Origin of the sequence: Marisediminitalea aggregata, from assembly GCF_900129565.1 — a bacterium.
GTDB classification, from domain to species: domain Bacteria; phylum Pseudomonadota; class Gammaproteobacteria; order Enterobacterales; family Alteromonadaceae; genus Alteromonas; species Alteromonas aggregata.
The window spans coordinates 576,717-625,703 of record NZ_FQWD01000004.1 but is presented as its reverse complement, the minus strand read 5'-3'; the positions used below and the strand labels follow the sequence as shown (position 1 = coordinate 625,703).

Sequence of the window (48,987 nt, the reverse complement as noted above, 5' to 3'; positions counted from 1 at the left end):
TATCTGGTGTGGGCGTTGGATGATTGAGGGGAGCTGCTCCTAGTACGAGAGGACCGGAGTGGACGAACCGCTGGTGTTCGGGTTGTTTTGCCAAAGGCATTGCCCGGTAGCCAAGTTCGGAATCGATAACCGCTGAAAGCATCTAAGCGGGAAGCGAGCCCCAAGATGAGTCATCCCTGACCTTTAAGGTCTGGAAGGGTTGTTATAGACTATGACGTTGATAGGCAGGGTGTGGAAGCGTTGTGAGGCGTTAAGCTAACCTGTACTAATTGCCCGAGAGGCTTAACCATACAACGCCTAAGTAGCTTTTACTTAGAAGTTGTTGGTAAGACTGACTAATTAATTAAAGTTAGAGTAGTGAAGTTACTCTGATTGAAGAACGTATCAAGCTTTTCATAATTGTTAAGTTGTTGACTTGGTCAGCAACAAACCAGACCCCTTAACAAGTAAGGGGCGGTTTACAACCGGTTTTTGCCTGGCGGCAATAGCGACGTGGTCCCACCTGAATCCATTCCGAACTCAGAAGTGAAACACGTTAGCGTCGATGGTAGTGTGGGGCTTCCCCATGTGAGAGTAGAACACCGCCAGGCTCCCAATTAAGAGAAAGGCCCACTCAATCGAGTGGGCCTTTTTCGTATGCGCGTGATAAAAACGTCAACTCTGGCATTCCCCGTACCGTCATCCCGGAAAGCGCGAAGCGCGCCACAGTCATCCCAGAAAATGCGAACAACACCACCGTCATCCCGGAAAGCGCGCAGCATTTATCCGGGACCTAAAAGCAAACCAGATTAAGCTAAACAGACAGTTCATAAGATCCCGGCACAAGGCCGGGACGACGGATGGGGCGCAAGGCCGGGACGACGGGTGGGGCACAAGGCCGTGACGACGGGTGGGGCACAAGGCAGTGACGACGGATGGGGCACGAGGCCAGGACGACGGATGGGGCACGAGGCAGGGACGAAGGATAGGGCGCAAGGCCTGGACGACGGATTGAGGGCGAAGACGTCTATCCCTCGTAAAATGATGCTGAGTACTTATACATAATTCTTACAACAAGAATCACACCGCTTATATCCCGTAAACACGACCACATCACTGTCGTCCTGAATTTATATTAAAGTATTAATTTCTTGTGGATGAAAATGAGTGCAGAAGATTGTTCTAAGATAATGCTCTATTTGTCCGGGTCTATTAGTAACTTGTCAAATTGGTCAAAATAAACCAATTTGCTGAGAGGCCATGGCGTCGAAGCTCTCGCCTATAGTTGGTAATATACTGTCCGCAATCGGCCTAATTTGCTTTTCTATATAGTGATCATAGTCCAGTGGGTGGGTTTGATATTCAGGTACTTGTGGCCCACCTGTAGTCATAACGTATCGCACGGCAGTGCGTTTTTGATACTGTAACTGTTTGCCCAATGACTGGTTTTGTTCATCGGCTTGTTTAGCCGCTTTTACGTGAGGCGGCACTGATTTAGTGTACTCTGCAAGGGGCTTCCTCAACTGTTTGGTGTATACCAGTTGTGCGTCAAGTTTACCCTCACGGATATTGTTTACCGTTTCACTAATGTAGTCAGCAACTGGTTGTTCAGTGAAGACCAATTGATACAAGGTTTCCTGAAACATTTTAGCTAACAATGTCCAGTCTGAGCGAACGCTCTCGAGCCCCTTAAAGACAAGTTTAGCCTCGTCACCCTTGCGGATAACGCCTGCGTAGCGTTTTTTACTGCCAGCTTCTGAGCCGCGAATAGTAGGCATAAAAAAGGTTTCAAAATGCGTTTCGAACTCAATTTCCAGTGCACACTCCAACTCATATTCTTGTTCTATTTTTTGGTGCCAACGGAAATTGATATCTTGTTGTAATTGTTTACCGATGGCGACAGCATCGCTATCACTGTTGCAGTTTGCCAGGTGCACGAATGTGGAGTCGGTATCGCCGTAAATAACATCATAGCCATACTCGCGTATCCATTGTGCTGTGGTTTGCATGATTGCGTGCCCCCTTAAGGTAATAGAGCTGGCAAGCCGTGGGTCATAAAAGGGACAACCGCCGCTACCCAATACCCCGTAGAATGAATTCATCAAGATTTTAATGGCTTGTGAGCGGGCTGCGTCTTTTTGTTGTTTAGCGTCATCACGCTGTTTCCACAAGCTGCTTATGATATCAGGCAGAAAGTGATTCTCGCGATGGAACACGGCGCCTTTAAACCCCGGAATGGCATCATCGGGTTGCTTGAGGCCTTCTACCAGTCCTAAGGGGTCTATTTTGAAGGTGCGGATAATTGAAGGGTAAAGGCTTTTAAAATCCAGCACCAATACATGTTTATAAAGGCCGGGCTTGGAACTCATGACATAACCGCCAGGGCTTGCCAGACCGCCGTTTTCCGGCCTGTTGGGCGAAACATATCCGGCGCGGTGCAGTTTGGGTAAGTACAGATGGATAAATGAGGCTACCGAGCCTCCTGGCCGCCCAATGCGCATGCCGGTTAGCTCGCTTCGAAGGATTAAAAAATCAATGAGATTGACCTTGTCAGCAATTTCGATTACCAGTTTGCAGTCCTCAAAATTGTATTGGGCAAGACGAGGTTTGTCTTCATGAAAAAGCCGCTTGATGGTGCCCAGCTTATCGGTGTCGGTTATGAGCTTTTGCTTACCTAGCAATTGAGTGGCGACATTATCCAGCGTGAAATTGTCGAATTGATAGGTCATGGTTTTCAAACCTTCAATACCGTCAATGATGACTCGTCCGGGGATATCGACATAGGCACGACCGTCTTCAAACGTGCGAATGTCTAACGCTGTTTGCTCACGACCTATAACTAAAGATGTTCCGTGGCGTTTTGCTGCAGCGTGGAGTACGGGAAAATCGAATTGCTTGACGTTCCAACCAATAAATATATCAGGGTCGTAATGCTGTACTGAGTGAATAAATGCATCGAGCAATGCCTTTTCGTTTTCGCACCACACATACTCAAACGGATTACTCTCCGTTGATTCAAACTGATTGCCTGCATCACCAATGATCAATACCAGATTGCACATGGTTGATGCGATGCCAATAGAAAAGAGTTCACCATGCTCATTACACTCAATATCTACAGAGAACATGGTTAAGTGGCAGCGGTATTGTGCAGGCTTGATTCTGGCTTGCGTAAGCGTACCGCTGTTTCGCTGAGGCACGCCTTGGTATTGCACTCCCAATGTAACAAAGCGTTCCATTAAGTAGCGATCCGGCGTTTTTATATCAGCTTCAAAGAGGCATACTCCATATTCTGTGGCAGCTTTGCGCAATTGAGTTAGCTGCCTGCTTTGAGGGAGTTTTACGCTTGCGACGGGCTCGTGACCAAAGGTATACAGGTCGACTGGCGTTATTGTTACCGGTAACCCCAACCGTGCCGCACAATTGGATAGCGCGTCACTGTCTGTCTGTTTTATGAAGCATACCGATGATTCAGTGGGACTGAGCAGCTTTACCGGGCCCTGTTCTGTCGCCAGCCATAATTCGATAAGCTCTTCATTACCGCGAAAAACGGTTCTCGCGGTCAGGATCATACCCTGGCCACCGACAAGCGCGCGCGTCATTGTACAGCCCTTGTGAGGAGTAATTGCCAGCAGAGATATACGAAAATGTTAGCGATAATCATTAGCCAAAAAAATAGTTGTTGCGCCTATCAGGGGGAGACTCAGTGCTATACTGCCTGCTCAATAGTGTAACACGGTAATGTCGATGATAAGGTTAACTTCGCAAACCACACCAGCGTCAGGCGTGTGTACCCCACTGTGTGACGGTGTGTGGTGGTTACGTATGCCACTGCCGTTTGAGCTTGATCATATTAATCTGTATGTGCTTCAGGACAGTGACGGGATCTTTATTATTGATACTGGGTTAAGCAGTCGAAAAAGCAAGGCGATTTGGCAGACCTGTTTTGAGCAGTTTAAGCAGCCACTGAAAGGTGTGATCGTAACCCATATGCACCCTGATCACAGTGGTTTAGCGGGCTGGCTGTGTCGAGAATTTAACGTCCCGTTGTATATGAGCGCGTTGGAATATTTCGCCGCACGCAGTATCTTTGGACCGAATCCCGGTGCTGATCTGTCTACCGATAAACGGTATTTTCAGCGAGCGGGAGTCGATCAGAGCATTATCGAGCAACACGTGCGACCGCGAGACACCTATACCGAAGGTGTGGAACCGCTACCGTTGGCTTTCCATCGCTTGACTCAAGGACAAACCTTAAATATCGCCGGGCGAAGCTGGCAGGTCATGACCTTTGCCGGGCATTCGCCAGAGCATGTGTGCTTATACAATGCTACTGACAAGCTGTTGATTGGCGGCGATCAGATCCTGCCACAGATCTCGCCGAATATCGGTGTGTATAGTCAGGAGCCGGAAGCGAATCCCCTGGCACACTATTTTGAAAGTTTAACAGCCCTGGGGGATTTGCCTTCAGATGTACTGGTGTTGCCATCACATAACGTGCCTTACACCGGGGTTTCATTCAGAGCACAGCAGCTACGCGAGCATCATGAAGCCCAGTTAGCTGCGTTGGTGTCGTTTTGTGAAGAGCCACAAACACTGGTTGCATGTTTGCCCGTCATGTACAAAAGGGAGCTCAGTGGCCGGCACATGTTCTTCGCGGTCGCTGAGTGTTTATCTCACCTCAACTACCTGATGTACGCAGGACGCTTAACACGCCAGATTACAGATGCCGGCGTGTATGTCTATCAGCAAACCGGCCTGAAATCGTAATCGGCTTTTCGAAGTCACATGTGTTTGGGCTTATAACCCTCGTAATTTCGAAATACCTAGGGGCTGTTGACCTTTGCTGTATGTTTTTGCAGCGAATTGTGCGTCATTTAGGCAAGGCAGAGTCCACGTAGTGTAGTTGTTCTACATAAGTGGGCGATAACGCAGCATAAATGACGCACAAACGCTGCCCTTCGGGTTCGTCATAGAAGCGTTTTACTCTTTGTCACAGGCCTTTGACGTAGAATGACTATGCCTGTAGGCCTGTTTCGCGATTAAAACGCTTCTATATAGAACAAAAATGATACAGTAAAGGTCAACAGCCCCTAGCTAATCTGCATGTTCACTTTGTATCGCCACCTGATTAGCGGCCTTTGCCTGATCGAGCAGCAACTGGTCGTTAAGCGACTTGGCGTTATCCCAGTTTATGGTTGCCCAGGTGAGTGCCTGAGCTGGCTCGTCGGCTAAATACAAATAATAGAGCGCAACTTCGGCGGCATGCGAGGTGTCCTGGTTCACTTCTCTAAGTTGTACCCGCTGAGCCATCTGTTTTATCCATTTATGCTCGCCGCCAACCTGCTGTTCTGCGAGCGCCAGGTAAAGCAACATGCTGTCATTGGGAACCGCAGTTTTGTCGATGAGTGGTGCCAGGTGTGTCAGAATTTCCTGGCCTTGATTCATTTGCAGTTTGGCTTTCGACCAGGCAACCCAGGTACTCACCGGCCAGTCACTGCGCTCTGTCCTCTCACAATAGGCAATTGCTTCTTCGGGGTTGTCAGTGTACAACGCCATATCGGCCAACACTTCGTTGATCCAGGTTTGCACCTGCACAGGGGCCCTTTCACTGAAGCGTGTGACTTTTTGCAGTTGCGCATAGTGTATTTCAGAGGGTTTTTGCTGCATGCGCGCTTCCATCAGGCATGTTGTAGCGACCAGTAAGTCAGTTTGTCCTATCAGGCGCTCGCAAAGCAAAATTGCCTCATCAGCCTGTCCCTGATTCAGTGCGACGTTAGCCAGTAGCAGTCGAGCCTGAGTATTGAGTGGGTTCATCTCCAGCAACATCTCAAGCTGTAATTGCGCTTCGTCGAATCGGTGTTCATGCTGAAGTAGTCTGGCGTAAAACATACGCTGCCTTGAAGTGAGGTCGGTCTCCATGGCAGTGTGTTCAAAGTAATTCAGGACTGGCGTTAACCAACGAGCATCAAAGTCCGGTCTGGTGCTGTTTGCCAGCAAGCGCTCAATTTGACGAGGACTGAAAGTAGTTTGAATCGTGCTGTGATCGTCATGCCCGTGCACGTGAGCAAACGCAGTGTTAATTTCGAGGATCAACATTGCGATTACCGTCATGCAAACTGCGGTAATTGAGCCCAGAATAGGAATGTGAAATAGTGATTTTCTTTTCATAGCTGCATCCTGAGGAAGCCGTCCCTGGCCGGTTGGTTAATTGTCTAACAGGTCGTCAAAGTTACCTGGTGAATTGGCATCTTCGATGTATTCCCGTCCGTTCACGCTAACAGGCTCGGCGTTAGCGTCGAGGGTAAACACCGTTCTTACGGTGTCGTTGAAAGACACCTCCAGTGCTTCAATCGTAATGTCTATAAACCCGGTTACCGCAAAGGCGGTGCCATCAGACACTGTGTAACTGAAGCTGTCTGCGCCGGTGTACTCACTATCAGGGGTATAGGTAAACGCACCGCCTGATGACAAGCTCAAGGTACCAAACATAGGACCCGTGGAAACCGCATAAGTCAGTGAGTCGCCGTCAGCGTCGGTCGCATTAAGCTGGTCAGTAATGGCTACTTCGGTTTGCGTTGTCAGTGCCCGTGAGTCAGCTTCAGGAGCCCGGTTAGTATTCTGTGCAGTGTTATCGTCATCAGACGAATCAAAGCAGCCAGTAAGACTCACCACTACAGCAAGAGACAATAAAGATAGTCTTTTCATTGTGCTCTCCTATTCTGAACCTGGCAGCGGCGTAGCGAGATAAGGGAAGGTGCTGTCCATCATTGACGCATCCAGTGGCGCACCGTCGGTAAATGGCACTGTACCTACGTTGGCGTCATCAGGCGTACAGAGTCCCAGATCTGTATCAGTACCGTTAACCGGGATCGGGTAGCACAAGCGGCCCATAACGACACGAAGCGCAATGTCAACAACGTCATCACCAGGGCGACGGCCATTCGGGAACCCTGCAAGGTCGTCACCGGCTACGCCTGCCCATGATTGTTGATCTGCCGGCGTCGCCGGAATACCGGTGTTTAATCGCAGCATTTCTGAAGGTGTTACGGTGGCTAACTGATTCACGCCCGGGAAGCCGGTCAGGAACGCGGTAACCAAATCCATACGAGGAATATTAGTTGGAGCCAGCGTGTCCAAATTGGCGCCCAGGGTAGTGTTAACCGCATCTTTAAACAGGATATTGAGTAGTTCCGGTAACGCTGGGTGTGTTACGTAATCCGCAAACTGACCATCGTCTTTGGGATGCGCAGTAGAGAAACGGTCTTTGTCACCAATACCGATTACCAGTTCGTTTACCAACGGATTCCCCAGTCTTGATACCTGCGTTAGCGGGCCTTGTTGCACATCTGGCTTGCTAAACGTGGCATTCGGGTTTAATACGCGGCCTTGCGGCAAACTGGCTGTCGTCCAGGTGCCAATAGTGCCGTTGCCGTCACCAGTGATGCAGCTAGCGTGGATTTCCAATGCAATGCTGGTAACGTTTTTGTCTGCAAGATCGTCATTGCTGTCATCTTGTGTAATGCCGCCCGGGAACCCACCAGCATCGTTAGCACCTGGTGCACTGTCACCTTCTACTGGTACGTAGTTAACCAAGTCGAAGGTTTTTCCAAGGTTGACCACAAACGGGTCTTTGCGCTGACCGACGAATACTCGCGCTGGCATCTCACAGTTAGGCACAGATACGTTATATACAAACTGGTCTGCATACCGTGCATATTCCGCGGCAGAGCTAAAGGTTTTATTCCCGATGTAGTCCAGCGGCTTGGCAAAGCCCATGCTGCCTTCAGTACTGAGCATAGTTTTAGTGCCATCGCGCATACCGCCTTCGATCATGGCAAAGGTATAAGACTCTGAAAAATTCGCCGCACTCATGTCATCAGCGCTGATTGGACCGATGTTTTTCAGCGGGACCTTCACTGCTCGTTGATTGTCTGCAGGGCCGATATTTAGCGCGATACCTTCATTGTTTGCCGCCAGGTTAGACGTAAACTGCCAGGTAAAGGTAAGGTCTTCCATTGCATCGCCGTCGTTGTCGATGTGAATGGCGTAAACCGCAGCCGGATCCATAGCGAAGTAGTTAGGGCCGCCATAGGCATCTTGCAGAGGAATATAATTCGCAATCAGGGTAACAAACCCATCGCGACCCTCTTCGTAGCTGTTAAAAGCGTAGAAGTCAGTACTATCCAGCGCCGGCGAGCGGGCAATATTAGGTGCCTCGCGGTGGCTGGAAGCACTTGCAAGTGTGGTAATTGCAAGGCTGCTTAGTAAGATTGGCAAACGTATTTTATTCATATCAAATCCCCATTTGGGTGTGTGTTGTCGTGAGTTCCAATAAGAAGTTGAAGGTGTTTTCAGCTTCTCTTATTTAGCCGTACGACTGAGGGATTCGATGTGGATGCAGAAAATGTTAAAAAAATAATAATTTTTTAAGAGGGCAAATAAAACAATAGTCGAGTGGAAACGATGAGCTCTCAATGCTGAGAGCTCACACGAAATTACACTTTGGTAAGTGGTGAAATGTACAACACTTCGGTGGGAGAGCCTGACGGTGAGCCGCCGAGTGGCTCAAGGCTTACTGCAAGGGCAGAAACGCCGGCCAGAGTGAGTTGTGACGGTCTGACCAACTGTACGTCACCCGTTTTAGGTAACAGGCCAAGTGAAACCGGGGCGCTGCCATCATCCGGCACCATCCATAACTCATAATCTTTATTTTGTTGTGCCACCAGATTACTGGTTGCACGCGTAAAGATATGATTGTCAGACAGCTCAATGAGCCACAAGGGTTGATGCGCCTGATCGGTTACTACGGCTACACTGGAAATGTTTGGCTCTACGGTTGGCTGGGTTAATGGCATTAAAAGCACAATCAGCAGTACCGCCGCCGTACTTAGCCCTGCCAGAACCTGCCAACGCTTGCTGTTGGACTTCTCAGGCTTGAGTGTAACGACATTGTCGGATTGAGCTACCCAGCCTAATTTTTGCTGAATGTTATTCCACACCGACGGGGGCGGCTGCACAGGCTTCAGACCTTCGCCCAAGCCGTTGAGGTGTTGCTCCCAAAGCCAGGTGGTTTCGCGGATGGTTTGATTTTCCATCATCAGGGTTTCGTAGCGTTGGCGGGCTTTGCCTTTCAAGGTACCCAGAACGTACTCCGCCGCCAACGCATTACACAGTGTCTCTTTGGCATAATTCATAATGACAAACACCTCTGTAAGCTCACCAAGCCACGGCGGATCCAGCTTTTAATGGTGCCAAGTGGTGATGACAAATGTTGAACAACTTCAAGGTGGGATAGACCATTAAAGTAAGCCAGGTGAATGGCTTGCCGCTGTTGAGCATCCAGTTCGTCGAGGCAGCTCTCAAGCTTTGGGTGAGAAAGTTTCGCCTCCAACTCGAAATTGTTCTCTTCGTCACTAGCCATACTATCGGGCTCGGTATCTTCAGTCTTTCTTACGCGCTGATAGCGAAGCATGTCGAGCGCGCGGTAGCGGGCAATACTAATAATCCAGGTAAGCACAGTGCCTCTTGCTCTCTGGTAATTTGCTGCGTTGTGCCACACTTTAATAAAGGCATCCTGTGTTGCTTCTTCTGCAAGCTCTTTGTGTTTAAGTAGCTTGAGCACAACAGCAAATACCTGTGGACTGGCAACTTTATATAGCTCAGCGAAATCCTCTCGGTTCCCCTGAGCTGTTCCGCGTAACAGCGGGAACAGGGTTTCTTGCTCCATAACAGCCTCAATGGGTTCTTGCGTTAATGTTCTGTTTTTATCGATGTGTAAAATGACCAAGGCAGCATGTAAGCGTGTCGCACTGGTAAATCACTTTGCACATAGTTATAACGATTCGGGTTGCTGAGTGGATGCAGCCAATGAAGAATTTTCGTCATCCTGTGGTTCTGCCTGTTTCTCGGACAAGGCTGGCAGCAATATTTCAATGACGGTACCTTTTCCGGGCTTGCTGTTGGCTACCATTTTGCCTTTGTGATTTTCAATGGCCGTGTAGGCTACAGACAAACCGAGCCCCTGACCCTGGCCTTCCGGGCGGGTTGTGAAGAAGGGTTCAAAAATGCGCCCAAGGTGTTTCTCATTGATACCGCAACCCGTGTCGAGGATTTTTATATGCAGCATGGCGCCGCGCTGCTGAATAGATAACATAACCAACCCTTTGTCGGTGATAGACTGGGCGGCATTCATGAGCACGTTGGTTAGGGCTTGTTTCAGACTGGCTGATTCACAATACCACTTCAGGTTTGGCGGTTCGCATTGCACTTTGTAAGTCGGCGCTTTGTATTGCACGCCAATGAGTTGCACCAGTTGGTTGGCGGTTTCGTCGAGATTCAGCAGCCCCCAGCCGGTTTGTGTATCTTCCGCAAAAGAGCGCAGTGTGGAAACAATCTCACGCACCCGTTTGAGGCCGTCTTTCGACTCTTCGATAAGCGGGGCGATGTCTTCGCTGACTAAATCGACGTGGTTGGATTGAATAATCTGATTAAATTGTTGCTGCAGTTCGGTATCACTGTGTATTTCCACCAGGTCCCGGCTGGCCTGGCAGGCGTCGAGCAGGTGTTTTGCATACTGTTCAAGGGTATTCAGATTGGCGGTAATAAACCCCATAGGGTTATTGATTTCGTGGGCTATACCGGCGGCTAACTGACCGGTCGATGCCATTTTTTCAGCCTGAATCAGTTGTGCCTGTGCGCGGTCCAGTTTGCGGATCAGTTTGCGTTGCGCCTCGTGCTCGGCCTTTAATTCCTCGGCCAACTGCGCCTGCGCCTTAAAGTAACTCGCCTGTGCAGTGACATCCTGGATCAGGATACAAGCACAGAGCTGGCCGGTGTCGGGGTCTTTGTGTGGCACAATTTCCATGTTTTGTACCATCTGTGTTTCTTCGCCGGTAATCGGTCGGCTACTTTTAAACGGGAAGATATGCGGTCGTTGTTCCCAGTAGCTAAAACTGGGGTGTTTCAACACAAATACCGACTTAATACGCCGTTTCAAAAACTTTATCTGCTCTGGAAACACGTCACCGATAGGTTTTCCAATGGCTTCGTCGCGCAGTTCTGATGCCATGCGATCAAGAAAGAACGCATTCAAATGCGTAATGATATAATCCTGGTTGACTAAACAAATCCCAATCGGGAGTTTGTTGAGTAGGGGGTTATCCATTTCCCGCTAGCCCAGTAACTCATCAATCGTCGAGGTGAGTTTATGCAGTGATGCGTCGTCCAGGCAAAATACAACCCGCATGGTAAACGAAGAGATCTGGATATCAAATTTGACCTCCATTACCAGACTGTGTTGCCAGCCCAGCTGATTAAAATCATGCTTCTCAGGCTGAAACAAGGTAGGCATTTGCAAATTGGTGGTCAGCTCGAGTTGTTCAGACAAACCCGACAAACAGGCGCCGGCCAGAATATTACACAGTTCCAGAATGGTCTCTTTTATATCTGCGTCGGACAGTGGTTGCTCGTACTCCATGAGTTCTGCCACCTCAGCCAAACCAGATTGCGACAAAATGGACATGACCTCGCCATGAATATCGCCCATAAACGACTGGCGGGTGTAATGAGCCTCTTGATTATGCCTCACCATCTCGAACAATTGTTCTGGCGTAACGGCGGTAATGTTAGGTATAGATATACCTATCTTTGTTTCGATTAAATGCGCAAGACTATTGGCAGCCTGACCCATTGAAATGTTCATGAGCTCTTGCAGGGCGTCTCGCTGGTCTTCAGTGAAAGCAATAGCATCGTTCATAGGTAACCCAACTCGAAAAGCGTCATCGCCAACTCTTCTTTGTCGAGTGGCTTACGAAGGAACTTCTTTGCCCCGAGGGACATCACAATTCGTTGTTTTTCCGGTTGAAAGTCAGCGCTAATCACAATTACGCTGGGCGAGCTGGACTGATTAGATAAATATTCGAGCACACCCACGCCATCGACTTCGGGCATGGTTAAATCAAGCAGCAATAGTTGAAATGGCTGCACCGACAGCTTGTCGATGGCTTCTTTGCCATTAGTGGCTTCTTCAATGGTGACTTCCAATTCTGGCGGCAACGCGCGTATTACACTACGCCGAGATAGCTTGGAATCATCCGCTACCAGTACCGATAAACTCATGCAGCACTCCGGGGCTTTTTCGTTAACCTAAGTATTTGTCATTTTCGTAATCCTGCAAGTTATCTTCGCGTAATTGTTAAAAATTACTGCTTTAGTGTAACTCGTCGGATGTTCTTCATTGCTTTATGTGACAAATGTGACTATTGGTAATCTTATGGTATTTAAGCGTGTGTTATGTATAAATCTGAATACACAAGTATGCAAAGTGATAATCGTGCGGAGGAAGGAAGTCTCGGGGAGCCCCGGGTTATCCGGTCCAGGGCTCTGGTTGAAGCGCAGTTAACGACGTTGTTGAATGAACCGCGCGATTTTATTGCCGTCAATAATTTTGAAGTTTTGTGGCGCTGCCGGCATGACATTGCGCCCGTCCTGCACCACTAACAATCCGTTCGGGTATTGCGGCCCCAAATTATGAGACGTAGCTGCGAGTCCGTCGGTTTCCGAGACGCCGTCGATACCTGCAAGCGGGTTCATAGCGACACCAAATGTGCCGAGCAGGCGGTGATTATCGTCCAGCGCATAAACAGCGAAACGGCTGTTTCCCTGGCTGGATACTATCAGGTAGCGCTGCTGCTCGTAGCGGTAAATATCCATGCCTTCAATATCTGCGTGTACCTGCTCATTTACCGCCGCAATCAACGTGGGGGCAGAGGCATCCGTTACCAGCGAACGCTTCCAAACGCCGGTCGACTCTTCACCGTAATAAAGTGTGCCGGTGTTATCGTCAATGACACAGCCTTCAGGCTGGCTGGGCAGGGTGAATTCGTTCAGACGCTGCGCACTTACCGTCGTGTCTTTAAAGGTTAGCGCGTAATGCTGAAAACGCCCATCGGTGTCATTCACCACCACGTGTAATTGAGCGTTGATTAAACCGGTACACAGCCCATACACATCCGACAGACCAGTGGGCACGTTGTCCAGCAATGCAACGGTACCTTGATTGTCGATACTGAATACCGACAGAGATTGTGATGAGCGGTTGCTTGCTACGGCTATATCAATACTGCCTTGTGCAGTTTGAATAGCCTGGCGCACATCCACATTGTTCACTCGTCCTACTGGCAGGGTTTGACGCAGACTGCCATCCAACGTATAGACATTGAGGCCAAATTTTTTGTCAGTTCCAAGAATGAGGCTGTCTGAGGGGGATTGTGGGTTTATCCAGAAAGCCGGATCGTCGGCGGCATCACCATACCGGTTTACCGGGGCGGTTTGAGCGTCGGCGGTGAGCATGATGCTTTGTTTTTCAGGTGTCTTTTTAACTCCTGCTCCCGGTAATTTCACGGCAAACAAGGTGTGACTGGCTTCGTCATAAATACCGGCTTGCAGGCCCTGTGAAGTCCCGGTAACACTGATGCTTTTCAGTTCGAGAGTGTCATCGACCTGCCAGCTTGTATTCTCTGAACCACGCATATGAATGAGGGCTTCATTGGTCGCTACGGTAAAATACACCTCTTCACTCAGAGCTGATACGGATTCGATCTCCGGTGCATTGGCAAAATAGTCTAAGTTTCGGGTATTTTCACCCTCTGGCTCGGCGGCGTATTGCCATATGCCGATTTCCTCTTCTGCTAGATAGAGCGTGCCTGATGCATCGGCAACACTGCAGGAAGAAATATTAGGGCCCACCATCAGGGTGCGTATATCCGTTATTTGCCAATCCTCTTGTCCGGGCAGTAACAGCGAATGTGTCAGTAAACCGCGGGCATCGGTGCTAAACACAAACAAATCAGCCTGTGATTTTTGCAGGCAAACGGTTTCGCGATCTGCTAGGTCAGCATGCGCAAGCAATCGCGAGTTAAACTCGCCTGATGTTGTATCCAGTGTGAACACCTGCATAGCGCTGGTATTGTTATCCAGCGTGGTGATCACCAATGTCTGGGCGTCCAGCCAACGCCAATCGGCCTGACTAAAGTGACCCTGCCAGTGCCCGAGTGTTTGGTAATCTGGCGACAGCCAGTGTAATCCAGTGTGCTCACTAACAACCAACCAGCCCGATAACGTATAGTTTGCAACCGGTAGTAAGTGTTCACCTTTTATCTGGATTTCGTTAAGTTCAATAGGCGTCGTAGGTCCTGTGTGTGCTTGCGTGGATGCTGTTCCCGAGCAGCCGGTTAACAGCAACCCCAGACTCAGACTTAGGGTTAAAGCGGCAAATTTCATTGGGCGGCTTCCTTGTGTGGCTGAAGTGAATGACTGTAAATCACGTCGCCTTGATCATTAATAAATTGAATCAGTGTTTCCCGGGCATTTACGCTTACCGCAGCAAAGCCTGCTGTGGAAGCGGCAAATCGCGTGAATTCACGTTGGCCGGTCGGACGAATTTCGGAACCCGCGCCAGATACAAAGTGCGCCATGTGCTTTCCGGCAGGCTGGTTGTGCTGAAGATCATGCTCGTGTCCGGCAAAATACGCATCTACCTGATACTGCTCTAACAGCGGTTCCAGTATGTTGCGAATTGCTTTATTTTTCCCGTAACGTTTGCCGCTGGAATACAGCGGATGGTGACCTATTACAAATGTCCAGGTTGCGTCCTGGTGTTCGGCCAGTTGCTGCGTCAGCCACTTAAGCTGCGCTTTCGCATCCTGTTTTTGTGTCTCTGCGTATTTAGCTTCCTGCTGGTAGTCCGGGTTCAGTGGGCTGGTGTCCAGAAAGAGTAAATGGACGGTGGCGCCATCGTCCAGAGTTTTCAAGACGCTGTAATATTGAGCGGGCATGTTCCAACGTCGACTTTTGGCGCTGTAATCGATTTGTGCCTGCCAGTTGCCCCGGTAATCGTGGTTACCCAGCACAACGTACCAGTTACTGAATAAATGAGGGCCGTGATAGACATTCTCGAAGGCGGTCTGCCAGTAGGGATCGTCTACCGATGCGATACCGTTGTCGTAAAAATTATCCCCGGTCGACACAATCATATCGACGTCAAATTGCCTGGCTGCGATATCCATCCATTGTGCCACACTGCGCTGTGCGAAATGGCCATTGCGGCCCCAATCGCCCAGCACCAGCCAGTTCCAGCTTTCATCCAGCATGTCGGCGTGCGCTGTGGCAATGACGTGCTGCTGGTAATAGTCGTCGGTATAAACGTCGCCGGCCAGCGAGTTAGCATGCAGCGCGAGACACGTGATGCCCCATAAAACCCGTATTTTCATTGTGTACCTTAGGTATTGCTATGCGTTTGTTAGCCACTGGCCGCAAACGCAGTCTGTGTTACTAAAATTAGAACGGGCGCGCTGGTCCTTGTGCGCCCGCGCTATTTTCTGGCTTATAGCTGCCAGTTGAAGCCCAGTTCGAACGTGCGACCATATTCTTCGTACTGCGCGTTTTGATTGCGCTGATCGAAGTAATGGTAGTAAGGCTCGTCATTGATATTAATTGCGTTGAAGTACACGGTAACGTCATCGTTAACGAAGTATTTGCCGGTAAAATCAAACTGCTGGTGGGCGTCTTCCATGCGAATCATGTCACCGTCGATTTCTTCGAGGTTCTTATTCTTGTAAGCCATGGTGAGTCGCAGGCTGAATTGATTGGCTTCGTAGCCAACTGTCAGGTTGCCCACGGTATCAGACTGGTTAGGCAAGCTGGTTTTATAGCGCTCGCCGTCGAGTAACGTAGTGGCATTTGAATTTGAGAAAGTGCCGTTAGCTGAGAGCAATAAGCCGTTGTCGAAGGCTTTCACCCACGACAATTCCAGGCCTAACAAGTCGGCGCTTTCACCGTTGACCGGCTGAATGACTTCGTCATAGCCTTCCCAGTCACTGGTACCGGCAACGTCGGCGTAAATCACGAAGTTATCGATTTTCTTATAAAATAACCCGGCGGACAGGACCCCAATGTCGCCCGGGTAATATTCCAGTGACAAATCATAGTTTGTGGCTTCATAAGGAAGCAAAGCAGGGTTACCCACTTCCGCTTCACGCTCCGTAACAAATTCGCCATCGTCCTCTTCCGTCTTGCTTTCGATAATCTGGTAGGCGGTGGACTCTTCAAAGCGGGGGCGAGAAATAGTCTGGGTAAATGCGGCCCTTAGAATCAATTGTTCTGAAAAGGTATACTTGGCATTTACGCTGGGTAAGAAGTAGTCGTATGAGCGGTCTGCCTGCCACGGCGTATTAACGACTTCTTCTACGTCGTTTTGCTCGTCTTCTACCAGTTCAACACGCATACCAGAGGTATCGAAATCGGTATTTTCGTAGCGGACACCGGCAACAATGTGCCATTGTTCGATATCAAAAGTACCCATAAAGTACGCTGCAAAAATATCTTCGTTGGTGTTGTATGACGCACCGTTCGACTCGAGTTCGGAGTCCAGTTCTGCCAATTCCAGTGAGCCGCGATTTTGCTTAAAGTCGCTGCGTAATGCAGACCGGTTTAATCCCGGCCCGAAGTTGCCCAATCCCCAATCGGGCTGAGTGGCAGCGAACTGAGAGGGGTCTACGCCATCAAAATCACCGTCGAAAATGTAAATGTTGCTGTCAACCTTTTTACTGCGTTGGCGCACTTTAAAACCGGCTTTCAGCTCACTCAGGTAAGGGTCATTGGCAAAAGAGCGGGTAATGTTTGCCTGAATACTGTTTTCTGTATCTTCGGTGTAATTATCTTCAAAGCTAATTTCGTCAAGCTCATAAGTACTCAGGTCGTCGACATCGGCGTTATAGGTCAGTGAAGGAATACGACGCATCATATCGCCTTCTATGCTGTCGTTTTCAGTAACCATCACGTAATACAACGCATCGGGTTCATCTTCGTCAGACTTCGCATAGCCCAACTGATAATCAAACAGCCATTCGCCGCGAGTGTGTTCTCCGCCCAGCGCCGCAGTAAAGATAGATTGCGATTCATAACGATCTTTGGATTCGCGCTCGACTTCCGAGTCTTCACCATCCAGCACAAACGTATTGCGCTGGCGGTACTCGGCGTCAGAAAACTCGCTGTAAAGGGTGCGCAGGTAGTACTGGTTATTAAAATCTGGTCGATAGTCAAGGTTTACCGCTGCACCTAACCGTTCCCGGGTAATGGTGTAATGGCGTTGTTCTATCTCGTCATCGGCATTGGATTCGATATTGTCCGAACCGAAGTCACGTTCGAAGTAACTTAGCGCGGCAGCAATACCAAACGTGTCATCCCACAGGTTGGTGTAGGTGGCCGATGCTTTGGGGCTTAATTCGTCACGCAGCTGATTCTGACTGACCTGCGCACTGAGTGTGGCAGTCTGGCCTTTGCGGTCAAACGCGCTCACACTTTTTACTTCAATAGCACCACCAATGGCATCGGCGTCCATATCAGACGTAACAGACTTGGACACTTCCAGTGTTTGAATAAGTTCCGACGGAATAACATCCAGTGCTACTGAACGCACACCGGCTTCCGGAGACGGAATATTCAGGCCGTTGATGGTAACGTTGTTCAGGTTCGGGTCGATACCACGGATGCCAACAAAGCGGCCTTCGCCCTGATCGCGTTCTATCGAAAGGCCTGGCAAACGCTGTAATGACTCTGCTGCGTTCTGGTCCGGAAACTGGCCAATGGCATCAGCTGACACAATCGATTTGATGTTGTCGGCCATACGTTGTTGGTTAATTGCATTTGCCTGACCGCTACGCTGTCCGCGCACCATGACCTCTTCCAACGCATCGTCTTTGGCTTCCAGTGTGATCACCGGTGTCATGTTTTCACCAGCGACGAGAGACACAGTCTGGCTAACGGGTTTGGCGCCCAGGTAGGTTACGACCAGTGTGTAGTCGCCCGCGGGCAGGTTAGTAAAACGAAACGTACCGTCACGGCGGGAAAATGTGACTTTGTCGAGTTCTTTGATTTCGATTTTTGCGCCGGCAAATACACGGTCTTGCTGGGCATTGGTCAACTGACCGATAAGGCCGGCATTGTCAGCCGCCACGGCTGAGGAAGCGGCAACAATGGTGCCTACCGCAACGGCTACCTGTGAAATTTTCATAGTCATGTGTGTTCTCATTGAAGAAGTGTTGTAAGCGTTGCGGCTAAGGTAGGAATGAAAAATGACAGTTCTGTGAAACACATCATGACGTTTTTGCGACAACGGCGCCAAAAAGCACGTTTTAGGCGCTTTACCCACAAATGCTGAGCCAAAATGACCCCCTTATAACTCATTGATTATAAATGCTTAACAAGAGAATCTCTGATTGTTGCCACGGGAGTTATCACAGTAGTGTCACATTTGTGAGCCAGAATGACCCCTATGATTTATGCAATTCAATATACGCTGTGGTACGTAATTTTTGGTTGCTGCAGAAAGTAGGATTTACGAATGAACTTCAGTTTATTGTTTCGACATCAGGGCTTGCTGGCTTTTGTTGTGGTGATACTGACCCTTGCCATGACCTTGTGTACCTTACACGGTGAGCTAAAACCCATGACCAGTATTGAATGGCTCGATGTCGTGGGCGAAGGCAGTGTGTGTCTGCTGACATTGTGCTGGATTTTTGCGGTTATGATTAGTCGCCCGCCGGGGCAGGTGACCACTTTGCTGGTGGTTGGATTAACCCTGTTTAGCTTTTCTGCACTGCTGGATGTCATTGATGAGTTCACCCATTACAGCAATGCGGCAACCTGGCTGAGCCTGGTAGAGTCGATTCCCGCGGCGGTCGGCATGGTGGTAATGAGCTTTGCGTTATACCTGTGGCATCAGGAGCAACTGGCGCTGAACCGTCAGTTACAGCGTCGCGAGCTCTGGTATCGCAGTCATGAACAAATCGATGTGATTACGCAACTGTATCGTGCAGATTACTGGCGTGATCGCGCCAGTACGCTGCAGGAGCAAGGTGTCGATGCGTCGGTGATCGTGTTAGACATCAACGATTTTTCTGAATTTAATCTGCGTTACGGTCACCAGGAAGGCGATCGTTTCTTACGCGAAATTTCGCAATTGATTGTCATGAACTTGCGCGCAGTGGACCTAGCCTGTCGCTATGCCGGGGACCGTTTTGTGATCCTGCTACCGGATACTGGTATGCCTGAAGCCCGGGAATTGGCAGACCAGTTGGAGCGCAGTATTCGCAATGTTGCGTTTAAAAGTGGCGGTCAGACAACCGCAATTTTCCACTCCGTTCGCAGTGCCTGTGCAAGGCTTAGCCAACACAGCACGTTGGCGGATCTCATGTCCGGCCTGAATCGGCAATTAGATGAAACCTCCCGGCAGGTGGCCTGAGCCTGTGCAGGAAACGATACGCAGTAAAAAGTGAAGTGCTGATGCGTAGTTCTGACGGCAAGAATACACGGCTGCTAACGGCAAACGACAAGGTGTTACCGGGGCGACAGCTGGCTGCAAATTTAGTGGCTGTCGCGGTAGCGCGAGGTGCGCCTGAGCACAAATTGTTGCGCGGCACCGGTATATTTACCGACGATTTAGTCGGTGACAGCACGCTGAGCTGCCGGCAAATTCAAAAACTCGCCGCTAACGCAATACAGTATGCCAAAGGCTATGATGTTGCCTTTCGTTTTGGTCAGCAATTGATAACAGGCTCTATGAATGACGCACTGCCGTACTTCATGCATGCCCGTCATTTTGGCCAGTGCCTGAGAGCCTTACCAGTGTTTCAGCCACTGGTGAGCCCGTTTGTATCGGCACAACGGTTTGAAGATGATGACTGCTACTACTATCTCCTTCAGGATGCGATGGGCTGCGGGAAATTGTTTGTCTTCATGGTTGAGGCTTATTGTGCTGCATTGGTTGCACTGGCGAAAATGTGCACGGGGAAACGCTTGCCCTTTCATTTTGATTTTCCCTTCGGCAGGCCTCGCCATATTCAGGAATACGAGGAAAACCTGGGATTTCGATTGCGGTTTAATCAACCTGTGTTTGCAATTCGCATTGAAAAACAGGCGATGTCAGTGCCCTGTTTACAACCAAATCTGACCTTGCAAGCCTACGCCCGTCACCGGTTAAATCGGCAAATGCACTATCGCCGAGGATTGCTCGACAGTGTACGTGCTCTGTTGCATAGAAATTCGTCGCTAACCCTGCCCGAAGCCGCGGCCAGGCTTAACATGAGCGCAGCCTCACTCAAGCGTAAACTGAGTGAACATCAAACCAGCTTTAGCGATTTACATGACAATATTCGCAGGCAGCAAGCGATTTTCTACTTACAGGTGCAAAAGCTAAACAATGAGCAAAGCGCGGTAAAAATGGCCTTCAGTGATATTACGAATTTCAGGCGAGCGGTGAAACGCTGGACAGGGCTAACCCCCAGTGAACTACGCCAGGTCTGAATAAAAAAGGCCGCATATACATGCGGCCTTTGACTTCCTGTCGTCTTGCACTGTCCAAGGGACCTGATTAAAAGCCCTTAGGCTTTCATTAATTTGTACATGTCTTCCAGTGCTTTCGGCATGGCGGCAGCATACTTTTTGACGTCTTCAATGCGGCCGGTGCTGACGCGTGACCATTGCTGATAGGTGCGGTACTGGCCGCGGATCAGCACATCCTGTTGTTCCATCGCTTTGCGGAACGCATTGGCATCGCCGTCGTCACCCAGGTTAACGAACACAAAGTTTGTAGTAGAAGGCAGGGCGGTTAAGCCGTTAGCTTTGACTGCTGACATAATGATGTCGCGGCCTTCTTTGACCTTGTCGCGCGAGAAGGACTTGAATGCTTCGTCATTGTAGCTGGCAATCGCTGCGGCGAGGCCGGCCTGGTTAATGGAGTAACCACCCAGCCCGTACTTGTTGATGAATTCCATATTCTCTTCGCTACCCAGCATGTAACCAACGCGCATTCCGGCCAAACCGTAGATTTTAGAGAAGGTGCGGGCAACAATGATATTGTGGCCTTCGTTGATCAACGGGATCATAGAGTGTTTAGGACCGTCTTCGATCAGTTCGTTATACGCTTCGTCTACCAGTACCAGTGTCTTTTTAGAGGCTTTGATACAGAACTCACGTAACTTCTTCGGATCCAGTAATTTCCCGGTCGGGTTATTCGGGTTACATACGTGTACCATGGCGATCTCTGGCGTGATCGCGTTGTAAAGCGCATCCAGATCGATATCCAGTGCCGCCGTATTCGGGACACGTACAATCTCAGGTCCACCCTGGCGTACCGGTGCCATTGAGGTGGTATCCCAGAACAAATCCGGGCCGAGGATTTTACCTTTGCTGGTGGCGGCAAAGGCGGCAAAGGCCAGAATCAAACTTGAGCCGGCTGTGATCGATACGTTTTCTGGCTTCAGTCCGTTGGACTCCGCCAGCATGTCTCGTAAGTACATACCGGCACGATAGGCGTAGTATGCGCCGCCGTCTTTACTGGCTTCAGCAATGGCTTTTAACGCTAAATCACTCGGTCCATAAGGGTTTTCGTTAGCGTTCAACTTCGCTACGCCGGGTGTTGGGCCATACATAATACCAGGCGCTTGCATGGTCTTTGCTGACGCAAGGCCAGCCGGGGTAATAATACCAGCCGCGCCTGCTGCTGAGGCAGCTAATGAACCGCCCAGAAATAGTCTTCTTGATGGGTTATAAGTCATGTGTTGTTCCTCTTAATTGAGTGTGGCCGGTTATAATGCTTTGCTAAACATGGCAACGGACACTATTACCAGGTAAACGCCAAAAAGACGCTTTAGCATTTTTTCGCTGAAACTATGCGCCATGGATGCACCAATGGGCGCCGTCATGATGGAACCCACACTGATGGCAATCAGAGCGGGTAGGTTTATGTACCCAACGGTGCCAAAAGGCATCGCTTCCGGGCTGGCGTTCTTCATGAATAAAAATCCAATTGCGCCAGGTAGGCCGATTAGCACACCAACGCCCGCTGCAGTGGCAACAGCCTGTTGAATTGTGCGACGGCACATGACCATAGTAATCACCGTAGGGGTGCCCCCACCGATCCCCAGCAAGGCTGAAAATCCACCAATTACAAAGGCCAGTATGGCTTTCCCCGGACCTTTCGGCATAGAGAAAGACATGCCCGGACGAACCACATAATCCGGGAAAAGAAAGTAAATCGAATACAGCAATACACCCGCTGCAAATACGATAGTTAATCCACCACTGCTGGTGTGGTTGGCAATGGCCACACCGCTTAGCACGCCAAGAATAATCCAGATAAACCAGGACTTAAGCATGTCGAAATCGACAGCGCCACGCTTCTTGTGAGCAAGTACCGAACGAGCACTGGAAATTACGATGGAAGCCAGGGAGGTTCCGATTGCAACTTTCACTAACTCGTCAGAGGCAGGGGTGAAAAAAGGAAAGACTGCGAGAAGGGCAGGGACGACGACAAAACCTCCACCATTACCAAAAAGGCCGGATGTAATGCCTGCGACTGCGCCCGCAACGCACAAAGTGAGGACGAACCAGACGAGTTCAATCTCCATAACAACAGTGCTCCACTTGTTAAATAAAAATTCGTTTTTTTGTAATATTTATAAAGTAGAAAGTATAATTTTTTGTGCATTTTGTCGCGTGGATCGCGATGAGTGACATGATACAGACGACCAGCCTTGCGGCTGGTCGTTGTCGGGTTAGATCTCAGAAATGATCCCCACCTTTAGAACGATGCGTTCAGCTTCATGTAGTAGTAACCACCTTGCCAGTCAACAATAGAGTCTGAGCGGTAGATACGGCCACAGCAGGTTTCGCCAATGGTGCCTGGGTCAGGGTAGTTGTCGAACAGGTTACGCGCACCCAAAGACACTGACAGTGTTTCATTGATGAAGTAGGTACCTTCCAGATCGAACATGTACTCAGGATCGAACTCCTGAATCTGTGCTACACCGATAGGCTCGCCGGCTTCATTTGTCTCGATGCCATTTGAGTTCTCGTAAGAACCGTAGTAACTCAAACGGGCGGTAACGCTAAAGTCGTCCATTGAATGTTTAACAGAAACTACACCACGTGTACTCGGAGTGCCGTTTTCAAAGTCAAAGCGGTCTTCCAGATTGAATAAGTCACCTGGGTCGCCATCAAACTCGTTGGTACCGTAGTTAAATGATGCGGTGATCATGGTGTCACCCATATCAGACTCCATGCTGTAAGTGGCAACAACATCCAAGCCTTCAGTAACGGTATCAAACGCGTTTTGGAAGAAGAATACGCCACCGATAGTGTTAGCACCGACTACGCCAGCAGCATCAAGCGCCAAATAATTTTGGTATGCGCCGTATCCATCAGCGTCAGGGTCTGTCACTACAGTCGTGGAAACATCCAAAGTTGAAATCGCGTTAACACGGTCTTCCAGCAGAATGTGATAGTAATCTACAGTCAGGGTTAAGCTGTCTAATTCTGCGGTTAAACCAAAGGTAAAGTTAGTTGATGTTTCTGGCTTAAGAATCTCAGCTCCTAATGCCTGTGCTACTACACTGTTCGCCGGGAATAAACCGGTCGCAACCGGGAAGCCATTTGGTAAACGTGTAGAAACATTTGTAGTACCTTGCTGACCAGGAGTAGGAGCGCGGAAACCAGTACCATATGAAGAACGCAGTGCAACTTCGTCAGTCAGCTGGTAAATACCCGCAATTTTGTAAACCACTTCAGAACCAAAATCAGAGTAGTCTTCGTAACGGATCGCAGCTTGTGCAAACAATGCGTCAGTTATATCACCAGAGATATCACCGTATACCGCGTAAGAGTCACGCTCGTAAGTGCCAATGAACTCGTCTGAATAACCTGGGAAACCGTTGGAACCTACGCCTACGGCCGTGAATACAGGGTCTATACCGTCGAAACCATCAACAGGATTACCATTCTCATCGGTAGCTGAGGTGTAGTTCGCACAATTCAACCCATTTGCAATTGCCGTAGCAACTTGCTCATCAGTTGCCAGTCCAAAACCGTTGTCAACGCGAGAACACAAACCGTATGGATCAGGGATTGAGTGAGGACCAACGGCATAAGAGGCTTCGTCACCCTGAGAGATCTCGTAAGACTCTTCCATGTAGCTCAAACCAAATGCGAACACGTATTCAGCAAGGTCATAGGTGAAGTCAGCCTGGAATTGCAATTCGTCGTTGCTCAGGTCTCCGGGGTGGAATTTAGTGGGAGACGCACTGCCCATTGATGGGTTGATAGTATTGGCCAGGGTGTAGGAGATTTCGTTGTAGCCGTAACGACCGCTGATGTCGTAACCCAACGAGCCAGTCATACCTTTCAGGCCAGCAGCAAATGAGTAGTCAGTGATGTCACCAAAGAATCGAGGCGTAAAACCACCTGGGAATTTTTCAAGCGGAGAGTAGATTGTGCCGTCGATTTCACGCAGATCTTCGATAGTACCGTTGCCAGGGTAACGGTAGAAGAATGAACCATCACCTTCACTTTCGGAGTAGTTCGCGAAGCTGTATAGTTCCATGTCGCCAGACAGTGCATAGCCCGCATTCATGAATACCTTCGCGCCGCTGTAGTTTGGTTGACCCCAAGGCTGTACTTCACCGTCAGTGCCGTGTACAGAGCGACCTTGTTCTTCCGCATTTGCAATATATTCAGCTGATTGATCGTCTACACAGAACCAGCTTTCACAGTATTGCTCGCCGCGGTATGTCGCTTCTGAATCAGTAACTTCTGCAGAGATGCTTAGGAAACCGTCATCACCCAGTGAGAAACCTTTGTTACCGCTGATAGTGTACTGTTGACCGTCGCCTTCATAATACTGACCTGCATCTAAAGACACTGAGCCGCCTTCAGCGTTATTTTTAAGCTGGAAGTTAATTACCCCAGCGATAGCATCTGAACCGTACTGTGCGGCCGCGCCGTCACGTAGTACTTCTACACTGCCTAGTGCAGCTGCAGGAATGGTTGCAAGGTCAGGACCCTGAGTACCAGAACCACCGATTTGAACTAATGCAGCACGGTGACGGCGTTTACCGTTTACCAACACCAATGTTTTGTCTGTAGGCAGGCCACGCAGTGATGCTGGACGAATGAAAGTACCACCATCAGAAATTGGCTGACGGCTCAGGGTATAAGAGGGAACCAACGTCATCATGATGTCGTTCATATCAGATGAGGCCACGCCGTTAATGTCATCGGCGGTCAGTACGTCTACCGGTACTGGCGAGCTGGTTACGGAACGAGGAGCACCACGCGCACCAACAACCGCAATTTTTTCAACGTTTTCTTCAGCGGCTTCTTCTGCCATTGCAGAGGTAGCCACTGTCATTGATAGCGAGTAACCGGCAAGACCTGCCAGCACTGCTGCATTTAATTTATTGAGTTTCATCATGTGTTCCCTAAATTGCCATATAGCTATGATCTTTTTAGGTGCATGCGCGCAGAGCGTGAAATCACGCAGATGGCTAAAATTGCCCCAAAATGGTACGCGTAAGCACCAAACTTAAACATTTATTGAGCTTAGTGAGGACGACAACACGCGCCATCGTCTGTAATGAGACTAAAAAAAGAGCACGGTAGAACGGAAGAAAAAAGAATATTGAGGGTTATAACTAAAATATTGAGCCCTGAATTAAGCTCAATTAAATCATGGGTTTAGAGGCTGGTTGGTACAATAAAATATTTTATAATAAATACATTCGACACAATAATTTAACAAACAGGCACCGAAACCTGACCAGTTGGTGGCATGTAACTTGCTGAATTAGAATGGAAAAAGCCTGGTATGTTGATTTTTAAAAGGTTTGTTACAAATCGATTATTTCGCATACTAAAACGAATGGTTACACTTGAAGAGTTGTTATCGAGCATGAATTCTAAACAGCTACAGTATTTTCTGGTCACCGTGCAAAAAGGAAGTATTGCCGCTGCAGCAAGAGAGCTGGACATTGCCCAGCCTGCTATTAGTCAGCAGTTAGCTAATTTAGAGCGAGAGATGGGCAGTGCACTCTTCGAGCGCAGTTTCAAAGGCGTGAGTCTGACTGCCGCAGGGAAATTGTTCGAGAAGCACGCCAGAAAACTCATTGATGACATAAACAACGCCAAGATGGAGTTGCAGCAACTCGCCGCTGTACAGCAGGGTAAAGTACGGGTTGGTATGCTGCCGTCCATAGGTAATGTGTTGTCAATGTCGCTGATAGCACAGGTAACACGTTGGTATCCGCAGTTAAAACTGGAGATCAGTACCGGCCCGTCCTACGCGGTAAAGGAGTGGTTGCAAAGCAATCAGGTTGATATCGCGCTGACTTACGAACAAGAAGTCGAGCCGAGGTTTATGACGGTATACCCACTGATTGAAGAATTCATGTATCTGGTGGTAGGCGTTAATGAGGCATCCGACAATTACACCTCGCTAAAAACCAGAGAGACGATTCACTTTTGGGAACTGAGTCAGTACGAATTACTTACGCCAGGTACCAAGGATGCGCTGGGGCGACTAATCGACAAGTACGAGCGTGAAACCGGCGTAGCATTAAAACACGATAAAGCCTATTCGGGTCAGCTAATGACCGGACTTCGCCAGGTCATACAGGGCGAAGGGTTAATGATTCTGCCGTCTTCTGCGATGTATCATCTGGAGGACAGTAAGGTAGTTAAATCGCTGAAAATTACCCAGCCGGAAATGAAACGACAGGTCATTGCCGCTACTAACAGTAACTTTGCGTTAACTGACGCGATTGTGAAGATGATTGCGATTATCCAGGAAGTGACGGCTACTGAGCAGCAGGCCGGTCACTGGCGGGGTAAATTTGTGGGCCAGCTCAAGCATGCTGATGTCCGCAGCTTATCATCTTCAACCAGCGCACCAGGTAGCTTGGAAGCAACGCTGAGGGCTTACGATTAAGTCATGGCTTGCTTCCTGTAACAAGGAGGAAGCATTATGACAACGGGCCCTAATCCCCATGAAGTTGCGCCGATCCCGGCAGCCAAACAGGTCACCTTTCTGAAGAACATTATTACTTCACCCAATATAATGGTGGGAGAATACACCTATGTTGACGATCCCGAGCTGGCGCGGGATTTCGAAAAAAACGTGCTCTACCATTTTGATTTTATAGGCGACAAGCTAATCATTGGAAAGTTTTGTGCCCTTGCCAATAAGGTCACCTTTATCATGAATGGTGCTAATCACCCGTTAAATGGGGTGAGTACCTACCCGTTCTATATTTTCGGCAATGGCTGGGAAACGGCTGCACCTCAGCCGGGAGACCTGCCCTATAAAGGTGATACCAGGGTTGGAAATGATGTCTGGATTGGCTATGACGCGACTATTATGCCCGGTGTAACCATTGGAAACGGTGCAATCGTTGCGTCTAAATCAGTCGTCACAAAAGATGTGCCAGCCTACGCCGTGGTGGCAGGTAACCCTGCTAAGGTGTTAAAAATGCGCTTTGACGACGCAACGATAGCCAGGCTGGAAAGTCTGTGCTGGTGGGACTGGCCAATTGAAACTATCACTGAAGCGCTGCCAGCGATCACCAGCGGCAATATTGATGCGCTATCGGCCATCGGTAATTGATGGCCTCAAACCATAGCTGGTCTTAAGCACTGCGCTTTATTCGGGGCAAAATGTATCGCTGTTGGTACCACAGTAGTGGTGCAAACACGGTGAATAAGCCCAGCGCGTAAAGCATTTTGGTACCTAATCCGACCGCTATGGTGGCGCAGAATAAACAGCTCAGCACGACCAAAGGTCTGTGACGGGCCGACAGTAAACGCACAGCAGCCAGCATACTCGCAAGATAGATAAGCACAAATACGCCATTTACCCAGCCAATCAGATCCTCAAGGTCGTGCTTGCCATAGTGAGTGATGAACAGGGTGGCCGTCATTACGATCAAAATACACTGCAGTGCCCGTTGTGGTACCTGATGCCCATTGAGTGCCTGGAAATAACCAGGAAGTACATTGTCATTACTCAGGCTCCAGATCAGACGTGACAGGCTGGCGGTGTACACGTTTACGGTAGCCAGACCACCCGCAACACCAAGTGCGCCAATAATATAAGCGCCCCCTGCTGAGAATTGCTGATCAAACACGGTGACCATGCTCAGGGTGTCTGATACTGGTGTATCGATTAACAGATAGGTGCAACCCAGATAAATTAACCCAACCAGTAGGGTACCGGTCATAATGGCCGGGACCAGATCGCGCTTGGGATTCTGAAAGTCATCGGCCAGATGCGAGATCGCTTCGATTCCCAGGAAACTCCAAAAGGCTATGCCCATGGCACCTAACACCGGGGTGATAGCAAAGGTGCCGGTCGATATCGATATTTCAGGTGTTGACGCCGTCGACTGCCCTGCCACCATGGCGGTTACAACGAGCGTGATGACCAGAGTAAGCATGAGCTGCAATGTCGCAGAGAACTGTATACCGCGATAGTTGAGTAAAAATAGTAATCCGATGATGCTGAGCTGAACAGGTAATGCCCAGTCTGCAGACAGGCCAAATAAGGTTTCTATAAACCAGTAAGTCATTATGATTGCTGCGGGGGCGCCTATGGGCACCACAAACAAAAACAGTAGCCCGATCGTGCGGCCTGCCGATTTTCCGAATGCTTTCTCTACAAAGTATGCTGGTCCACCGGCATGAGGGTAAGACGATGACAGTTTGGCAAACACCATAGCCACCGGCAAAATGGCTAGGGTGAGCAATATCCAGCTTAACATGGCCCAGTTGCCAGCTGTTTCTATGGTCATTTGTGGCAGGATAAATACACTGGTTCCCAACAAAGTGGTGGTGAGTAGGCCGGCTCCCTGCCAACGTCCGATTTTGTGTGCACTGTGTTGTGTCATGCTCTGAAAAGTCCTGAAAACGAAAAAATAATGTCTGACTCTGGCTAGCCAGAGAAAACTTAACTAACTGAATCGTCTTTAATAAATTTAATATTCTCTTTTGGGATAGCTACGCGACCTGAATAAACCGAGAAAAGTCTGTGCAAACGCCTATTGCGTAATATACTGCGTTTTCCTATTTCAATATGGCTTAATTTACAGGCATTCAGTGGGTTGGTACCGTCACTTTGCCGGTAAACAAGGTTTTTACCCGCAATATGCAGGAATAAATAACAATGGATAAATTCGATCATGCGATTATTGCGCAGTTGCGACAGAATGCGCGAGCCAGTGTGTCTGCGATAGCGGACGAGGTTGGCCTGTCGCGCTCTGCGGTGACAGAGCGCATAAAAAAGCTGGAGTCGAGCAATGTCATTCGCGGCTATCAGGTCATGCTATCTGAATCTCAGAAAGAAGGCGTTGCAGCGTATTTGGAAATTCAGCATAAACGAGCCCGCTGCACGGATGTTGTTCCGCATTTCAGGGCAATTCCTGAAGTGGTCTCGTGCTATGGCGTAACGGGGGAGTGTGATCTTATTGTGCTCATTCGCGCCGATACCATGCGACGTCTGCACGAAATCCGTGAGCATATTGATACCATCGACGACATCATCAAAATCAAAACCCATGTGGTACTCAACCAATGGCTGGGTTAAGACGGCAATGTCAGAAATTTTGACAACTGTATCGCTCAGCGAAAAAGCAATTTTATTAAGTTATTAATAGATAACGCCATTTATATTCTGGTCCGGGTTATGCACGATTTTAACAAGGGGCTGCTGACCTTTGCTGTATTATTTTTGTTCTATATAGAAGCGTTTTAATCGCGAAACAGGCCTACAGGCATAGTCATTCTACGTCAAAGGACTGTGACAAAGAGTAAAACGCTTCTATGACGAACCCGAAGGGCAGCGTTTGTGCGTCATTTATGCTGCGTTATCGTCCACTTATGTAGAGCAACTACACTACGTGGACTCTGCCTTGCCTAAATGACGCACAACTCGCTGCAAAAACATACGGCAAAGGTCAGCAGCCCCTGGTAGCTAACGCTACAAACCAACAGGCAAACAGAGAAGTAGAGGTATGTATGTCTTGTTTAACCCGACAACTTCAAAAACAATTGGTGCGATACGTTCAGCGTAGCGCCAAGATTGACACCCCCTGTGATCCTGCTCATGTGCGTAATGAGCTTATCAGCAAAGGAGTGTGCCCAAGCTCGGTCACCGAGGGGCAAATGCGACAAATTCTGGAAGTCGCGGGTTTGATGTAATACACAATCGCAGGTTTAAATCTGCGAGAGGAAGGCAAATAAAAAGCGGCGCTATAATCAAGCGCCGCTTTTGTGTTTTGAATACGCTGAAGGTTATTTCAGGTCAAAACGGTCGTTTTGCATGACTTTGGTCCAGGCTGCTACGAAATCTTTCACGAATTTTTCGTTAGCATCACCGGCGGCATACACTTCAGCGATTGCACGCAGTTCTGTGTTTGAACCAAAGATCAGGTCGACGGGTGTTGCGGTCCACTTCACTTTACCCGTGCTGCGATCGCGACCTTCGTATACACCTTCTTTGTCAGTCTTGCTCCACACTGTGCCCATGTCCAGCAGGTTGGTGAAGAAGTCATTGCTCAGTGTTCCCGGCTTGTCAGTAAACACGCCGTGCTTCGCACCTTTGTAGTTTGCGTCCAGCGAACGTAAACCACCCAGCAGAGCAGTCATCTCTGGCACCGACAGGTTTAACAAGTCAGCGCGTTCTACCAACGCTTCAGCAGGAGACAAGTAGTTCTTCTCTGGTGCGTAGTAGTTGCGGAATGCATCAGCTACCGGTTCAAGATAAGCAAATGATTCGACATCGGTCATGTCCTGAGTGGCATCCATGCGACCTGGTACAAAAGGTACCGTGATGTCATGGCCAGCATCTTTTGCGGCTTTTTCAATCGCAGCGGCACCCGCAAGAACAATGATGTCGGCAGTTGAAATACGCTTGTTACCTGACGCTTTACGGTTAAAGCTGTTCTTCACTTTTTCAAGTTTCAGCAGTACTTTGTCCAGCTCTTTCGGGTTGTTCACTTCCCAACCGTTTTGAGGGGCAAGGCGAACACGTGCACCATTCGCACCACCACGCATGTCAGTACCTCGGTAGCTGGCTGCTGACGCCCAGGCTACGCGAACCAGTTCCTGAACACTTAATCCCGTATCCAGAATGTCTTTTTTCAGTTTTGCTACGTCACGGTCTGATACCAGCTCGTGGTTTACTTCTGGAATCGGATCCTGCCATACCAATACTTCTGCAGGTACTTCGTCACCCAGGTAACGAGCACGTGGCCCCAGATCACGGTGGTTTAGTTTGAACCAGGCTTTTGCGAAGGCCAGCTCAAACTCAGCCGGATCAGCGCGGAAGCGCTCTGCAATTTTACGGAATTCCGGGTCTTCTTTTATCGCGATATCGGTAGTGAACATAATCGGCTTGTGACGCTTAGTTGGATCGTGTGCGTCAGGTACCATGTTCGCTGCTGCGTCTGTATCCGGAACCCACTGAGTTGCACCAGCCGGGCTCTTCGTCTTCACCCAGTTGAAGCTGAACAGGTTGTCCAGGTAGTTGGTTGTCCATTGGGTTGGCGTAACTGTCCACGCACCTTCCAGGCCGCTGGTAATGGTGTCTTCAGAATGGCCTTTACCACACTTGTTTTTCCAACCAAAGCCTTGGTCTTCCAGTTCGCCAGCTGCAGGCTCTGCACCAACACAATCTTTCGGACTTTTCGCGCCGTGTGCTTTACCAAAGGTGTGGCCACCTGCGATCAGCGCAACGATTTCTTCGTCATTCATTGCCATCCGGCCAAACGACATGCGAATGTCTTTTGCTGCCAGCAGTGGGTCCGGGTTGCCATGTGGACCTTCCGGGTTAACATAGATCAAACCCATTTCAACCGCGGCCAATGGGCCTTTTAGTTTACCGAACTTGTCGCGACGCTCGTCAGTCAGCATTTTGCCTTCCGGGCCCCAGTACACATAATCCGGCTCCCAGTCGTCTTCACGACCACCGGCATAACCGAAGGTTTTGAAGCCCATGTCTTCCAGCGCAACGTTACCAGTTAACGCCATCAGGTCAGCCCAAGAAATCTTGCGGCCGTACTTTGATTTTACTGGCCATAGTAAGCGGCGAGCTTTGTCCAGGTTGGCGTTGTCCGGCCAGCTGTTCAGTGGATCAAAACGTTGTTGACCGCCACCTGCGCCACCGCGACCGTCGTGTACACGGTAAGTACCGGCTGCGTGCCAGGCCATACGAATGAAGAAAGGACCATAGTGACCATAATCAGCTGGCCACCAGTCTTGCGACTCAGTTAATACGGCGCGAATGTCCTCTTTAACTGCTTTAAGGTCTAAGGATTCAAACTCAGCGGCGTAGTCGAATTGCTCACCGTATGGGTTAGACTCGATACCATGTGCGCGCAGCTGGCTGAGATCCAATTGATCAGGCCACCAGAATTTGTTGGTTTTTGGGGCGGTGTCGGCATGTGCCGGGGCTGTCATCACAACAGGCGACAATGCGATAGCAATTGCAGCTGCAAGTGACAGTGTTTTTTTCATTTTCATATGTCCTCTCCTCGTTCGAAATATGAACCAGTGTTGTAAACAAGAGTAGTTGTAAACAGGAATAATTGTTATTGAGGACAGTGAAATTTGATAATTAAAAAATCAGATTCAATTGATTGGAAAAATAAAATCACACAGTAAACGTATATGTAACAGTTTGTTATGTTTATTTTGTGGTTATTTTCTAGCTCTGTTTAACAAAAAGAAAACCGGCATTTAGCCGGTTTAGTAAGCGTTTCTTGCTCTTTGGTGAATACATTTTGTTTACATTTCGTTTACTTTTTAGTGGGTGAATTCAATAAACTCTCGAATGATTGATAGACACCGTTCGACCAGCCGAATCCCAGTTGAACTTCGTATTCACCGCCACCAACAGCGCTGTTGGGGGATTCCACATTGTACTTTTCCAGAATAACACCGTGGGTCGAATAGTGGTTAGCAATAAGTGCGTTCCAACGCTGCATAATTTTATGTGCCAAATCGTCAAACCCATATCGCATTAAACCTTTAACGGCGAACCACTGCAGCGGGGCCCACCCATTCGGGGAGTCCCATTGCTGGCTGGTGGTCTGTAGTGTGGTAACCAGTCCACCCTCGCGCAGGAATTGCGTTTCCAATACCTCAGCAACACGTTTAGCTTGCTCTTGCGTGGCAATTCCCGCAAATAACGGCATTACCCCCGCCAGCGATAAAACGTCAGACTGTTGCGCTGTCGGAAAATGGTAATCCAGAAAATAGCCTTGTTGCTCAGACCAACCGTAGTGCTGAATGGCTGTCGCCCGGGTATTCGCCGCCTGACGGTACGTTTCAGCTTCTGAACCCGTTGCCCGTTCTGCCAGGGCTTGCTCGAGCAGATACAACAAACAGTTCAAATCAACGGGAATAATGTCGCAGGTGCGGATTGTGGATAGGTTCTGTGGATCTTTCAGCCAGCGAGAACTGAAATCCCAGCCAGATTCGCAGGCGGCGCGAATATGTTGATAAAACGTGCCTTTCTGCTGCTCGGGCAGGGCAGCGGCAAGGTGACAGTCTTCCCGGTAACTTTCTGGTCGCGGCGTTTCACTGGTATCAAAATACCGGTTCAGCGTAACACCATCGTCTAACTGTACTGACCGCAACGACGCTGCACCCGACGAGTCTGTCTGTCGTTGCATCCAGAACTTATACTCGTGCTCTAAACCGGCTTGTAATGCCGCTTGCAGACTAGCGTCATCTGTATCCACAAACCGTGACATTAGGGCAAGTACGGGCGGTTGACTTCGTGTGGCATAGTACAGGCGGTTGCCATTGGGGATACAACCCACCTGGGCTTGGATAGCCAGAAAATTCCTGATCAGATCATGTACCAGGTCAGTTTTATTACTGAGCGCTAACCCAAGCGCAGAGAAAAACGTATCCCAGTAATAAACCTCTCTGAAACGGCCTCCGGGCACAATATACGAGTGGGGTAAGGGCAACAGGCTGTAATCAGAACCCATGTCAGCCGGCTTCGTTAACACATCCCACATGCGCGTTATGTAGTCGCCAATCGTCAAAGGTTCATTGGTGTTAAACCGCACGTCCACCACTTCAGGAATGGAAAAATACCGATTCACAAACGTGACAAGAGAGAAGTCCGTTTGGTTACGCTCCTGTTCATAAGCTGACAGTATCGCGTTAAGCGGCTGATTGGGCGTAGCGTCAGCAAATGTTTTGCTGTCGGGAAAAATCCCTGCGCACTGAACGTCGATAAACAACTGGCTATCGAAAAACGCCAACACCTCTTGTGCGTGGCGGTTTGGGCTAGCGAGACGCGTCATGAAAAACCTCTAAACCTGAGAAAGACGAAGTGTTGCACGATGGAATCTGAACAACGAAAAAAGCAAACCTGCCAGTGGTACCAAAGCCAGATAAAACGCGACCTGGCCACTAAATGCGGCGAACACACTGCCGGTAATTATAGACCCTGTGGTGCCACCCAGGGCTGAAAATACAACAATAAGACCTGTCATGGGGGCATGCTGATGTTTAGGCAGGGCGCTTAGCATCACCGAATTAAGTACCGGATAGATTGGTGCCATCAGCAGGCCAATTAGTGGAAACAGGTAACCTGCTAACGGAATGTCCCAAAGACTGTTAACGCTGTTTTCTGCAACGGGTTGAGCCAACGGCAGGCTAACGCAAATTAACACCGCCATGGCGATCAGGCAGCCATTCAAAAATGGATACCAGTGCAGTTTGCGCAGCACGGCGCCAGCAGACAAACGCCCTACAGCCAACGCTATAGCAAAGACGCTGGTGAGCTGAATACTGATATCCACTGGTAACCCAATTACTTCACGGTTGAAAGTCGGTAACCAGGAGCCAATGCCTTGTTCAATCAGTACATAGAGAAACACTGAGATCACGAAAATCAGTACCAACGGCTGGTAAGTGAGTTTGAGCGTAGCGATGAAGTCCTGCCGGGCGTCGGTTTTTACTGGCGGGAGCGCAGGCTTTTCGATAGGGGCCAACCACACAATAAGGCCAACCACTGCACCGAGTGCGGCCAGGGGGTAGTAAACATTCAGCCAGCTTAGCGCCCCTGGGTTATCCGGGTCGATAAACGCCGCAAATACCCAGTAGCCACTCAACACGCCCAGCATGAAAATACCTTCAACGACGTTCATGATAGATGAATGGCTGCGTGTATCCGGGGCAAGCTGCCCAATAATTGCGTAAACCGAGACTTTAACCAGAGCGAAACTGGTGCCCACACAGGCAAACAGCAGTTTTATCATCCAGAATTCGGGAACAGAAGGCACCGCAGCACAGGCTAGGGTTACCAGTAAAAGCCCGAAAAGCAGGGCCGCTTTGTAGCCCACCCGGGGTATAAAGGACGCAACAAGAAAGGAAACAAATGCGATCGACAGGTCTTTGAAACCTTCCAGCGTGCTGGCATCGGGTTTGGAAATATCAAAGCTGTTGATGGATTGCAGGATCACAGTGCCAACGCTGTTCAGCAGTATGGCAAACAAAAAGTAGCTCGCAGCTATGGCGGCAAACACAAGAAATCGCGGCATCTGTAAATACTCTGTTAACACATTTCGGCGAAGTCTAGCCTTAGCCGGGAATAAATGCAAACGTTTGCATTTATTCTTTAGTCACAGGTGGATGAGGTTGTAGACTGGTAAATTAACTGGACAGGCGCTTAACCAGATGCGTTTCAACTACTTGCGAAGAAACCGGTTGCTGATTCACCTGGCAAAGTAACTGTTCTACCATTAATTGCGCGGCCATGGTTACGTTCTGGTGCACGGTTGTGAGAGCAGGATGCATCAGTTCAGCCAGCATAATATCGTCGTAGCCAATAATTCTGACATCGCCGGGGATCCCAACATAGCGTTCTTTTAACGCCTTAATCGCGCCGAATGCCACCATGTCACTTACGCAAATCAGGCCGTCGAAATACAAACCCTGTTGTTTGATAGCGTCGTTTATACACTCGTAAGCTGCTGTCGAAGTAATGTCGATGGGTTTGGTGTAATCCGCTGACACAGTGAGTCCCGCATCGCGATGGGCATCTTCATAGCCTTTATGGCGCTGTTCCATCTCGGCATGGCCCGGATCGCCCAAAAACAGGATGCGTTTGCTGCCGCTTTCAATCAGGTGCTTGGTAGCCATGTAGCCGCCGGCATAATTGTCGCCGCCAATAATGGGGTAGTCGGCCTTGGTGTGTGGCTCACCCCACACCACAATTGGCACTCGGGCGGCCGCGGCTTTATCGATTTTTTCGGTGCTTTTGCCCTGACCCACCACAATAATACCGTCAGCGCGCTGACTGGAGACAAAGTAACTGGCCCAGTCGTCGCTGGCCATAAACGAATTCGACAGCAGCATTTCATAGCCCGCGGCGTTCAACGCTTTATTTAATTCTGCCACAATTTTCAGTAGGAAGGGATCGGACACACTCTGTTCAGTGTGATCAATTAAGTTCAGAATAACCGCGATGACGTGTGTTTTTTGCGTGCGTAGCCGACTCGCTGCGGCATTAACACTAAAATTATGTTCTCGCGCTAACGCCTGGATCCGCGTACGCGTTTCTTCTTTGATTAACGGATTGTCCTTTAACGCACGAGATGCGGTAGACGTCGACACACCTGCAAGTTCAGCTAATTTCGCCAGCGTTAATTTACTTTCTGCTTTCAATGGCATGAATACTCAAAATACCCTTTTGATAACTATAACGTGAATTTCCCCGCTTGGCACTACCAGCGGTAACGGGTGCTGCTGTGAGGGGGAATTTATGCTGTGTTTACAGAAGCATGGGCTATTGGTTAGCACCTGCCGCAGTATAGAGTCGTTTACAATTAAATTGCAAACGATTGCATTTTGTTATTGCAATCGTTTGCATTGTGATCTAATTTGTCCTCCATACCGCAGTTTGTGACAAAAAATTAACCAAATAATTGTTAGCGGTTAACAACTAATTTTGACTATCGTTCAGGAGCACACCATGAAAACAGGTTTTTCAAAATGCGTGTTAGCCAGCGCTGTCGCCCTTGCATTTGCAGGTCAGTCAGCGGTTGCACAAGAAGCAAATAACACACCGCCTGCCGGCGACGACACCGAAATCATCGTCGTCAGTGGTACACCGGGCGGCGCCGGGATCAGAAAAATCGATGCCAGCTTTGCTGTTACCAACATCGATGCCAGTGACATCGAAAAACTGGCCCCAAAATCCACCGCAGACCTGTTCAAAGCCATTCCGGGTGTCTGGGTAGAAAGTTCAGGCGGTGAGTCTGGTGCGAACGTTTTCGTTCGTGGTTTCCCGGGCGGTGGTGATGCCCCTTTCTTAACGCTGTCGCTGCAAGGGTCACCTGTCTATCCTGCGCCGACATTGTCATTCCTGGAAAATACGCAAATATTCCGCATTGACGAAACCATCGAAATGGTTGAAGGCCTGCGCGGTGGTCCAAACCCGGTTGTTAGCAACGGTCAGCCTGGTCTAACGACTAACTTCCGTCTGAAACGCGGCGGCGAAAGCACCGAAGCACTGGCTAAGTACACGGTATCTGACTACGGTCTGAACCGCGTTGACCTGGTGTTAAGCGGCGCGTTAGACGATGACCTGTACTACATGATCGGCGGTTACCTGAAGAGTTCTCCGGGTATTCGGGACGCGGGTTTCCGTTCGGAGCAGGGGAATCAGTTTACGATCAACCTGACCAAGGTGTTCGACAACGGTGAGCTAAATCTGTACACACGTCAGACCGATGATCGTGGTACCTGGTATCTGCCTACGCCGCTGAATGTGGCGGGTATTGACGCCGGTTACACGCAAATTGGTCCGTTGAATCGTCAGGCAACCATTACCTATGGTGCTGACAACACGCAGGAATCGTTCGATTTCGCTAACGGCCGTGGTTGGGACGGTCACGTTAGCGGCGGTAGCCTTAAGCTTGATTTGGCAGATGGCTGGCGTTTAGTTGACCGCTTCTCGATTACAGACGGCAATGCCAATACGTTTGGTCTGGTACCGAATGGTTCAGCAACAACAGTAGGCGAAGTGACTGATGCGGCGGTAACTGGCGCTGTAACGGGTGAGACTTACGGCAGCAATACGCCAATTCAGCAAATCGGCCGTTGGGTAGTATTGAAAGACATCTTTGCATTCACCAACGATGTTGCTGTTTCCAAGAGCTTCGACAACGTCGATACAGCGTTTGGTTTATACACTGCAACAACTGAAGCCAAAGACTGGTGGAGTCTGGGTAACCACGCATACCACGTATTGCAGCCAGGCGGTGAAATGCTTGCTGGCATCGAATGTAATACATCAGATGAAGGATGTGGCTGGAACTACGACATCAACTCTGCCGGCGATGCGCAAACTACCGCGTTCTACGGTACCTTGTCTTACTACGGCATTGAAGATCTGATCATCGACGCGGGTATTCGTCGCGAGCAGCATGAAGTGAATTACTCTGTCGACGAAGGTCTGGACGGCGTTGTTACCAAGGCGGTGACTTACGATCAAAGCAAAACGTCCTGGACGTTTGGTGCCAACTACGCGCTGGATGATTTCAGTGGTGTGTTCGTACGCATGAACCGCGGCTACAAAATGCCTTACTTTGATGATTTCCGCGACAACTGGGGCGCTTACACTGGTGGCGAGCAGTTAATTAAGGAAGTGACTCAGGGCGAAGTGGGCTACAAGTACATGAACGATGAGTTGCAGTTCTTTGCAACCTTGTTTGCAAACCGCGTCAAAGGCGACACCTTTGTGCGTCAGCCCGGCGCGCCTGCAGAAATCCTCACCAACGAAGCGATGGGTGTGGAGCTGGATGGTAACTACGACCACGACTCGGGTTTCAGCCTGAACTTGAATGCGACGGTGCAGGATACCGAAATTACTGCCAGCGCCGCTAATGAAGGTAATGAAGCACAGCGTCAGCCTGGCTGGCAGGTGCGCATGACACCGTCTTATGAGTTTGAAGTGGGTGAAATGTACGCCAATGTGTATGCCACACTGACCGCTGTTGATGATCGCTTTGGCAACAACGAGAACACCGTTGTCCTGCCTGGCTACGAAAAAGTCGACTTTGGTGTCATGGTTGAACCGACAGATAGATTAAAACTACAACTAGCGGTAGATAACCTAACGGACGAGCAAGGTATTACGGAAGGTGACCCACGTAATGCAGACGCACCCAACGGCCGTTACATTCTGCCCCGCAGTGTGAAGTTCAGCATTTCATACGCGCTTTATTAAGTTGACATTTGTTTCCAATGACACGTTTGTAGCCCGGGTTCGCCCGGGCTTTTTTGTTTATGTGCTATGCATGACCAATGCGAATCGGTATAACTTCATGATATGCTTGAGAGATTAAACTCGTCTTCACCACTTTCACAAGCGATTATGGGCACATTGCAACGCCATCTGATCAACCTGGATATGTTACTGGCCGACCTGGAAATGTTGGACGCCAGTGAATACGGGCAGGCGTCTCATGCGAAACTGCTGCGCGATATACAAAAAGTATTGCAAGCCATCGACGAAGTGGCATCAGGAGAAACTGTCGCATCGTTTCAAAAAGCGGTCGCCACCACAGGATTGGCTAAAGCGATGGAAGACAAGCGGATGCCGGGTATCTACAACCGGCTGATAGGCTATGTGTTACAGCACTGGGAAACGAGTCGGAAAATTGATGCGATCCTCGCCGATCAGTTTGATGAAAATGCCGATAAACGGCTTGATTTGTTGCAGGTAAAAAACATCAAGGCTAAGTCGCAGTTTAAAACGGTGGCAGGTGCCATGGGAAAACGCGACTACGAATTGTTTGTGCAGAATATGGGATTGAATCATCCCGATTGGACCTGGCAGGCTTAATACTGGTCGCCCCGGGTAAGGGTATACCCGGGGCAAATCACGCTAAGTTTAGAAGCGGTATTCAACACCCAGACTGGCTTGCTTCAGATCCGTTTCAAAATTGGTATCTTCCAGGTCATCAGCGACCTGATCAGCATCCAGCTCTGTGTCATACACCACATATTCGGCATTGATTAAAAACTGTGGCGTAACCGCGAAACTTAAACCGGCACCGACAAACACACTCTCGTCGTCTTCTGTCGTAGTCGCGCCGGCTAACCGATAATCGGTTTCAGACCACAGTTGACCCAGCTTAGCATAAGCTGATAGCCCACCAACAATAGGGACGATTCCTTTCAGCGCCGCGGTGTAACCATCCGTTGATGCACCTGCTACATTATTGCCGTAGTCACCAAAGTCGATGTACGACCCTTCCAGTGCAATGTAGGAATTGAATTTGTAGCCCAATACGCCTTGCCATACATCCTTGTCGTCATCAAATTCGTCTTCGCCTTCAACGCGCAGGTAACCATAGTTACCACCTACATAAATGCCGGATTCATTCAGGTTTTCGTCAGGCGATTGTGCGTAAGTATTAAAAGCCGTTACAGCGGTTAACGCGGTTAGTGTAGTGATCAGTTTTTTCATAACACGATTCCTCTTGTTAATGATTGGCTCCCGGAGAAAAAAGGAAGCCGGAATAGCACGTTTGGTTACAAGAGGTATTTCAAGTCGTGTGCCAATCATTATCTGCCTGATTGGGGGGTAAAAACGGGAATATTTTTCATGGTTGTTGTTTTTTTGCGCGCAATTTTGACAAAAAAGGCGATCTGTAGCCATTCTGCAACGTGTTGAATTTTCATATGATTTATAAAAATTACCGAAGCTGGTTAACAATGTCGCTGGTGGTATCATCCAAATGCTCGCTTTAGCAGTAACAACCGTTAAAAAGGAAACAAGATGCCAGAAGGTCCTGAAATACGCAGAAGCCGCGATAAGCTTGCGCAGGTGTTAATCGACGCACCAGTAACCCACGTTGATGCAGGGCACTCTGCCATTCAATCACATCGCCAGGCATTTACCGGCAGCACGGTTATAAACGTAGAGAGCCGGGGCAAAGCCATGTTGATTCATTTTGATATTGGTTTGTCGGTGTATTCTCATAATCAGCTTTATGGCCTTTGGTATGTCAGGAAGAACGGCGAATACCCGAACACTAATCGCCAGCTTCGATTTGGCCTGCACACCGCCAAAGGCGCAGCACTGTTGTACAGCGCTTCAGACATCAGTGTGTGGCCGACAGCCGAAATCCAATCACATCCCTTTTTGGTTAAACTCGGACCCGACGTGCTGAATGATTGCCCTTCTGTGGAAGAGATTACCGAACGGTTGATGATGACGCGCTTTCAAGGACGAAAGCTGGCCAGTTTGTATCTTGATCAGGCATTTCTGGCGGGAATTGGCAATTACCTTCGCAGTGAAATCCTGTTTTTCGCCGGCGTGCATCCGGATTTGCGGCCTAAGGATTTGACGGCAGAACAGCTTAAGGCATTGGCTTGCGTATCAATTGAGGTTACTCAACGCGCCTATAAAACGGCGGGATACACCGTCCCAGATGCGTTCTTCCGGTATGCCAAAAATCACAAGCTGCCCTATGAGGCCAGCCGCTTTATGGCATTTAATCGTGATACCCAGCCGTGCCGGGTGTGTGAGACGCCCATTGTCAGAATGGAGCGTGGCAATCGGCGCATTTATGTTTGTAAGCAGTGCCAGCCGGGCGGGTGAACGACCGGCCTTCGAGAACAATTAAAAGTTGTAGCGGGCAAATAATGTGTAGGCGCTGGAATCTGAGTATTTTACGTATTCCACGCCGACGGCCAGATCACTGAAGTTGTACATACTGCCTAATCGATAGGCTTTCTGATCGGAGCCTTTTTTCCATAGCTGCCATTCCAGCCCAGCGTAAACTTCAATGTCTTCGGTTAGCATGTGACGAGCATGAGAAGACACGCTGTAGTGGCTGGCCGAGTCGTTAAATTTACCTTCAGGCTCGGTATAATCAAACGCAATATCGCCGTAATTTACACGTACATCAAACACCGTATCCTTGCCGTAGGGCATTTGATAACCAATACCTACCTGCCAGTTGGTTTCTTCCAATTTGTATGCCGATAGGGTGTCGTCGACCATTCGAAATCGACCTGTTGTAAAAAGTGCTTCTGTGAGTTCTGCACTGGCCCGCACCTCAAAGCCGATTAAATCAAACGGCTGCAGGTCGGCATAGTCTGCATTCACATAGCCAGCCTGAACAAAGTTGTAAGACGGCGTGTCTGCCATCGCCGATGCCGACAATAGGCTGCCTAGGATCAAACCCATGTAGTGTTTCATGTTAATTCCTTATTTAGTCTAAGTTCGGAATAACATAAGCTCCCATTGGTAAAATGGAGGTGAAACCTGCCACCTGTTTTTTACACAGATATGTTGTTTCTATGTGATAAACGGGTCTAGCTGTCAGTTGCACTGGCCATGCGAATAAAGTCCTCAACATAGGGAATGTGTGTATCGACTTCCCGCACACCGACATAAATGTGCTTGTGAATGCCAGTTTTACCAATAGCCAGACTGGTAATTGGCAGGCGGCTGGCATACTCATCAACCAACCATCCCGGTAAGGCACAGACACAGCGGCCCGCTGCCACCATTTGCAGCATGATTTCAGTGGTTTCAATAGTTTTATGTTGTTTTACTGTACAGCCAGCCGGTGTCAGGAACTGACTGAATATGTCCAGACGCTGAGGCTCAACGGGGTAGGTGATCAATACTTCGTTTTGCAGTTGCTCAGGGCTAACATAGGTGTGTTGTGCCAAAGGGTGTGAACTGGCTACTACCAATCTGTGTTCGTAGCTAAACACCGGTGTAAAAGTCACACCGGGTTTAAACAGCGGGTCGGGGGTGACCAGCATATCGATGTCATATTCAAACAACGCCGCCATACCGCCAAATTGAAACGCCTGCTTTACATCTATATCCACATCCGGCCATTCATCTAAAAACGGCGAAACGACCTTTAACAGCCACTGGTAGCAGGGGTGACACTCCATTCCAATGCGCAACATGCCGCGTTCGCCCTGGGCAATCTGCGACACCAACAATTCCGTGTGTTCAAATTGTGGCAGTACGCGTTTGGCCAGTTTTAGCACCTCAGTGCCAGCTCGGGTTAGCCGCAGCCGCCGACCTTCTTTTTCCCACAGCGGCGTATTCATTTGTTGTTCGAGTTTTTTAATACTGTGGCTAAGTGCGGATTGACTCAGGTGCAATGCGTCGGCTGCCTGTGTAAGGGTACCGTGTTTGTCAATGGCGTGGAGAATCGCCAGGTGAATGCGCTCTAACATGTATGATGAAATTTATGCATGAAATAATGCTTAATGTACCAATACTGTTCATAGATGTAACCTCCCTTTTTGCATCGATATGTTGTTTGCCTCTTCAACCTGCAAGGTGAATAGGGTAAGGTCGAAGATCACTAAGTGAACAATTAAAAATAACAATTACTGTCCCACGCTATGCTGTTTAACTCGTTCGAATTTATTTTTGCGTTTTTACCCGTGGTAGTACTGCTGGTTTGGGCGTTTGGTCGCTTCGCGTCTTTTCAGGCCGTGGTCGCTGTACTGGTCGCGGCCTCATTGTTTTTTTATGGCTGGTGGAATCCGGTTTATTTGCTGATCATCGTGTTGTCGATGGTGATCAACTACCAGTTAGGTAAACGGCTCAGCAAGCGGAAAGAAAAACCCTTGCTGTATGTTGGTGTATTACTAAATCTCTTTTCATTGGGTTATTTCAAGTACACCGATTTTGTATTAGACAACGTAAATTTGCTGCTAGAATCACCCATCCCTTTGCCTAATGTGGTGTTGCCGCTGGCGATTTCCTTTTTTACTTTCCAGCAAGTCGCCTATCTAGTTGATTCATTCCGCGGTGAAACCGTCGAGAAACACCCGCTTGATTATGCTTTGTTTGTGACGTTTTTCCCCCAGCTCATCGCCGGACCAATCGTGCATCACAAGGAGATGCTACCGCAGTTTGCCAAAGGGCATGCATCGATTACTGCTAATAACATGGGCATTGGCCTGTCTATTTTTGCGATGGGTTTGTTTAAAAAAGCGGTAATCGCCGATGGCATCGCGGGCTACGCCAACACTGCATTCGTCACTGTGGATACCGGCGGAACGTTGGACTTTTTTCCCGCCTGGGCCGGCGCATTAGCCTATACATTCCAGCTGTACTTCGACTTTTCAGGGTATTCCGATATGGCCATTGGCCTGGCCCGCATGTTTGGCATCGTACTTCCGCTCAATTTCTATTCGCCCTATAAAGCGGTGAATATCTCTGAATTTTGGCGACGCTGGCATATGACATTGTCGCGATTTCTGCGTGACTATCTGTATATCGCGCTAGGAGGAAACCGCAACGGTAACTTTAATCGTTATCGCAACTTATTTCTGACAATGGTGCTCGGTGGTATCTGGCACGGGGCCGGCTGGAACTTCCTGATTTGGGGAGTGCTTCATGGTAGCTATCTGATGGTGTTTCACGGGTGGCGTAATCTCTGCCCGACACTGCATGCTTCAAAGCACATTGCAGCAATGGGGCTCGGCTGGGGGCTTACCTTTCTGGCTGCCGTGGTGAGCTGGGTGTTTTTCCGCGCCACCACGTTTGATGGCGCGGTGACAATGCTTAAAGGGATGGTTGGGCAATACGGAATAAGTATTCCGCAAGGGATTTGGTCGAGACTAGGTACCTCAATAACTTCATTACTTGATGCTGTCGGTATGACTGCGTCCTCAGCCAGCAGCAGTGCATTTGTGTCGGTGTGGATTTGGAATGTTTGCCTGTTAGTGGCAGTGCTTGTGCTGCCAAACACGCAGGATATGTTCAGTCGCAGTAATGGCTCACTCAGTAATTTGTCGTTTAGCAAACACGATGCGTTCTGGCCCGGGCACAAATGGGTGTCGCGATTTACCTGGCAAACCACAACAGGTTGGGCATTGTGGATGGCGGTGTTATTTGTGGCTGGGGTAATGACTTTGTCGCAAGTCAGTGAATTTTTATATTTTCAGTTTTAATTATGCATTATTTACGGAAGCTATTGGTTTTTATTGTGGGGCTGTTTGTGCTCGCTGGTGCAGTGAACGCATTCATCGATCCGTACGGATTCTATTGGTCGCCAACAATCGAAGGATTTAACGCCAGGAAAACGCAGGCCGACGAGCGGGTTCGCGAGGTTACGCCATTCCGTGCGCTGGACTTACAGCCTGATACGTTATTAATTGGGAGTTCACGTGTGCAACTTGGTTTTGCTGCCGAATCTGAGGTATTTGGTGAGCGTAAAGTATTTAACCTCGCGCTTCCTGGTTCTGGCCTAACCGAAAACCTTAAATATGCGCTGTGGCACATTCGGCAAAATCCCAATGTGCGTACCCTGATCATTGGCGTCGATTACCGGTATTTCCTCAATAACTATGGCAACGATCCTGGGCCCTGGACAGCGCAGGAATTAATGGACAAATACAACAAAGCGCCTGAAACCGCCTTAGAAAAAGTCCAACGTATTTATCCTGCGTTGTTTTCACTGGATACGCTGCAGGATTCACTGAGTACAGTTCTTCAGCAGGGAGGGCTCTATAATCACATTACGCCTCTGGGTAGTAATACCGGTGATTACTATCTGGCAACCATAAAAGCAGAAGGTAAACAACGTTTCTTTAAGCACCAGCAAAGTGGTGTACAACAGCGTTTTGAGCGAGAGCAGTACAGCTATAGCGGTGAACATGGCTTGTTTGGTATTGGCATGTACAAGACGTTTATCGATGAACTGGTGACCAGGCATCCACAGATCACGCTATACACGTTTATTAATCCCTATCATCAGTCTTACTGGCAGGTTATTAAGCAAACGGGTCATTGGCCTGATTATTTGCAGTGGAAGCGTGACTTAGCCGGCTTAGCCGATACCTATCCGCAATTCCCTTTTTACGATTTTAGTTTGCCATCGCCAGAAACGCTTGAAGATCCTGACTATGCGCAAAACCACAAGCCAATGAAATGGTTCTGGGAGCCTGCCCACTACCGTCCCGCCATGGGCGATCGTATTATTGAAGCCATGTTCGAGTCAGAACAGGAAAATGCCGACTGGCCGATACGCTTAACCAGCCAAACGATCGATAGGGCTATTGCGCTAAGTAAAGCGGGATTGGGTGCTAAACCTACGGGTTTGGATTAACTGCAAACAGTTGCTGCCTATTCAGGTAGGTAGCACGCGGAGCCCAATGGCTCCGTCGCTGAATGTGTTTTTCAGGATGCAGCAGCTTGCGCCGTTTTAACCCGGTTGATATCGGTGATTGGCGGTGCGCCGAATAAGCGGCTGTACTCGCGGCTGAACTGCGACGGGCTTTCATAGCCCACTTTATAGCCCGCTGCGGCGGCTTCAATGCCTTCATGTAACATTAATCGACGAGCTTCGTTCAGACGTATGTGTTTCTGGTATTGCAGCGGCGACATGCTGGTTACGGCTTTGAAAGTGCTGTATAGCGAGGATTCACTCATGTGAACGGCGCTGGCCAGAGATTTTACTTTTAACGGCGAATCGAAGTTGTCGCGAATGATCTCAATGGCCTTACTGATACGATTAGCGTTGGTATCGTAAAGTAAAAACTGACGCAATTGATTACCGGCCGGGCCTTTCAGAACACGGTACATCAACTCGCGTTTTAGCATAGGCAGCATGATCGGGATATCTGCCGGCGACTCGTGCAACGACAAAATACGTTTGAAGGTAGACAGCATTTCAACATCAGCATTAATAACCTTAATACTGCATTCTTTGCCACACGTAGGCGTGCCCACATCTGCCATATCAATTAATAGTTCCGACAGTTCCCGAAGGTCCAGCGCAATACTGATCCCGACGTAAGGCTCACTGTCGCAGGCCTGCACGATCTCACCAATCACCGGCATCATAATGGGGACCATCAGATAGTCTAAGGCGTTGTAGTGGAATACGTTCTCACCGACGTAGAGCTTTTTACTGCCTTGTAGCAACAGGCATAGCATCGGCTCATATATCGCCGGGGCGGTACAGGTTTTCGAATTACTACGCAAAGTACGTAGTCCAGGCACGCGCGTATCCATCAGGCCATTCTCTTGACTTACCCGGGCGGTCATATCGATTAGCTCTTGTTGATATATCTGGGCTTGAGTATGCATGAATTCTCCAGGCGAATGATGTGCGACAGTTTGCTAAGTATAGAGTGTAATAATTATCCAGCCAATTTGTAGAATCAGGCATTGTAGGATTAGGCAATGATTGTGTAGATTTCGACAATTCAATTTTATGGGTAACTATCTATGGTGCCTTTACAATAGGGTTTGCAGGCGGTTTTTGGTTATATTTTATTACAAAATGCCCAGCCTTGCCTGATACTGCGCGTAGATTGCATGATCCTCCAGTGATTGTAGAAATATGCAATGATTGCCGAGTTTCGGATATTATCGTTCCCTCTTCCTGACATTACACTTTTCACTTCTGATTGAGCACTCCACCTTTGCTCACCTTAATTTTGAAATCGTCCCAAACAGGAGTGAGACATGTCAACACGACACACCGCCCGGCTATTTTTATTAAGCGCTATTGCCACCGTTGTACTCGCTGGCTGTGGTAGCGAAGCACAACAACCTGCTCAGCAAATGACGACGCCAACAGTCAGCGTGGCTGAAGTAGTTAATATGCAGGTTAGTGACTGGGATGAATTTAGTGGCCGGCTCAGCGCCCCTGAGTCTGTGACGTTAATGCCACGCGTATCCGGTTACGTAAACCGCATTCACTTTAAAGAAGGCGCTTTAGTTAAAGCAGGTGATGTGCTGCTTGAGATCGACCCTGCGCCCTTTGAAGTTGAAGTTGCCAGATTGCAAGCAGAACTGGACAGTGCAGCCAGCCAATTAACGCTTGCTAAAAATGACTATGAGCGCGGTCAGCGCCTGAGTAAACAACAAGCCATTTCTCAGGAAGCCCTCGATGGTCGCTTTGCGGCATTACAACAGGCAAAAGCCAATGTGTCTGCGCTGAGTGCAGCAGTGGAACGCGCTGAATTAGATTTGTCTTATACCAAGGTAACAGCGCCGGTATCAGGGCGGGTTTCACGCGCTCACATTACACAGGGTAACTATGTTACTGCCGGGCAGAGCGCCCTTACCAGTATTGTGTCAGTTGAAGAGATGTATGCTTATTTCAGCGTCGATGAGCAAACTTACCTGCGCTACGTTCGCAGTGCGGTAATCCAGAATGGGTCTGATAACAACGGCGCGAATCAACCGGTTGCGCTGGCGTTGTCTGGTGATAACGCATTTCAGTATCGCGGCTACATCGATTTTGTAGACAACCAGGTCGACCAGCAAACCGGCGGCATTACGGTAAGAGCACGTTTTAGTAATGACGATGGTGTATTAGTGCCTGGCCTGTATGCGCGTATTCGCCTGGCAGGCAGTCAGCCGCACGACGGCATTTTAATTGATGAAAAAGCCGTAGGTACCGACTTAAACAACAAGTTTGTGTTGGTCGTGGCGCAAAACAACGCCATTGAATATCGCCCAATTACGCTGGGTGAATCTGTGGGGGATCTGCGCCTGGTAACCTCTGGTCTTCAACCCGGTGACACCATTGTGGTAAATGGACTGCAGCGTGTCATGCCCGGAATGACTATCAATCCAGACCTCACCCCTATGGCCGACGAGGCCACACTAACGGCTATTGCAGCCTCGCAAGCCATGCTGGATCCCACACAAATTGCCTTGTCTGCCTCGTTTGACGTAACGGCAACGCAATAGGAGTCATTATGTTTTCCCGATTTTTTATACATCGACCGGTGTTCGCATCGGTCTTATCGCTGCTGTTTATTATTACCGGCAGTATTGCGGTGTGGCAGCTGCCAATCACGGAATACCCGGAAGTCGTGCCGCCCACTGTCGTAGTGACCGCCAGTTACCCTGGCGCCAACCCTCAGGTTATCGCTGAAACTGTGGCGTCTCCGCTGGAGCAGGAAATCAACGGCGTTGAAAACATGCTGTATATGTCTTCACAAGCCAACGCCGATGGCCTGATGACTTTAACGATTACCTTTGCCATCGGCACTGATGTCGATTTGGCACAATCACAGGTACAAAGCCGGGTTGACCGCGCGGTGCCGCGTCTGCCACAAGAAGTGCAGCGACTGGGCGTA

At 49.1% G+C, this 48,987-nt stretch carries 37 protein-coding genes and 2 rRNA genes (1 of these 39 cut by a window edge); 15 read left to right on the top strand and 24 right to left on the bottom strand.

What is annotated here, in order from left to right; all coding sequences use genetic code 11:
• Both BUB81_RS14260 and rrf read left to right on the top strand, forming a co-directional pair.
• Positions 1–290: ribosomal RNA gene (locus BUB81_RS14260) — 23S ribosomal RNA — on the top strand; the annotation flags it as partial.
• 184 nt (positions 291–474) lie between these two features.
• Positions 475–590: ribosomal RNA gene (rrf, locus tag BUB81_RS14255) — 5S ribosomal RNA — on the top strand.
• Between the two features lie 621 nt (positions 591–1,211).
• Here rrf and BUB81_RS14245 read toward each other — a convergent pair.
• On the bottom strand, positions 1,212–3,581 hold the full coding sequence (locus BUB81_RS14245) for a DNA polymerase II (protein WP_084526562.1): 2,370 nt from the start codon (positions 3,579–3,581) through the stop codon (positions 1,212–1,214).
• 145 nt (positions 3,582–3,726) lie between these two features.
• Between BUB81_RS14245 and BUB81_RS14240 the strand changes: the two genes are divergently transcribed.
• A complete protein-coding gene (locus BUB81_RS14240; protein WP_073323863.1) occupies positions 3,727–4,749 on the top strand; it encodes an MBL fold metallo-hydrolase in 1,023 nt (340 codons plus the stop codon).
• Positions 4,750–5,076: 327 nt separating this feature from the next.
• Here BUB81_RS14240 and BUB81_RS14235 read toward each other — a convergent pair whose 3' ends face one another.
• From BUB81_RS14235 to BUB81_RS14185, 11 genes are all read right to left on the bottom strand, one after another.
• Positions 5,077–6,150 (bottom strand): tetratricopeptide repeat protein, encoded by a 1,074-nt coding sequence (locus BUB81_RS14235; protein WP_073323861.1) that lies wholly within the window; start codon positions 6,148–6,150, stop codon positions 5,077–5,079.
• 36 nt (positions 6,151–6,186) lie between these two features.
• The gene (locus BUB81_RS14230) at positions 6,187–6,687 is read right to left on the bottom strand and encodes an Ig-like domain-containing protein (protein WP_073323859.1); all 501 of its coding nucleotides are present in this window, start codon (positions 6,685–6,687) and stop codon (positions 6,187–6,189) included.
• Positions 6,688–6,696: 9 nt separating this feature from the next.
• Positions 6,697–8,274 carry a DUF4331 domain-containing protein gene (locus tag BUB81_RS14225; protein WP_073323857.1) on the bottom strand — a complete coding sequence of 526 codons (1,578 nt, stop codon included), beginning with the start codon at positions 8,272–8,274 and terminating at the stop codon, positions 6,697–6,699.
• Between the two features lie 203 nt (positions 8,275–8,477).
• Positions 8,478–9,176 (bottom strand): anti-sigma factor, encoded by a 699-nt coding sequence (locus BUB81_RS14220; RefSeq protein ID WP_073323855.1) that lies wholly within the window; start codon positions 9,174–9,176, stop codon positions 8,478–8,480.
• Positions 9,173–9,709, bottom strand: coding sequence for a sigma-70 family RNA polymerase sigma factor (locus tag BUB81_RS14215; RefSeq protein WP_073323853.1), 537 nt, complete (start codon positions 9,707–9,709; stop codon positions 9,173–9,175). The genes BUB81_RS14220 and BUB81_RS14215 overlap by 4 nt, the downstream gene beginning before the upstream one ends.
• 105 nt (positions 9,710–9,814) lie before the next feature.
• On the bottom strand, positions 9,815–11,146 hold the full coding sequence (locus tag BUB81_RS14210) for an ATP-binding protein (RefSeq protein WP_073323851.1): 1,332 nt from the start codon (positions 11,144–11,146) through the stop codon (positions 9,815–9,817).
• A gap of 6 nt (positions 11,147–11,152) precedes the next feature.
• Positions 11,153–11,737, bottom strand: coding sequence for a chemotaxis protein CheX (locus BUB81_RS14205; RefSeq protein WP_073323849.1), 585 nt, complete (start codon positions 11,735–11,737; stop codon positions 11,153–11,155).
• On the bottom strand, positions 11,734–12,099 hold the full coding sequence (locus tag BUB81_RS14200; RefSeq protein ID WP_073323847.1) for a response regulator: 366 nt from the start codon (positions 12,097–12,099) through the stop codon (positions 11,734–11,736). Before BUB81_RS14200 ends, BUB81_RS14205 begins: the two co-directional genes overlap by 4 nt.
• A 279-nt stretch (positions 12,100–12,378) precedes the next feature.
• Positions 12,379–14,262, bottom strand: coding sequence for a phytase (locus tag BUB81_RS14195; RefSeq protein ID WP_073323845.1), 1,884 nt, complete (start codon positions 14,260–14,262; stop codon positions 12,379–12,381).
• Complete coding sequence (locus BUB81_RS14190) at positions 14,259–15,251, bottom strand: purple acid phosphatase family protein (RefSeq protein ID WP_073323843.1); 993 nt, start codon at positions 15,249–15,251, stop codon at positions 14,259–14,261. Before BUB81_RS14190 ends, BUB81_RS14195 begins: the two co-directional genes overlap by 4 nt.
• Positions 15,252–15,364: 113 nt before the next feature.
• Entirely contained in the window at positions 15,365–18,058 is a 2,694-nt protein-coding gene (locus BUB81_RS14185; protein WP_073323841.1) for a TonB-dependent receptor, read from the bottom strand.
• Between the two features lie 324 nt (positions 18,059–18,382).
• Between BUB81_RS14185 and BUB81_RS14180 the strand changes: the two genes are divergently transcribed.
• Together BUB81_RS14180 and BUB81_RS14175 are read left to right on the top strand one after the other, a co-directional pair.
• Positions 18,383–19,282 (top strand): GGDEF domain-containing protein, encoded by a 900-nt coding sequence (locus tag BUB81_RS14180; RefSeq protein ID WP_073323839.1) that lies wholly within the window; start codon positions 18,383–18,385, stop codon positions 19,280–19,282.
• Between the two features lie 41 nt (positions 19,283–19,323).
• Positions 19,324–20,343 carry an AraC family transcriptional regulator gene (locus BUB81_RS14175; RefSeq protein WP_073323837.1) on the top strand — a complete coding sequence of 340 codons (1,020 nt, stop codon included), beginning with the start codon at positions 19,324–19,326 and terminating at the stop codon, positions 20,341–20,343.
• A gap of 77 nt (positions 20,344–20,420) precedes the next feature.
• On the opposite strand, the gene BUB81_RS14170 is transcribed toward BUB81_RS14175, so the two are convergent.
• From BUB81_RS14170 to BUB81_RS14160, 3 genes are all read right to left on the bottom strand, one after another.
• Positions 20,421–21,596, bottom strand: a complete 1,176-nt coding sequence (locus BUB81_RS14170) for a pyridoxal phosphate-dependent aminotransferase (protein ID WP_073323835.1) — start codon at positions 21,594–21,596, stop codon at positions 20,421–20,423.
• A gap of 30 nt (positions 21,597–21,626) precedes the next feature.
• A complete protein-coding gene (locus BUB81_RS14165) occupies positions 21,627–22,448 on the bottom strand; it encodes a sulfite exporter TauE/SafE family protein (RefSeq protein ID WP_073323833.1) in 822 nt (273 codons plus the stop codon).
• A gap of 173 nt (positions 22,449–22,621) precedes the next feature.
• Positions 22,622–25,285 carry a TonB-dependent receptor plug domain-containing protein gene (locus BUB81_RS14160; RefSeq protein WP_175555815.1) on the bottom strand — a complete coding sequence of 888 codons (2,664 nt, stop codon included), beginning with the start codon at positions 25,283–25,285 and terminating at the stop codon, positions 22,622–22,624.
• A gap of 480 nt (positions 25,286–25,765) precedes the next feature.
• On the opposite strand from BUB81_RS14160, the gene BUB81_RS14155 reads away from it, so the two are divergent.
• Positions 25,766–26,800 (top strand): LysR family transcriptional regulator, encoded by a 1,035-nt coding sequence (locus tag BUB81_RS14155; RefSeq protein ID WP_073323949.1) that lies wholly within the window; start codon positions 25,766–25,768, stop codon positions 26,798–26,800.
• Between the two features lie 36 nt (positions 26,801–26,836).
• The gene (locus BUB81_RS14150) at positions 26,837–27,475 is read left to right on the top strand and encodes a Vat family streptogramin A O-acetyltransferase (protein ID WP_073323828.1); all 639 of its coding nucleotides are present in this window, start codon (positions 26,837–26,839) and stop codon (positions 27,473–27,475) included.
• Positions 27,476–27,497: 22 nt separating this feature from the next.
• Here the strand turns inward: BUB81_RS14150 and yjeH are convergent, their stop codons facing one another.
• Positions 27,498–28,754, bottom strand: a complete 1,257-nt coding sequence (yjeH, locus tag BUB81_RS14145; RefSeq protein ID WP_073323826.1) for an L-methionine/branched-chain amino acid transporter — start codon at positions 28,752–28,754, stop codon at positions 27,498–27,500.
• Positions 28,755–29,029: 275 nt separating this feature from the next.
• Between yjeH and BUB81_RS14135 the strand changes: the two genes are divergently transcribed.
• Positions 29,030–29,449: an Lrp/AsnC family transcriptional regulator gene (locus BUB81_RS14135; protein WP_073323822.1), complete on the top strand. Its 420-nt coding sequence runs from the start codon at positions 29,030–29,032 to the stop codon at positions 29,447–29,449.
• A 707-nt stretch (positions 29,450–30,156) separates the two neighbouring features.
• Here BUB81_RS14135 and katG read toward each other — a convergent pair.
• From katG to BUB81_RS14110, 4 genes are all read right to left on the bottom strand, one after another.
• Positions 30,157–32,379, bottom strand: coding sequence for a catalase/peroxidase HPI (katG, locus tag BUB81_RS14125; RefSeq protein WP_073323947.1), 2,223 nt, complete (start codon positions 32,377–32,379; stop codon positions 30,157–30,159).
• Positions 32,380–32,660: 281 nt separating this feature from the next.
• Positions 32,661–34,184: a trehalase family glycosidase gene (locus BUB81_RS14120; RefSeq protein WP_073323818.1), complete on the bottom strand. Its 1,524-nt coding sequence runs from the start codon at positions 34,182–34,184 to the stop codon at positions 32,661–32,663.
• Positions 34,185–34,193: 9 nt separating this feature from the next.
• On the bottom strand, positions 34,194–35,426 hold the full coding sequence (locus tag BUB81_RS14115; RefSeq protein WP_073323816.1) for an MFS transporter: 1,233 nt from the start codon (positions 35,424–35,426) through the stop codon (positions 34,194–34,196).
• Positions 35,427–35,538: 112 nt separating this feature from the next.
• A complete protein-coding gene (locus BUB81_RS14110; RefSeq protein ID WP_073323814.1) occupies positions 35,539–36,558 on the bottom strand; it encodes a LacI family DNA-binding transcriptional regulator in 1,020 nt (339 codons plus the stop codon).
• Positions 36,559–36,859: 301 nt separating this feature from the next.
• Here BUB81_RS14110 and BUB81_RS14105 point away from each other — a divergent pair, with 301 nt between their 5' ends.
• Together BUB81_RS14105 and BUB81_RS14100 are read left to right on the top strand one after the other, a co-directional pair.
• A complete protein-coding gene (locus BUB81_RS14105) occupies positions 36,860–39,118 on the top strand; it encodes a TonB-dependent receptor (RefSeq protein WP_073323812.1) in 2,259 nt (752 codons plus the stop codon).
• 102 nt (positions 39,119–39,220) lie between these two features.
• Complete coding sequence (locus tag BUB81_RS14100; RefSeq protein ID WP_245819216.1) at positions 39,221–39,736, top strand: hypothetical protein; 516 nt, start codon at positions 39,221–39,223, stop codon at positions 39,734–39,736.
• A 48-nt stretch (positions 39,737–39,784) separates the two neighbouring features.
• Here the strand turns inward: BUB81_RS14100 and BUB81_RS14095 are convergent, their stop codons facing one another.
• Positions 39,785–40,363, bottom strand: coding sequence for a porin family protein (locus BUB81_RS14095; RefSeq protein WP_073323808.1), 579 nt, complete (start codon positions 40,361–40,363; stop codon positions 39,785–39,787).
• A gap of 312 nt (positions 40,364–40,675) precedes the next feature.
• On the opposite strand from BUB81_RS14095, the gene nei reads away from it, so the two are divergent.
• Positions 40,676–41,500: an endonuclease VIII gene (nei, locus tag BUB81_RS14090; protein WP_073323806.1), complete on the top strand. Its 825-nt coding sequence runs from the start codon at positions 40,676–40,678 to the stop codon at positions 41,498–41,500.
• A gap of 21 nt (positions 41,501–41,521) precedes the next feature.
• Here nei and BUB81_RS14085 read toward each other — a convergent pair whose 3' ends face one another.
• Together BUB81_RS14085 and BUB81_RS14080 are read right to left on the bottom strand one after the other, a co-directional pair.
• Complete coding sequence (locus BUB81_RS14085; protein WP_073323804.1) at positions 41,522–42,103, bottom strand: outer membrane beta-barrel protein; 582 nt, start codon at positions 42,101–42,103, stop codon at positions 41,522–41,524.
• 116 nt (positions 42,104–42,219) lie between these two features.
• A complete protein-coding gene (locus tag BUB81_RS14080) occupies positions 42,220–43,107 on the bottom strand; it encodes a LysR family transcriptional regulator (RefSeq protein ID WP_073323802.1) in 888 nt (295 codons plus the stop codon).
• A 171-nt stretch (positions 43,108–43,278) separates the two neighbouring features.
• Here BUB81_RS14080 and BUB81_RS14075 point away from each other — a divergent pair, with 171 nt between their 5' ends.
• Both BUB81_RS14075 and BUB81_RS14070 read left to right on the top strand, forming a co-directional pair.
• Positions 43,279–44,838: an MBOAT family O-acyltransferase gene (locus BUB81_RS14075; RefSeq protein ID WP_073323800.1), complete on the top strand. Its 1,560-nt coding sequence runs from the start codon at positions 43,279–43,281 to the stop codon at positions 44,836–44,838.
• Positions 44,839–44,840: 2 nt separating this feature from the next.
• The gene (locus BUB81_RS14070) at positions 44,841–45,995 is read left to right on the top strand and encodes a hypothetical protein (protein WP_175555812.1); all 1,155 of its coding nucleotides are present in this window, start codon (positions 44,841–44,843) and stop codon (positions 45,993–45,995) included.
• A gap of 71 nt (positions 45,996–46,066) precedes the next feature.
• On the opposite strand, the gene BUB81_RS14065 is transcribed toward BUB81_RS14070, so the two are convergent.
• Entirely contained in the window at positions 46,067–46,978 is a 912-nt protein-coding gene (locus BUB81_RS14065; protein WP_084526558.1) for an AraC family transcriptional regulator, read from the bottom strand.
• Between the two features lie 381 nt (positions 46,979–47,359).
• Here BUB81_RS14065 and BUB81_RS14060 point away from each other — a divergent pair, with 381 nt between their 5' ends.
• Together BUB81_RS14060 and BUB81_RS14055 are read left to right on the top strand one after the other, a co-directional pair.
• Entirely contained in the window at positions 47,360–48,595 is a 1,236-nt protein-coding gene (locus BUB81_RS14060) for an efflux RND transporter periplasmic adaptor subunit (protein ID WP_073323796.1), read from the top strand.
• A 5-nt stretch (positions 48,596–48,600) separates the two neighbouring features.
• A protein-coding gene (locus BUB81_RS14055; protein WP_073323794.1) for an efflux RND transporter permease subunit crosses the window boundary here: on the top strand, positions 48,601–48,987 show its 5' portion. The gene runs 2,784 nt beyond the window's last position; 387 of the gene's 3,171 nt are visible here — the first part of the coding sequence; its start codon is at positions 48,601–48,603; its stop codon lies beyond the right edge, outside the window.

What these genes read in the sequence shown, in the direction of transcription:
- BUB81_RS14245 (WP_084526562.1), bottom strand. Translation starts at nt 3,581, where the DNA reads ATGACGCGCGCGCTTGTCGGTGGCCAGGGTATGATCCTGACCGCGAGA.
- BUB81_RS14240 (WP_073323863.1), top strand. Translation starts at nt 3,727, where the DNA reads ATGATAAGGTTAACTTCGCAAACCACACCAGCGTCAGGCGTGTGTACC.
- BUB81_RS14235 (WP_073323861.1), bottom strand. Translation starts at nt 6,150, where the DNA reads ATGAAAAGAAAATCACTATTTCACATTCCTATTCTGGGCTCAATTACC.
- BUB81_RS14230 (WP_073323859.1), bottom strand. Translation starts at nt 6,687, where the DNA reads ATGAAAAGACTATCTTTATTGTCTCTTGCTGTAGTGGTGAGTCTTACT.
- BUB81_RS14225 (WP_073323857.1), bottom strand. Translation starts at nt 8,274, where the DNA reads ATGAATAAAATACGTTTGCCAATCTTACTAAGCAGCCTTGCAATTACC.
- BUB81_RS14220 (WP_073323855.1), bottom strand. Translation starts at nt 9,176, where the DNA reads ATGAATTATGCCAAAGAGACACTGTGTAATGCGTTGGCGGCGGAGTAC.
- BUB81_RS14215 (WP_073323853.1), bottom strand. Translation starts at nt 9,709, where the DNA reads ATGGAGCAAGAAACCCTGTTCCCGCTGTTACGCGGAACAGCTCAGGGG.
- BUB81_RS14210 (WP_073323851.1), bottom strand. Translation starts at nt 11,146, where the DNA reads ATGGATAACCCCCTACTCAACAAACTCCCGATTGGGATTTGTTTAGTC.
- BUB81_RS14205 (WP_073323849.1), bottom strand. Translation starts at nt 11,737, where the DNA reads ATGAACGATGCTATTGCTTTCACTGAAGACCAGCGAGACGCCCTGCAA.
- BUB81_RS14200 (WP_073323847.1), bottom strand. Translation starts at nt 12,099, where the DNA reads ATGAGTTTATCGGTACTGGTAGCGGATGATTCCAAGCTATCTCGGCGT.
- BUB81_RS14195 (WP_073323845.1), bottom strand. Translation starts at nt 14,262, where the DNA reads ATGAAATTTGCCGCTTTAACCCTAAGTCTGAGTCTGGGGTTGCTGTTA.
- BUB81_RS14190 (WP_073323843.1), bottom strand. Translation starts at nt 15,251, where the DNA reads ATGAAAATACGGGTTTTATGGGGCATCACGTGTCTCGCGCTGCATGCT.
- BUB81_RS14185 (WP_073323841.1), bottom strand. Translation starts at nt 18,058, where the DNA reads ATGACTATGAAAATTTCACAGGTAGCCGTTGCGGTAGGCACCATTGTT.
- BUB81_RS14180 (WP_073323839.1), top strand. Translation starts at nt 18,383, where the DNA reads ATGAACTTCAGTTTATTGTTTCGACATCAGGGCTTGCTGGCTTTTGTT.
- BUB81_RS14175 (WP_073323837.1), top strand. Translation starts at nt 19,324, where the DNA reads ATGCGTAGTTCTGACGGCAAGAATACACGGCTGCTAACGGCAAACGAC.
- BUB81_RS14170 (WP_073323835.1), bottom strand. Translation starts at nt 21,596, where the DNA reads ATGACTTATAACCCATCAAGAAGACTATTTCTGGGCGGTTCATTAGCT.
- BUB81_RS14165 (WP_073323833.1), bottom strand. Translation starts at nt 22,448, where the DNA reads ATGGAGATTGAACTCGTCTGGTTCGTCCTCACTTTGTGCGTTGCGGGC.
- BUB81_RS14160 (WP_175555815.1), bottom strand. Translation starts at nt 25,285, where the DNA reads ATGAAACTCAATAAATTAAATGCAGCAGTGCTGGCAGGTCTTGCCGGT.
- BUB81_RS14155 (WP_073323949.1), top strand. Translation starts at nt 25,766, where the DNA reads ATGAATTCTAAACAGCTACAGTATTTTCTGGTCACCGTGCAAAAAGGA.
- BUB81_RS14150 (WP_073323828.1), top strand. Translation starts at nt 26,837, where the DNA reads ATGACAACGGGCCCTAATCCCCATGAAGTTGCGCCGATCCCGGCAGCC.
- yjeH (WP_073323826.1), bottom strand. Translation starts at nt 28,754, where the DNA reads ATGACACAACACAGTGCACACAAAATCGGACGTTGGCAGGGAGCCGGC.
- BUB81_RS14135 (WP_073323822.1), top strand. Translation starts at nt 29,030, where the DNA reads ATGGATAAATTCGATCATGCGATTATTGCGCAGTTGCGACAGAATGCG.
- katG (WP_073323947.1), bottom strand. Translation starts at nt 32,379, where the DNA reads ATGAAAAAAACACTGTCACTTGCAGCTGCAATTGCTATCGCATTGTCG.
- BUB81_RS14120 (WP_073323818.1), bottom strand. Translation starts at nt 34,184, where the DNA reads ATGACGCGTCTCGCTAGCCCAAACCGCCACGCACAAGAGGTGTTGGCG.
- BUB81_RS14115 (WP_073323816.1), bottom strand. Translation starts at nt 35,426, where the DNA reads ATGCCGCGATTTCTTGTGTTTGCCGCCATAGCTGCGAGCTACTTTTTG.
- BUB81_RS14110 (WP_073323814.1), bottom strand. Translation starts at nt 36,558, where the DNA reads ATGCCATTGAAAGCAGAAAGTAAATTAACGCTGGCGAAATTAGCTGAA.
- BUB81_RS14105 (WP_073323812.1), top strand. Translation starts at nt 36,860, where the DNA reads ATGAAAACAGGTTTTTCAAAATGCGTGTTAGCCAGCGCTGTCGCCCTT.
- BUB81_RS14100 (WP_245819216.1), top strand. Translation starts at nt 39,221, where the DNA reads ATGCTTGAGAGATTAAACTCGTCTTCACCACTTTCACAAGCGATTATG.
- BUB81_RS14095 (WP_073323808.1), bottom strand. Translation starts at nt 40,363, where the DNA reads ATGAAAAAACTGATCACTACACTAACCGCGTTAACCGCTGTAACGGCT.
- nei (WP_073323806.1), top strand. Translation starts at nt 40,676, where the DNA reads ATGCCAGAAGGTCCTGAAATACGCAGAAGCCGCGATAAGCTTGCGCAG.
- BUB81_RS14085 (WP_073323804.1), bottom strand. Translation starts at nt 42,103, where the DNA reads ATGAAACACTACATGGGTTTGATCCTAGGCAGCCTATTGTCGGCATCG.
- BUB81_RS14080 (WP_073323802.1), bottom strand. Translation starts at nt 43,107, where the DNA reads ATGTTAGAGCGCATTCACCTGGCGATTCTCCACGCCATTGACAAACAC.
- BUB81_RS14075 (WP_073323800.1), top strand. Translation starts at nt 43,279, where the DNA reads ATGCTGTTTAACTCGTTCGAATTTATTTTTGCGTTTTTACCCGTGGTA.
- BUB81_RS14070 (WP_175555812.1), top strand. Translation starts at nt 44,841, where the DNA reads ATGCATTATTTACGGAAGCTATTGGTTTTTATTGTGGGGCTGTTTGTG.
- BUB81_RS14065 (WP_084526558.1), bottom strand. Translation starts at nt 46,978, where the DNA reads ATGCATACTCAAGCCCAGATATATCAACAAGAGCTAATCGATATGACC.
- BUB81_RS14060 (WP_073323796.1), top strand. Translation starts at nt 47,360, where the DNA reads ATGTCAACACGACACACCGCCCGGCTATTTTTATTAAGCGCTATTGCC.